This is a genomic window from Asticcacaulis solisilvae (assembly GCF_017875235.1).
In the GTDB taxonomy this organism is placed as follows: Bacteria; Pseudomonadota; Alphaproteobacteria; order Caulobacterales; family Caulobacteraceae; genus Asticcacaulis; species Asticcacaulis solisilvae_A.
The window spans coordinates 171,327-226,144 of the sequence record NZ_JAGGMI010000003.1; the positions used below are offsets into that span (position 1 = coordinate 171,327).

At 61.3% G+C, this 54,818-nt stretch carries 61 protein-coding genes and 1 tRNA gene (1 of these 62 only partly in view); 19 read left to right on the plus strand and 43 right to left on the minus strand.

What is annotated here, in order from left to right; genetic code table 11:
• The 6 genes from J2X24_RS07075 to J2X24_RS07100 form a co-directional block, all read right to left on the minus strand.
• A protein-coding gene (locus tag J2X24_RS07075; RefSeq protein ID WP_245344515.1) for a PQQ-like beta-propeller repeat protein crosses the window boundary here: on the minus strand, positions 1–147 show its 5' portion. Its footprint begins 1,245 nt before the window's first position; 147 of the gene's 1,392 nt are visible here — the first part of the coding sequence; it begins with the start codon at positions 145–147; the stop codon falls past the left edge of the window.
• An 82-nt stretch (positions 148–229) separates the two neighbouring features.
• A complete protein-coding gene (locus tag J2X24_RS07080; RefSeq protein ID WP_209718727.1) occupies positions 230–964 on the minus strand; it encodes a tetratricopeptide repeat protein in 735 nt (244 codons plus the stop codon).
• 162 nt (positions 965–1,126) lie between these two features.
• The gene (gene panB, locus J2X24_RS07085; RefSeq protein ID WP_209718730.1) at positions 1,127–1,948 is read right to left on the minus strand and encodes a 3-methyl-2-oxobutanoate hydroxymethyltransferase; all 822 of its coding nucleotides are present in this window, start codon (positions 1,946–1,948) and stop codon (positions 1,127–1,129) included.
• Positions 1,949–2,009: 61 nt separating this feature from the next.
• Positions 2,010–2,450, minus strand: coding sequence for a hypothetical protein (locus J2X24_RS07090; RefSeq protein WP_209718732.1), 441 nt, complete (start codon positions 2,448–2,450; stop codon positions 2,010–2,012).
• Entirely contained in the window at positions 2,447–3,049 is a 603-nt protein-coding gene (locus J2X24_RS07095; protein ID WP_209718735.1) for an RNA polymerase sigma factor, read from the minus strand. Before J2X24_RS07095 ends, J2X24_RS07090 begins: the two co-directional genes overlap by 4 nt.
• Positions 3,050–3,083: 34 nt before the next feature.
• Positions 3,084–3,470 (minus strand): DUF6249 domain-containing protein, encoded by a 387-nt coding sequence (locus J2X24_RS07100; protein ID WP_209718738.1) that lies wholly within the window; start codon positions 3,468–3,470, stop codon positions 3,084–3,086.
• A gap of 230 nt (positions 3,471–3,700) precedes the next feature.
• Between J2X24_RS07100 and J2X24_RS07105 the strand changes: the two genes are divergently transcribed.
• Together J2X24_RS07105 and J2X24_RS07110 are read left to right on the plus strand one after the other, a co-directional pair.
• Positions 3,701–4,315 (plus strand): PadR family transcriptional regulator, encoded by a 615-nt coding sequence (locus J2X24_RS07105; protein WP_245344516.1) that lies wholly within the window; start codon positions 3,701–3,703, stop codon positions 4,313–4,315.
• 14 nt (positions 4,316–4,329) lie between these two features.
• Entirely contained in the window at positions 4,330–4,701 is a 372-nt protein-coding gene (locus tag J2X24_RS07110) for a siderophore-interacting protein (RefSeq protein WP_209718740.1), read from the plus strand.
• On the opposite strand, the gene J2X24_RS07115 is transcribed toward J2X24_RS07110, so the two are convergent.
• Together J2X24_RS07115 and J2X24_RS07120 are read right to left on the minus strand one after the other, a co-directional pair.
• Positions 4,698–5,183 carry a DUF4440 domain-containing protein gene (locus tag J2X24_RS07115; RefSeq protein WP_209718743.1) on the minus strand — a complete coding sequence of 162 codons (486 nt, stop codon included), beginning with the start codon at positions 5,181–5,183 and terminating at the stop codon, positions 4,698–4,700. The two genes, J2X24_RS07110 and J2X24_RS07115, sit on opposite strands and share 4 nt — an antisense overlap.
• A 66-nt stretch (positions 5,184–5,249) precedes the next feature.
• The gene (locus J2X24_RS07120; protein WP_209718746.1) at positions 5,250–5,618 is read right to left on the minus strand and encodes an arsenate reductase; all 369 of its coding nucleotides are present in this window, start codon (positions 5,616–5,618) and stop codon (positions 5,250–5,252) included.
• 107 nt (positions 5,619–5,725) lie between these two features.
• Between J2X24_RS07120 and J2X24_RS07125 the strand changes: the two genes are divergently transcribed.
• Complete coding sequence (locus tag J2X24_RS07125) at positions 5,726–5,902, plus strand: DUF6496 domain-containing protein (protein WP_209718750.1); 177 nt, start codon at positions 5,726–5,728, stop codon at positions 5,900–5,902.
• A gap of 103 nt (positions 5,903–6,005) precedes the next feature.
• Here J2X24_RS07125 and J2X24_RS07130 read toward each other — a convergent pair whose 3' ends face one another.
• The 3 genes from J2X24_RS07130 to J2X24_RS07140 form a co-directional block, all read right to left on the minus strand.
• On the minus strand, positions 6,006–6,797 hold the full coding sequence (locus J2X24_RS07130; protein WP_209718754.1) for an alpha/beta fold hydrolase: 792 nt from the start codon (positions 6,795–6,797) through the stop codon (positions 6,006–6,008).
• 193 nt (positions 6,798–6,990) lie between these two features.
• Positions 6,991–8,322: a M20 metallopeptidase family protein gene (locus J2X24_RS07135; RefSeq protein ID WP_209718756.1), complete on the minus strand. Its 1,332-nt coding sequence runs from the start codon at positions 8,320–8,322 to the stop codon at positions 6,991–6,993.
• A 127-nt stretch (positions 8,323–8,449) separates the two neighbouring features.
• The gene (locus J2X24_RS07140) at positions 8,450–8,869 is read right to left on the minus strand and encodes a VOC family protein (protein WP_209718760.1); all 420 of its coding nucleotides are present in this window, start codon (positions 8,867–8,869) and stop codon (positions 8,450–8,452) included.
• Positions 8,870–9,040: 171 nt separating this feature from the next.
• On the opposite strand from J2X24_RS07140, the gene J2X24_RS07145 reads away from it, so the two are divergent.
• The gene (locus J2X24_RS07145) at positions 9,041–9,631 is read left to right on the plus strand and encodes a DNA-3-methyladenine glycosylase I (RefSeq protein WP_209718763.1); all 591 of its coding nucleotides are present in this window, start codon (positions 9,041–9,043) and stop codon (positions 9,629–9,631) included.
• A gap of 2 nt (positions 9,632–9,633) precedes the next feature.
• Here J2X24_RS07145 and J2X24_RS07150 read toward each other — a convergent pair whose 3' ends face one another.
• From J2X24_RS07150 to J2X24_RS07165, 4 genes are all read right to left on the minus strand, one after another.
• Positions 9,634–10,533 carry a CE1 family esterase gene (locus tag J2X24_RS07150; protein ID WP_209718766.1) on the minus strand — a complete coding sequence of 300 codons (900 nt, stop codon included), beginning with the start codon at positions 10,531–10,533 and terminating at the stop codon, positions 9,634–9,636.
• Complete coding sequence (locus tag J2X24_RS07155) at positions 10,530–10,817, minus strand: hypothetical protein (protein WP_209718770.1); 288 nt, start codon at positions 10,815–10,817, stop codon at positions 10,530–10,532. Before J2X24_RS07155 ends, J2X24_RS07150 begins: the two co-directional genes overlap by 4 nt.
• Positions 10,818–10,823: 6 nt before the next feature.
• Positions 10,824–11,273: a GFA family protein gene (locus tag J2X24_RS07160; RefSeq protein ID WP_209718772.1), complete on the minus strand. Its 450-nt coding sequence runs from the start codon at positions 11,271–11,273 to the stop codon at positions 10,824–10,826.
• A 65-nt stretch (positions 11,274–11,338) separates the two neighbouring features.
• Complete coding sequence (locus J2X24_RS07165) at positions 11,339–12,001, minus strand: LytTR family DNA-binding domain-containing protein (RefSeq protein WP_209718775.1); 663 nt, start codon at positions 11,999–12,001, stop codon at positions 11,339–11,341.
• Between the two features lie 87 nt (positions 12,002–12,088).
• Between J2X24_RS07165 and J2X24_RS07170 the strand changes: the two genes are divergently transcribed.
• On the plus strand, positions 12,089–13,183 hold the full coding sequence (locus J2X24_RS07170) for a serine hydrolase domain-containing protein (RefSeq protein WP_209718778.1): 1,095 nt from the start codon (positions 12,089–12,091) through the stop codon (positions 13,181–13,183).
• Here the strand turns inward: J2X24_RS07170 and J2X24_RS07175 are convergent.
• Entirely contained in the window at positions 13,180–13,647 is a 468-nt protein-coding gene (locus tag J2X24_RS07175) for a group II truncated hemoglobin (protein WP_209718781.1), read from the minus strand. The two genes, J2X24_RS07170 and J2X24_RS07175, sit on opposite strands and share 4 nt — an antisense overlap.
• A gap of 66 nt (positions 13,648–13,713) precedes the next feature.
• On the opposite strand from J2X24_RS07175, the gene J2X24_RS07180 reads away from it, so the two are divergent.
• Positions 13,714–14,262, plus strand: coding sequence for a methylated-DNA--[protein]-cysteine S-methyltransferase (locus J2X24_RS07180; protein ID WP_209718784.1), 549 nt, complete (start codon positions 13,714–13,716; stop codon positions 14,260–14,262).
• 10 nt (positions 14,263–14,272) lie between these two features.
• Positions 14,273–14,863, plus strand: a complete 591-nt coding sequence (locus tag J2X24_RS07185) for a hypothetical protein (protein WP_209718787.1) — start codon at positions 14,273–14,275, stop codon at positions 14,861–14,863.
• A gap of 109 nt (positions 14,864–14,972) precedes the next feature.
• On the opposite strand, the gene J2X24_RS07190 is transcribed toward J2X24_RS07185, so the two are convergent.
• From J2X24_RS07190 to J2X24_RS07220, 7 genes are all read right to left on the minus strand, one after another.
• A complete protein-coding gene (locus J2X24_RS07190) occupies positions 14,973–16,601 on the minus strand; it encodes an ABC-F family ATP-binding cassette domain-containing protein (RefSeq protein WP_209718790.1) in 1,629 nt (542 codons plus the stop codon).
• Positions 16,602–16,776: 175 nt separating this feature from the next.
• Positions 16,777–18,324, minus strand: a complete 1,548-nt coding sequence (gene guaA, locus J2X24_RS07195) for a glutamine-hydrolyzing GMP synthase (RefSeq protein ID WP_209718795.1) — start codon at positions 18,322–18,324, stop codon at positions 16,777–16,779.
• A complete protein-coding gene (locus tag J2X24_RS07200; RefSeq protein WP_209718798.1) occupies positions 18,321–19,664 on the minus strand; it encodes an RsmB/NOP family class I SAM-dependent RNA methyltransferase in 1,344 nt (447 codons plus the stop codon). The genes guaA and J2X24_RS07200 overlap by 4 nt, the downstream gene beginning before the upstream one ends.
• A gap of 1 nt (position 19,665) precedes the next feature.
• Positions 19,666–20,064: an MAPEG family protein gene (locus J2X24_RS07205; RefSeq protein ID WP_209718801.1), complete on the minus strand. Its 399-nt coding sequence runs from the start codon at positions 20,062–20,064 to the stop codon at positions 19,666–19,668.
• 2 nt (positions 20,065–20,066) lie between these two features.
• Positions 20,067–21,524 carry an IMP dehydrogenase gene (guaB, locus tag J2X24_RS07210; RefSeq protein ID WP_209718803.1) on the minus strand — a complete coding sequence of 486 codons (1,458 nt, stop codon included), beginning with the start codon at positions 21,522–21,524 and terminating at the stop codon, positions 20,067–20,069.
• A gap of 607 nt (positions 21,525–22,131) precedes the next feature.
• On the minus strand, positions 22,132–23,286 hold the full coding sequence (locus tag J2X24_RS07215; protein ID WP_209718807.1) for a 2OG-Fe(II) oxygenase family protein: 1,155 nt from the start codon (positions 23,284–23,286) through the stop codon (positions 22,132–22,134).
• A gap of 34 nt (positions 23,287–23,320) precedes the next feature.
• Positions 23,321–24,037 (minus strand): RlmE family RNA methyltransferase, encoded by a 717-nt coding sequence (locus J2X24_RS07220; protein ID WP_209718810.1) that lies wholly within the window; start codon positions 24,035–24,037, stop codon positions 23,321–23,323.
• Positions 24,038–24,146: 109 nt separating this feature from the next.
• Between J2X24_RS07220 and J2X24_RS07225 the strand changes: the two genes are divergently transcribed.
• From J2X24_RS07225 to queA, 6 genes are all read left to right on the plus strand, one after another.
• The gene (locus tag J2X24_RS07225) at positions 24,147–24,509 is read left to right on the plus strand and encodes a hypothetical protein (RefSeq protein ID WP_209718813.1); all 363 of its coding nucleotides are present in this window, start codon (positions 24,147–24,149) and stop codon (positions 24,507–24,509) included.
• Positions 24,510–24,513: 4 nt separating this feature from the next.
• Positions 24,514–24,891 (plus strand): hypothetical protein, encoded by a 378-nt coding sequence (locus J2X24_RS07230; protein ID WP_209718815.1) that lies wholly within the window; start codon positions 24,514–24,516, stop codon positions 24,889–24,891.
• Positions 24,892–24,961: 70 nt separating this feature from the next.
• Positions 24,962–25,432, plus strand: a complete 471-nt coding sequence (locus tag J2X24_RS07235; protein WP_209718818.1) for a peptidylprolyl isomerase — start codon at positions 24,962–24,964, stop codon at positions 25,430–25,432.
• Between the two features lie 184 nt (positions 25,433–25,616).
• Positions 25,617–26,039 carry a hypothetical protein gene (locus J2X24_RS07240; RefSeq protein WP_245344517.1) on the plus strand — a complete coding sequence of 141 codons (423 nt, stop codon included), beginning with the start codon at positions 25,617–25,619 and terminating at the stop codon, positions 26,037–26,039.
• Between the two features lie 7 nt (positions 26,040–26,046).
• Positions 26,047–26,433: a hypothetical protein gene (locus tag J2X24_RS07245; protein WP_209718821.1), complete on the plus strand. Its 387-nt coding sequence runs from the start codon at positions 26,047–26,049 to the stop codon at positions 26,431–26,433.
• A 53-nt stretch (positions 26,434–26,486) separates the two neighbouring features.
• Positions 26,487–27,557 carry a tRNA preQ1(34) S-adenosylmethionine ribosyltransferase-isomerase QueA gene (gene queA, locus J2X24_RS07250; protein ID WP_209718824.1) on the plus strand — a complete coding sequence of 357 codons (1,071 nt, stop codon included), beginning with the start codon at positions 26,487–26,489 and terminating at the stop codon, positions 27,555–27,557.
• On the opposite strand, the gene J2X24_RS07255 is transcribed toward queA, so the two are convergent.
• Positions 27,535–28,671, minus strand: a complete 1,137-nt coding sequence (locus J2X24_RS07255; protein ID WP_209718828.1) for a pyridoxal phosphate-dependent aminotransferase — start codon at positions 28,669–28,671, stop codon at positions 27,535–27,537. The genes queA and J2X24_RS07255 overlap by 23 nt on opposite strands.
• 175 nt (positions 28,672–28,846) lie before the next feature.
• Here J2X24_RS07255 and J2X24_RS07260 point away from each other — a divergent pair, with 175 nt between their 5' ends.
• On the plus strand, positions 28,847–29,725 hold the full coding sequence (locus tag J2X24_RS07260) for a hypothetical protein (protein WP_209718831.1): 879 nt from the start codon (positions 28,847–28,849) through the stop codon (positions 29,723–29,725).
• A 24-nt stretch (positions 29,726–29,749) separates the two neighbouring features.
• On the opposite strand, the gene J2X24_RS07265 is transcribed toward J2X24_RS07260, so the two are convergent.
• Positions 29,750–30,244, minus strand: coding sequence for an SRPBCC family protein (locus tag J2X24_RS07265; RefSeq protein ID WP_209718834.1), 495 nt, complete (start codon positions 30,242–30,244; stop codon positions 29,750–29,752).
• Positions 30,245–30,249: 5 nt separating this feature from the next.
• Positions 30,250–30,570, minus strand: coding sequence for an ArsR/SmtB family transcription factor (locus J2X24_RS07270; RefSeq protein WP_209718838.1), 321 nt, complete (start codon positions 30,568–30,570; stop codon positions 30,250–30,252).
• Positions 30,571–30,663: 93 nt separating this feature from the next.
• On the opposite strand from J2X24_RS07270, the gene tgt reads away from it, so the two are divergent.
• Positions 30,664–31,779: a tRNA guanosine(34) transglycosylase Tgt gene (tgt, locus tag J2X24_RS07275; protein WP_209718842.1), complete on the plus strand. Its 1,116-nt coding sequence runs from the start codon at positions 30,664–30,666 to the stop codon at positions 31,777–31,779.
• A 36-nt stretch (positions 31,780–31,815) separates the two neighbouring features.
• On the opposite strand, the gene J2X24_RS07280 is transcribed toward tgt, so the two are convergent.
• Entirely contained in the window at positions 31,816–32,523 is a 708-nt protein-coding gene (locus J2X24_RS07280) for a hypothetical protein (RefSeq protein WP_245344518.1), read from the minus strand.
• Between the two features lie 202 nt (positions 32,524–32,725).
• Between J2X24_RS07280 and J2X24_RS07285 the strand changes: the two genes are divergently transcribed.
• Positions 32,726–32,802: transfer RNA gene (locus J2X24_RS07285), tRNA-Lys, on the plus strand.
• Positions 32,803–32,909: 107 nt separating this feature from the next.
• Here J2X24_RS07285 and hspQ read toward each other — a convergent pair.
• The gene (hspQ, locus tag J2X24_RS07290; protein WP_209718845.1) at positions 32,910–33,242 is read right to left on the minus strand and encodes a heat shock protein HspQ; all 333 of its coding nucleotides are present in this window, start codon (positions 33,240–33,242) and stop codon (positions 32,910–32,912) included.
• Between the two features lie 280 nt (positions 33,243–33,522).
• Here hspQ and J2X24_RS07295 point away from each other — a divergent pair, with 280 nt between their 5' ends.
• Positions 33,523–34,773: a Ppx/GppA phosphatase family protein gene (locus J2X24_RS07295; RefSeq protein WP_209718848.1), complete on the plus strand. Its 1,251-nt coding sequence runs from the start codon at positions 33,523–33,525 to the stop codon at positions 34,771–34,773.
• 20 nt (positions 34,774–34,793) lie between these two features.
• On the opposite strand, the gene J2X24_RS07300 is transcribed toward J2X24_RS07295, so the two are convergent.
• From J2X24_RS07300 to flbT, 14 genes are all read right to left on the minus strand, one after another.
• Positions 34,794–35,633, minus strand: a complete 840-nt coding sequence (locus J2X24_RS07300) for a peptidylprolyl isomerase (RefSeq protein WP_281064932.1) — start codon at positions 35,631–35,633, stop codon at positions 34,794–34,796.
• A gap of 52 nt (positions 35,634–35,685) precedes the next feature.
• On the minus strand, positions 35,686–36,168 hold the full coding sequence (gene coaD / locus J2X24_RS07305; protein ID WP_209718854.1) for a pantetheine-phosphate adenylyltransferase: 483 nt from the start codon (positions 36,166–36,168) through the stop codon (positions 35,686–35,688).
• A 29-nt stretch (positions 36,169–36,197) separates the two neighbouring features.
• Positions 36,198–38,993, minus strand: a complete 2,796-nt coding sequence (gene gyrA, locus J2X24_RS07310; protein WP_209718856.1) for a DNA gyrase subunit A — start codon at positions 38,991–38,993, stop codon at positions 36,198–36,200.
• A gap of 55 nt (positions 38,994–39,048) precedes the next feature.
• Entirely contained in the window at positions 39,049–39,552 is a 504-nt protein-coding gene (gene ssb / locus J2X24_RS07315) for a single-stranded DNA-binding protein (protein WP_209718859.1), read from the minus strand.
• 342 nt (positions 39,553–39,894) lie between these two features.
• Positions 39,895–40,374 carry a hypothetical protein gene (locus J2X24_RS07320; protein ID WP_209718862.1) on the minus strand — a complete coding sequence of 160 codons (480 nt, stop codon included), beginning with the start codon at positions 40,372–40,374 and terminating at the stop codon, positions 39,895–39,897.
• Positions 40,375–40,440: 66 nt separating this feature from the next.
• Positions 40,441–41,103, minus strand: a complete 663-nt coding sequence (locus J2X24_RS07325) for a hypothetical protein (protein WP_209718865.1) — start codon at positions 41,101–41,103, stop codon at positions 40,441–40,443.
• Between the two features lie 239 nt (positions 41,104–41,342).
• The gene (locus J2X24_RS07330) at positions 41,343–44,387 is read right to left on the minus strand and encodes an autotransporter outer membrane beta-barrel domain-containing protein (protein WP_209718868.1); all 3,045 of its coding nucleotides are present in this window, start codon (positions 44,385–44,387) and stop codon (positions 41,343–41,345) included.
• A gap of 165 nt (positions 44,388–44,552) precedes the next feature.
• Positions 44,553–45,383 carry a flagellin gene (locus tag J2X24_RS07335; RefSeq protein ID WP_209718869.1) on the minus strand — a complete coding sequence of 277 codons (831 nt, stop codon included), beginning with the start codon at positions 45,381–45,383 and terminating at the stop codon, positions 44,553–44,555.
• Positions 45,384–45,707: 324 nt separating this feature from the next.
• Positions 45,708–46,538: a flagellin gene (locus tag J2X24_RS07340; RefSeq protein ID WP_209718872.1), complete on the minus strand. Its 831-nt coding sequence runs from the start codon at positions 46,536–46,538 to the stop codon at positions 45,708–45,710.
• A 276-nt stretch (positions 46,539–46,814) separates the two neighbouring features.
• Positions 46,815–47,150 (minus strand): flagellar protein FlaG, encoded by a 336-nt coding sequence (locus J2X24_RS07345; RefSeq protein ID WP_245344519.1) that lies wholly within the window; start codon positions 47,148–47,150, stop codon positions 46,815–46,817.
• A gap of 97 nt (positions 47,151–47,247) precedes the next feature.
• Positions 47,248–48,078 (minus strand): flagellin, encoded by an 831-nt coding sequence (locus J2X24_RS07350; protein ID WP_209718877.1) that lies wholly within the window; start codon positions 48,076–48,078, stop codon positions 47,248–47,250.
• Positions 48,079–48,406: 328 nt separating this feature from the next.
• Complete coding sequence (locus tag J2X24_RS07355; RefSeq protein ID WP_245344520.1) at positions 48,407–49,240, minus strand: flagellin; 834 nt, start codon at positions 49,238–49,240, stop codon at positions 48,407–48,409.
• A 294-nt stretch (positions 49,241–49,534) separates the two neighbouring features.
• Entirely contained in the window at positions 49,535–49,903 is a 369-nt protein-coding gene (gene flaF / locus J2X24_RS07360; protein ID WP_209718883.1) for a flagellar biosynthesis regulator FlaF, read from the minus strand.
• A gap of 1 nt (position 49,904) precedes the next feature.
• Entirely contained in the window at positions 49,905–50,303 is a 399-nt protein-coding gene (flbT, locus tag J2X24_RS07365; protein WP_209718886.1) for a flagellar biosynthesis repressor FlbT, read from the minus strand.
• Between the two features lie 213 nt (positions 50,304–50,516).
• Here flbT and J2X24_RS07370 point away from each other — a divergent pair, with 213 nt between their 5' ends.
• Both J2X24_RS07370 and J2X24_RS07375 read left to right on the plus strand, forming a co-directional pair.
• A complete protein-coding gene (locus J2X24_RS07370) occupies positions 50,517–52,433 on the plus strand; it encodes a tetratricopeptide repeat protein (protein WP_245344521.1) in 1,917 nt (638 codons plus the stop codon).
• Entirely contained in the window at positions 52,426–53,961 is a 1,536-nt protein-coding gene (locus tag J2X24_RS07375; protein WP_209718887.1) for a tetratricopeptide repeat protein, read from the plus strand. The genes J2X24_RS07370 and J2X24_RS07375 overlap by 8 nt, the downstream gene beginning before the upstream one ends.
• Positions 53,962–53,967: 6 nt before the next feature.
• On the opposite strand, the gene J2X24_RS07380 is transcribed toward J2X24_RS07375, so the two are convergent.
• A complete protein-coding gene (locus J2X24_RS07380) occupies positions 53,968–54,789 on the minus strand; it encodes a universal stress protein (RefSeq protein ID WP_209718890.1) in 822 nt (273 codons plus the stop codon).
• Positions 54,790–54,818: the final 29 nt, after the last annotated feature.

Below are 54,818 nucleotides of genomic sequence, written 5' to 3' on the forward strand. Positions count from 1 at the left end.
GGCGACGATCGAAAGGCGCTGCCCCTGCGACGCACGCGCACCGTCGTCTTCATCTCCGCCACCCAGGCGGTTCAGGAGCGGTAACGACGAACAGGCAGTCATCATCACGCACGCCACGCCCATGGCCAGCAGGCTCGCGCCCTTCATCCCCCTCCTGAAAGCGGTCATCCTGTAAGCGGTCATTCTGGCTTTTCCTGTGAACGTGCGTATGCGTGTGATCGTACGAAAATTATTGCGGCATTTCCGGCAGGCCCGGCATCTCGGGCTGCGGTGGCGCCTTGGCCTCGGGCAACTTGAGCGCGGACTGGGCCGTCGGGATGGCGCCGCTGTCGATGGCCAGGGTGAATTCCTGGGCACGCTGCTTGACGCCTTCCGGCGTGCCCAGCGTCAGGGCCAGTACCTGCAGGTCGGCGCGCGCGCCCTTCAGGTCGCCGTTTTGCAGCTTGGCCATGGCCAGGGCCTCCTTGGCCAGCGGCGCATAGGGACGCTTGTCTTTGGCCAGTGGCTCGAGGCGCTTCTTGACGTCTTCGAACGACGCCTTGTCCATGGCCAGATAGGCGGCCTTGAGCGCCGCGGCATCGGCGATGATCGGGCTGGGGGCGGCCTTGGCGGCATTGTCGAAGCCCTTGATGGCTTCGTCGATCTTGCCGTCCTTGACGTCCATGCCGGCCAGTTGCATCAGGGCCAGGGCCTTGTAGGCCGGGGCGCCGGACTTGGCGGCTTCCTCGAACTTGGTGCGCGCCACGCTGAGATCGTTCTTGGTCGAAGCCTCGATGGCCGCCTGGTAGGTTTCCGAAGCCTTCGCCGCGCTTTGATCCTGCCACGACTGCCAGCCCCAGACACCCAGGGCTATGGCCAGGGCGCCAGCCAGAACCGCACCGGCCCACGGCGCGCCCTTCTTGACGATCGACTCCCACTTCTCGGCGCGCTGAGTCTCTTCGGTTTCGTCAAAAATATCGCTCACTGCGCATCCTCTTGGGCGTTTGGTCTTCAGGGTTCCGGCGCATGTCCGCGCCGGGTAATTCGGCGGGAACCTAGCCTTTGGCAAGGCTTTACGCAACCGGATTACTGAACGCGCGCCAGAGTCCTGATGAGCGCTCCCCCCGAATTCCAGATTCCCCCTGAATTATTTTGAAAAATATGTCTCTTCTGGGGCGGGAAAGCTGCGCTCCCTGACATCTTTGGCGTAGGCCTGCACCGCGGCGCTGATCTGGTTGCGAAGGTCGGCATAATGCCGCACGAATTTGGGCGTCCAGTCGAACAGGCCCAGCATGTCGTCGGTGACCAGAACCTGGCCATCGCAGGCCTTGGACGCGCCGATTCCGATGGTCGGCGCGGCGACCTTGGTGGTGATCTCGGCCGCCAGGTCCTCGGCGACGCCTTCGACGACGATGGCAAAGGCGCCCGCCTCGTCACTGGCCAGGGCCTCCGCAATCACCCGCTCGCGCTCGCCCTGCGTGCGCCCCTTGGCCTTGAAGCCGCCCTCGGCATTGACCGCCTGGGGGCGCAGGCCGACATGGCCCATGACCGGAATGCCGCGCTGGACCAGGTAGCGGATGGTGTCGGCGACCGTCGGGCCGCTCTCGACCTTGACGGCCTGGGCGCCGGTTTCCTTCAAAAGGCGCACGGCATTGGCGAAGGCCTGTTCGGGTCCGGCTTCGTAAGACCCGAACGGCATGTCGATGACGACGAAGGCCTTGCGGGCGCGGCGCATGACCGCCTGGCCATGCAGGCTCATCATCTCAAGCGTCACGCCAATGGTGTTGGGCAGACCGTGGACCACCATGCCGACGCTGTCGCCAACCAGCAGGATATCGCAATGCTCGTCCATGATCTCCGCCATGGGGGCCGTATAGGCGGTCAGCACGACCAGCGGGGTCTGGCCCTTGCGGGCGCGGATTTCAGGGGCGGTCAGGCGTTTGACGACGGCTTGGGTCTGGCTGCTCACGGTCTACTTTCCATAAAAGGCATACCGTTAGGTGGTGCGCCTTGGGTCGGCGCACCAGTCCTCAGAGCGCCTCTTCCTGTGAGTAGGCGTAATACAGGCCCAGAATCATCACGCAAAGCACAAAACTCAGGGCGAAGAAGGCAGGCGTCTGCATGAAGCTTAAATAACCGCCGGAATCGGCCATGCGCATCACGTCGCGGCCGGCGCCACCAAAGAATTCCGCGCCGGCGCGCAGGGTCTGGTCGGTGTCGGCCGTGGCGCGCGACAGCATCTCGCCATCGAGCTTCCAGTCCGGCACGCGCACGAACTGCGCCAGGGCATAGACGCCTCCGATAAAGCCGGCGAGCACGACCAGCCACTGCCGCAACCAGTTGCGCATCTGCAGTTTGCGCGTCACGCGCACCGCAAAGACATCGGCGTCATCGTAATGGACAGGGATGGCGAACATGTCGCCGATATCCCTGTCCGTGAACTCCTGATCATTGGTCTTTTCGGGTTTCATGATCCGGTTTCCAGCAAGGCAGGCTTTACGTCAGTTCGCGCTGGTCCCAAAAGGACTTTCAGGTGGTCCAGCGCGCGGCGGATATGACTCTTCACCGTCCCCAACGGTATCTTGAGCTCGTCGGCGATGTCCTGGTGGGACAGGTCGCCAGAGAAGTTGAGCGTCACACACATGCGCTCGACGGGCTTCAACCGCCCCAGCGCCGCATCGAGATTGTGCGCCCGAAAATCGCCGTCGAGGCCGGCATCGTTAGGCGCCGATCCGGCCTCATAGGCGCTCATGTCCTCACTGAGGACATAGCGGGTATCCTTGCGGACCTTCTTCAGATAACGCCGTGAGGCGATCTTCTTCAGCCAGGCCGTGAACGGTCCATCGAAGCGGTATTCCGCCAAATGCTCATAGGCCACCATCAGGGCTTCCTGCGCCATATCGTCCGCATCCGACGCTTGCGCGCCCATGCGCCGCAAGTGCGTACGCAACACCGAACCGTGCCGCCGGACAAGTTCGGCGAAGGCCTCGCGCGTGCCGGCCCTAGCCAGGCGCACGAGATCGACGTCGGACTGCCGCGTCATATCGGATTTGTCGATTGAGAAAGCCATGGGTGGAGAGCCAGGACGTTGTTTCGAGGGTTCTTTAGTCGGCCTTGCGGTTCAGGCCGATGATGCCGAGAATCAGCAGGGCAACACCGATCAGCCCGGGAATGGCGGCGAAGCCCGAGATGTTGTGGATGCCGAAACCGTTGTCGATATAGCTGGCGACCAGAAGACCCAGAGCCACCGCGATCAGGATGAGCCCGCCGCGGATGTCGTTCATCGGGTTCTTGGCTTTCGGAACGGTGCGCGCCATGCTCTCGACGAATTCCGGCGGCAGCGGCTGCCCCTTTTCGATCGACATCCGCAGAGTCTTTTGCAGTTCGGCATTGTTGCGCGCCTTGTTGATCGAAATGATGGCGACGATGGCGATCGGCGTGCCGAAGGTCATGATGATGGCGATGATCGGAATGAGCAAACCGGGTTCCATTGTGGATCTCCTTGAATCTGACGAGCCTTAGGCGGGCTCTATTGATGACAAGAGCCTCCGGACAGGGGATTCGGATGCAAGGATTCGCATTAAAGTTTCGTAATAGACAATCCCCTTGAATTCGACACGATTTAGATATATCTAGATCACATCGAAATGGGAGCAGCCACGCTTGGCCGCAATCCTAATTTAGATATATCTAGTCACACTCTCATTAGAAAGGTATCATTATGAGAGGACATTTCTTCAGACAGGGCGGCTGCCATGGCGGCCACGCGATGGGCCATCGCGACGGCTCCGGTCGTGGTTTTGGCGGCCGGGGTTTCGGCGGACGCGGCTTCTTCGGCGGCGGACGTGGCGAGGGCTTCGGCGGCCGTGAAGGCTTTGGCCGCGAAGGCAGGGGGTTCGGCCACGGTGGGCTGCGCCTGGTCCTGCTCAAGCTGATCAGCGAGAAGCCAAGCCATGGCTATGAATTGATCAAGGACATCGAGGAGCGCTTCAAGGGCGGCTACAGCCCCTCCCCCGGCGTCGTCTATCCGACCTTAAGCTGGCTGGAAGACGAAGGCTATATCAGCATCGCCGCGGGCGAGGACGGCCGCAAGCAGGCCAGCATCACCGACGCCGGCAAGGCCTTCCTCAATGAAAAGGCCGAGGACGTTGAACGCCTTTTCGACCGGATGAACGACGACCGCTCGGGCCACGGCGACTACAGCGCCCTGTTCCGCGCCATGGGCAATCTCGGCGCGGCGGTCAAGGTGCGCGGCATGCGTCCGCTGGACCAGTCCGAAATCAACACGATCGTCGACATGATCGACGAACTCGCCAAGAAGATCGAGCGTTCGTGATGACCGGCGGGTGTATGAGAGGCCCCGTCGATCCAACGCCTTTTGGGCCACATCTGCTGATCGGCGACGAAGCGGCCCTGCCGTCGCTGGCGTGGCGGCTGGAAACCCTGCCGCGCCATACGACGGCGATCGTCGTCGCCGAAGTCGCCACACCCGACGACCGCCCGGCCCTCACCGGGCCGGACAACCTCAGCGTCCACTGGGTTTATCGCGACACGCGTTGGGCGACGCGCGCGCTCAATGATGTACTGAAAGGCCTGTTCCTGCCGCAAAACCGATTGCAGGCGTGGATTTCCTGCGGCCGTGAGCAATGCCGGCTGATTCGCGACCAGCTGATCGACGACCACGGCGTCCAGCCGCGGCACATCTTCGTCAGCGCGTTTTAGTTTACAGGCGTCTCACCAAGCAACTCGGCGGCGCTCTGTCCAACCGTCGGCACGACATTGCTGCTCTGGACCAGCTTCCAAGCGCCATCCTCACGCCGCCAGGTCTGCGCGAACCGCACGGGCACGCGGCGTTCGCCCAAGATAAAGGTGTCATCGAAGATCAGCGATGCCAGGTCGCCCTCGCACACGGCCGACATGTTGCGCACGCCGTCGAACCGCGCCACGCCCGACCACAGTTTTTGGTCGAGGTCAAACATGCGGCTCAAGGCGGCCTTGCCTGAAAAGACTTCGGATTCGTCGCTGCCATAGACGTGCAGGTCGCGATCGGACGTCATGGCCAATACCCTGGCCTTGTCGCCGGACACATAGGCGGTCAGGAAGCTCTTAGCCGCCTCGACCGGCGCCTGGCATGGCTCGGCCGCCACGGCTGCAACGGGCAAGATCAGGAACAGGATACTGGCGAAAATGGCGGCGCGCGGCACGGCAACCCCTCTTGCTTGCACGGAGAGCGTCTGCAAACTCTATGGGGCGCCAAAGCGCCTGACCACTTACAATTCGGTAATGGCCGCTTCCAGCGCTTTGCGCTCGGGGCTGTTGGGCTTGAAGCCGGCATAGAGACCGCCGCCGACTTCCCAGATCGGCCGCTTGATCATAGATGGCTGCGCCAGCATCAGCTTGATGGCCTTCGTCTCATCGAGGTCCGCCTTCGACGCGTCCGGCAAGTCCTTGAACGTGGTCGACCCTTTGTTCAGAAGCTTCTCCCAGCCGATTGTTTTCGCCCAGCTTTTCAGCTGCGCCTCACCGATGCCTTGCGTCTTATAGTCATGGAAATCGTAGGCGACGCCGTTGGCCTTCAAGAAGTCGAAGGCCTTCTTCATGGTGTCGCAGTTGGGGATGCCGTAGATTTTGACCGTCATGACTTTTAGCCGCTTTAGGCGAGAGAATACGGCGCACATGGCATCTTTACCGCGCCCGGTCCAGACTGCCAGCCGCTGAGGGGCACAGTTCTCCACAGGAGCCGGTTATGCCAGAGACAGCAACCCAGAAGCGCAAGGTCGAAAAGGTCATGCACGAGTACAAGGAAGGCGACCTTAAGTCGAGCAGCGGCGACAAGGTCAAGAGCCGTAAGCAGGCGGTCGCCATCGCCATGAGCGAGGCCGATATCCCGAAAAAGGGCTCGAAGAAGAAGACCAAGCACTAAAGACGCTTGGTTCGCCTTCTTATACCTCCCCATGAGCAACGCGGACATCGCCGCGCAAAAATGCACATGGGGATGTATAAAAGAAATCAGTCAGTTAAGCAGTTCAACTAAAGAATTTTACCAACTCCGCCGCCACCACATCCGGCGCCGCATTGTGCTGCTGTCCCGCCAGCGTCTTGTGCTGCGCATTCGGCAAGGCCTTAGCCAGCGCCACCGCCGAATTGCGGATCCACGGCGGACTGGCGCCGCCATCCATGACCAGGGCGGGGACGCTGAGCCCCTCCCATTCCGCCTTCGTCAATGATTTACCCGACATCCGGCCATCCAGCACCGCAATGTCGTATGGCAGGGTGTGCGCCAGCCCCTCCATCCCTTTCCACATCGGCGATTTTCGCATTTCAGCCACGGCCGGCGCGGGCGCTCCCACCACAGCCGTCATGAAATATTCCACGGCGTCGGCACGGCGATTGTTGGCAACCAACTCGCTGATCTTGCGGTCATAGCCCTCTGGCGGCAGCGAACGGCTGTCGTCGGTAATGAAGGGCGGCTCGTACACCGACAGCTTCCTGATCCTGGCGGGGAGTTTGGTCGCCGCGTCGAGGGCCAGCACCGCGCCGGACGAATGGCCATGGACAAAGGCCGCCCCCCCGGCTTCGGTAATGAGCGCATCGATGTCCTCGATCTCGCGCTCAACCGCGTAGGGCGCCTTGTCCCCGCTGCCGCCCCTGCCCCGCCGGTCGTAGCTGAAGACGGTAAAATGCGGCGCCAGCAGCTTGGCCAGAGGCGCGCTGCCTGAGTGGTCGCTCAAGGCCCCGCCGACGAGTATGAGCGCCGGTCCATTGCCGGCCCGGTCAAAAGCGATGTGCGTCCCGTCTTTCGAGGTGACCTTGGCCATGGCTGTCTCCTTTGGTGCCGCGCGTGCCGCTGCTGAAAGGGCCGTGCCCGCCAGCGTCCCGAGGATCAGACGCCTGCTCAACAATGCCGACATAGTTATCTCCTGCCCGCCCATGCCGGCGAGTAGGTAGCGATTCCAGACTAAGGTTTCGACACCCCAAGACCTGACCGCCGTAAAAATCAGATAAGCTTCCTCAAGGCTTTTTCATCAGTTCCAGCACTGCCGCGGTCATTGCGGTCGCTCCCGTCACGATGGCCGGTTCCGGCGCGATCTTGAACAATGGCGAATGGTGCGAGGGCACCGGCGGACCGCCGGCTTCGGCGGCATCGAGCGCCGCCCTGGGCGTTCCACCGACGGCGAAATAATAGCCGGGAACCTTATGATCCGCCTGAACAAAATAGGCGAAATCCTCGGCCCCCATGGTTTTTTGCTCGAACGGCACGACGGCCTCTTCACCCAGGGTCTGAACCATCACCGCATTCAGACGGCGGGTCAGGGCTGGATCGTTTTTGGTCACCGGCGTGCCCTCGATCACTTTTACCACCGGCAGCTTGTCTTCCGGCAGGCCGTTCAGCCGGCCGACATTTGCCGAAACGCGCCGGATCGCGGCAATCAACATGGCGCGCGTATCTTCGTCATTGGCGCGCACCGTCACCTGCAGGTCGGCGTGATCCGAGATGATGTTGTGCTTGGTACCGGCGTGAAACGCCCCGACCGTAATGACGCCTGGCTTCAGGGGCGGCTTCTCACGGCTGATAATGCCCTGAAGCGCGATGACCAACTGGCTGGCGATATAGACCGGGTCCTTGCCGGTGTGCGGCGCCGCGCCGTGGGCGCCGACGCCCGGTACGGTGATGTCGATCGAATCCGACGACGAATACTGGATGTCTTCCGACGCCGATACCGTGCCGGTCGGCAGCAGCGAATTGACGTGCCACGCCAAGGCGTAATCGGGCTTGGGGAAGCGTGTATAGAGCCCATCGGCCAGCATCGCCTTGGCGCCGGCGATACGCTCCTCGGCTGGTTGGCCGATCATGACCACCGTGCCCGACCAGCGGTCCTTCATGGCCACCAGGCGGCGCGCCGTGGCGACCAGCCCGACGATGTGCGTATCGTGGCCACAGGCATGCATGACGGGATTTTCAATGCCGTCGACGCCGACCTGACGTGCCACCGACATATTCGAAAGCCCTGACGCCTCCTTGACTGGCAGGCCGTCCATGTCGGCGCGCAGCAGCACGACCGGCCCAGGGCCATTGCGCAGCACCGCGACCACGCCGGTGCCGCCGACCTTTTCGGTCACCTCGGCGCCGGTGGCGCGCAGTTCCTTAGCCATGCGCGCGGCGGTCTTGACCTCCATGTGACTGAGTTCAGGATTGCGGTGAAAATGATCCCATAAGGCCCCAAGATCCTTGTCGTAATCGGCCTTGATAGCGGCAGCATAGTCCGGCTGCGCCATTGCGGGCGCAGCGGCGACAAGCGCCAGAACCGGCAGCAAAACCTTAAGTCCGTGTGGCAGTGCCATGGCAATCCCCGTGTGCGCGATGCCTGAGGGGACATCAGTTTTCTGGCCCGGTCAAGCGCGACAACGGGCCAACATCTCGGCGTCCCGTTCGGGGAAGAGCGCGGCCTGGACCGCGCCCTTATTGTTTTTACGCGTGCGGTCCGTCCGGGATGGCCGACATGTCCATAAAGACCGGCTCAAAAGTGTGGCCATCGGGATCTTCGAAGCTGCGGCCATACATGAAACCAAGGTCCTGCTTCTCGCGGATGTCGGCCTTGCCACCATTGGCAGCCGCCGCTTCCACGATCGCATCGACCTCGTCACGGCTATCGCGTGACAGCGCCAGCAGCACGGAACTCGTGGTCTTGGCATCGCCGATCGCCTTGGGCGTAAAGGTTGCGTAATAGCTGCGCGTCAGCAGCATGAAGGTGATGGTGTCCGACCAAACCATCGAGGCCGCATTGTCGTCGCTGAACTGGTGGTTCTGCTCGCAGCCGATGGCCTTATAGAAGGCGATCGACGCCTTGAGATCGGTGACGGGCAGGTTGACGAAAATCATCTTGGTCATGGCGGTATCTCCTGTGACAAGCCGAGGACAATTCCTCTTACACAGGCACTACGAACGGCCCCGGGGGGAATCGACAACGCCCTCGAAAAAGTTTTAGCCGTTCGACGCTACCGACATAATCTGGCATCCATACCGTCAGAATCGCCTGGATTTTCTTCGCAAGGACGCCTCATGAGCCAGACCCTTCCCGGCCCGGACGGCCGCCCCCGCTGTCGCTGGTGTGTCGGGACGCCGGAATATCTCGCCTATCACGACACCGAGTGGGGCTTCCCGGTGCGCGACGACCGTCGTCTTTTTGAGAAGCTGTGTCTGGAAGGCTTCCAATCGGGCCTGAGTTGGCGGACCATCCTGACCAAGCGCGAGAATTTCCGCGCCGCCTTCCACAATTTCGACTTCGACAAGGTGGCCGCGTTTGGCGAGGCCGATGTTGCGCGGCTGCTGAACGACGCCGGCATCGTCCGCCACCGCGGCAAGATCGAAGCCGTCATCAACAATGCCCGCCGCGCGAAAGAGCTGGTCCAAAAGGAAGGTTCCTTGTCGGACTATGTCTGGCGCTTTCAACCCAGGCCGGAAGAGCTCGGAGCACCGCAGACGCAATCCACCTCTCCGGCTTCCGTCGCCCTGTCGAAGGACCTGAAAAAGCGCGGCTGGAAGTTTGTCGGCCCGACAACGGTCTTTGCCTTCATGCAGGCCATGGGACTGATTAACGACCATGCCGAAGGCTGCATCATCCGCGCCGAAGCCGAAAAAGGCCGTAAATAATATCAGTTACGACGGAAAGCTGAGAAAAAGGTCCACATGGCGTCGTTGTCAGCGACCCACGAATGGCCACCACCGACGGTAATGCGGCCGGCGACATCGGCGCCGTCGCGGCAGCCCGAATAACGCTCTTCATAGATGCTCAAGCCCACCCACTGCGTCACTGGCGCATTCCGGCAATCATTGAGTTGCGCCCAGCGCTGCTCGGCGGCGTGCATGGTGTATTGCCAATAGCCGGCCCCGCCGCCCTGAATCGGATTGGTCGTGTCCCTGTCACCGGCAAACGCCATGACCGGCAGCGGACGCGACGGTTGGCAGGTCGCGGGGTCGGGCGTCGTCGGATCGTCCTTCGACGGATTGCCGGCGCGCAGGCCCACCACCGGCGCTATGGCTGCGAAGCGATCAGCGGCGACGCAACCCAGCCACGACGTCATCCGCCCACCACCCGACAGGCCGGTGGCGTAGACGCGCGTCTTGTCCACACAGCCCTGCGCTGACAGCCAGTCGATCGCGGCCTTGATATAGGCGACGTCGTCTCGGTCATTGGGCCCAGGAATCTTGCCCGCCACGGTCGGCACGCCCGGAATATTCCAGACAAAACCCTTGTCGTGGGGAATGCCGGCGTCGGGAGCAGCCACAATAAAACCATGGCGATCGGCGGCTTCGGCAAGTTTCGAGTCATTCAGCATCCCCGCCCCGGTTCCGCCAGAACCATGCAGCAGAAAGATCAAGGGCGCGGGTTTCGCCGGATCGAAGCCGCGCGGCAGATGGATCAGCATTGATCGCCCCGTCTGGGCGATGGTGACCTTATGCGCCGTACCGGCCGTGCCACAATCCGCGCCTTGCGCCACCCCGCCAAAACAAGCCAGCGCCAACACGCACAGCGTTACCCAAATCCGGTTCATGTGTCCTCTTGCCTGTGGTGTTCAATGGGCGCGCGCGTCGCATCGGGCGCCTGTTTATCCAGGGACTGGCGGTAAGCAATACAGCCGCGCATGAATTGCGGCCACTCCGGCACGAGAATGTCCGGTTTGGCCGGCTCAGGCAGCAATTTCCACAGCTTCGGGTGATGCCAGCACAGTTCGTGACCGCTCGAATCCCGGTGTTCGCGGATGCCCGCGCGCAGTCGCCGCACCTCGGCGATCAGCGCGTCACGATCCAGTCTATCGATATCCTGATCGAGGTCCATGGCCGCTCACATATATGAGGTAATTGGCGGCGGGTTGTCCCAGTCATCATTGGCGCCATCCTCATAGCGAATGGGCGCCGCCGCCAGCTCCTCCGGCGTCACGTCTTCCAAACAGGCGACATTGATGCAGACAAAGTCGCCGCCCATAACCTCAAGGCTGGAGGATACAAAAGAGTAGACGCCGCAGGTCTTGCAGAAGGTGTGATCGATGCCGCCTTCGCCGAAGCGATAATTGGTCAGATTGTCCGCGCCCTGCTTCAGGCGAAACGCTTCGGACGGCACGTGGCTCTTCCACATGCGTGTCTTGCCGCAGAACGAACAATTACAGCGCAGGGTCGAGGCGTACCACGGGCCGTGGCGAATCTGCGGCGACCTCTGGCCTTCGGGCGCCAGGTCGATCTCACATTCGAACTTGACGGCGCCGCAATGGCAACCGCCGTGACGGGTCTGAAGCATGGCGTCCTCCTGTTCGGTGCCACGATACCGGCCCAGTTTGGAAGGGTACAGACACGATTGCCTGATCAGACGGGCCAGCCTTCACCGCGCAGCTTCGTCAAGCGGCGGCGGGCAAAAGGAACCGCCAGGCCGCCGGTGATCTTCAGCACCGCAGCCGAGCCCTTGCGTTGCAGGCCTTCGACCGCGCCACGCGCCACCCACCATGAGCGATGAACCTGGGCGCCATCTCGCCCTTCAAGCGCCATGAGCACTTCAGAAAAAGAATGATCCAGGAACTGCTCGCCGCGCGGCGTGAACAGGCGCGTGTAGTGACCTTCGGCACAGACGGCGCGGACATCGGCGGCAATGAGCAGCGCTGTGACGGCGGCGGGCTTGGCTTCGACAGGGCGCAGGAAGCGCTCCAGCAGGACGGCGAACGGCACGCAAAGGACGGCAACCTCAGCCGCTGACCGCAGCCAGTCGAGCCCCCCATGCGGCAAGGGACGGCCTTCGATCAGACCGATGGTTTCGACGACCAGCAGGATCGGCAGGCTGGCCGCTGCGGCGCACATGCCAGCCAACGGGATACCCGTGAGCCACCGCCGCAGCCCGGTCAGGACCAACGCCAGCATCGGCAATCCGGCCGCCAGATACATCAGCCACAGGCCGATGCGCTGGCTGGGCAGAAAACGTTCAGCCTGACCGAATGGCCCGGCCAACGCCATGACCAGGGCGCACGCCGCCAACATGGCCGCGAATGACCACCGCGCATCTACCGTTCGTGAATCCCGCCAACCGTTCATGCAACCCATCGCGACAAATGCCCGGACCTGCTTTTGGGTGACGTCACGCGCCGCCCGTTTGAAAGCCTGTCCATGCCTAACCTGCAATCTATATGCCTGTTCCTGCTCTGCCTGTCATCAGCTCCGGCCATCGCCGCCACACCGGCCGAAGACGCCCAGGCAGCGCTTGAGCGGATCGCGTCCGACTACCCCGGCCTGAGCGCCACCGTCTTCGTGAAGGGCAAGGTGGCATGGGCCGGGACCACTGGTTTCGCCGACATCGCCAAGCAAGCGCCGGTCACGACCGATACGCGCTTCAACATCTATTCGACCAGCAAGGCGGTCACCGGCCTGGCCTTTGCCCGCCTTGTTGCCCAGGGCCGCGTGAGTCTGGACGCCCGCGCCGGCGATATCGCACCCGACCTGCCCGCGCCACTCCACGACATCCGGATCAAGCACATTCTGTCGCACACCAGCGGCATCCGCCACTACACATCGCAAAAGGATTGGCTCGCCTTCGCGCAGAAGCGCTGCGCGACGCCGGCCGATGCCCTGCCCTATTTTCAGAACAGCGCCCTCGTCAATGCGCCCGGCGCGGCCGAGCACTATTCAAGCTTTGCCTTTGTACTGGCGAGCCATCTGCTGACGCGGGTAACCCGGCAGGACTTCACGACGGCGATCAACACGACGCTGGGCGCGCGGTTCGAGCTCGACAGCGCCAAGGCCGCAAAATCGGCCACCTACATCAAGGCTAGCCAGTTGCCCGGCAATGCCAGCGCTGAAGGCATCGTGCCCCTGCCCATAGCCAGCGCCGAGTGCAAGTTCGGCGGCGGCGGCTTGATCGCCACGTCGCGGCAACTGGCCGAGGTGGGCGCGAGGCTGACCGAAGGAAAGATCATCCCAAAGTCCAGGCTGACCGAAGCGCTCACGCCGCGGTCCGAGGTATCGGGCGTTGTCTATGGCGGCGGGGTGCGCAAGATCGACCACAAGGGAAAATCCGTCACCTCATATGCTTTGAGCGGCGGCGCTCCAGGCGGCCGCAGCTATCTGCTGGTGTTAATCGAGCCGCGGATTTCGGTCGCCGTCACCGGCAATATCGACGGCCCCAATCTCGAAGCGGCCGCCCGCGAAATCGCTTCCGCCTTCTAACCCAGCCAAGGCCCGCCCGGCGGTCCCCAGTTCCATTGCGGCATGGGAGCCTCCGGATCGGAGGTCGCGCCCGGCTGGGAGTTCAGCTTCGCCAGCCGGGTCCCCCATTCGATATAGCCGACAAACGCCGCGCGGAATTCCGGATCGTCCGGCAGCCCGGCTTCGTCAGCCGTATCGAGCATCAGCGCAACCCAGGCGCGGCGCTGCTCTTCGGTGAGACTGCGGTTGAAATGATGCGCGACCATGCCGGCGTGCGATCCGCCGATCCCGCTATAGGCCTTGGGCCCGCCGAAGACCTCGGTGAGGAAGGCCGCAACGTGTTTCGAATGCGTGGGCGACATACCGGCGAAGACCGGCGCCAGAATCGGATTTTGCGGGACCTTGGCGTAGAACAGCTCGGTCAGCTTTTCGAAAGCGGGCTGGCCACCGGCCCATTCCGAAAGGCTTGGAATATCGTTAGTCATGCTGGTTTCCTTGCTTTCCCGGCCTATACTGCCAATTTTATGGTCAGGCTTATATAGGGTCGATGCATGAATCCACACTATGCGCTCTTTGAAACGACGGCAGGTTTTTGCGGGCTGGCCTGGACGAATGATGGCGTCGTGCGTTTTCAACTGCCCGGTCAAAGCCGCGACGAGACCGAACGCCTTCTGAAACGCCGCGAGCCGGACATGCAACCCGGCACGCAGACGCCTGAGATTGCCTCAACCATCGAGGCCGTGAAGCGCTACTTCGAGGGCGAAACGGTCGATTTCGGGCACGTACCGGTCGACCTCAGCGGCCAGGATGATTTCTTCAAGGCGATCTATGGCGCATTACGTCAGGTCGGCTGGGGCCAGACAACGACCTATGGCGCATTGGCCAAGCAGCTTGGCGCCGGGTCCGAAGCCGCCCGCGATGTCGGCGTCGCCATGGGGCGCAATCCGGTGGCACTGATCATCCCGTGCCATCGCTGCCTCGCCGCCGGCGGCAAGCTCGGCGGATTTTCCGCGCCTGGCGGTTCAGACACCAAGCTGAAGATGCTGGAACTGGAAGGCGTCAATCTGCGTTTTGAACCCAAGCAATTCAATTTGTTTTAGGTGGGGTAGCATGACCGATGACGAAGAAATGGTACTCTATGTGGAATTTCTCCAAGATGTAGATAAACGCCTAGTAATCCCCCCTAAAGATAACGCGCCATGCGTCAAATTTGACCAAAAAGATAAGTGGCGGGAACGTCGAATATGGCAAGGCTATTTTTGGGCCAGCGAGATATTATTAAAGGCAGCCATAAAAGGGCGCGAACGGGACAGTTTAATTTTTCCAGCCTTATTCAACTTCCGTCACGCGGTTGAAGTTGCTTTAAAGTGGCATATTGAAGATACTGGCGGCGTCGTTCCCAAAGGTGCTGGGCACAAGCTTAGCGTCCTTGTAGATGCGTTCAGAAAAACTGCCGAAGGCATACCAGATGACGTGACTTACATTTCAGAGTATGTAATAGATTGTATCTCGGAATTAGACAAAATAGATCCTCATTCCCTCACCTTTAGATATGCAGCAAAATTAGACAGATCGGGTATAGATATTTATCCTGCTCGCTGGGACCTTACGCGTCTACTATTCACTGTCGACGTATTATCCGAATGGTTTTACTACCTTTCCGATCAAGTTAATAATAGTCGTGATTTGGCACATGCTTAATTAGAAACGTCCGTAAATTAAGAGCCTATTCCGGACGTGAAATTATCGAGTAGCGGGAAGCGAGCGCCGCAAGCTAAAGGCACCAATCAGCCGAAGACCGCGATTTCACTTAGCCGCCGGGGTGCAGACCCGGCGCTTCCTGCCCTGTCCTTGCCACGTACTCGGTGTAACCGCCGCCATACTGATGCACACCCTCCGGCGTCAGTTCCAGCACGCGGTTGGACAGCGCCGCCAGGAAGTGGCGGTCGTGCGATACGAACAGCATCGTGCCTTCGAAGTCTGCCAAAGCCGCGACCAGCATCTCCTTGGTCACCATGTCCAGGTGGTTGGTCGGTTCGTCGAGCACCAAGAGGTTGGGCGGATCGAACAGCATCTTGGCCATGACCAGACGCGCCTTTTCGCCACCCGACAGCACGCGGCATGGCTTTTCGACATCGTCGCCAGAGAAGCCGAAGCAGCCGGCCAGCGTTCGCAATGCGCCCTGCCCCGCCTGCGGGAACGAACCATCGAGTGACTCGAAAATCGTTTCTTCGCCGTCGAGCAGGTCCATCGAGTGCTGGGCAAAATAGCCCATCTTGACGCTGGCGCCGACCGTCACTGTCCCCTTGTCCGGTTGTGTTGCTCCGGCGACCAGCTTCAGCAGGGTCGACTTGCCGGCCCCGTTGGCGCCGAGGACGCACCAGCGCTCCTTGCGCCGGACCAGAAAATCGAGGTCGGCATAGATCGAGTGGCTGCCATAGGCCTTGTGGACGCCCTTCAGGTTCAGCACGTCTTCGCCCGAGCGTGGCGGTGAGCGGAATTCGAACTCGACCGATTGACGGCGGCGCGGCGCCTCGACCTTTTCGATCTTGTCGAGCTTCTTCACGCGGCTCTGGACCTGAGCGGCGTGGCTGGCGCGCGCCTTGAAGCGTTCAATGAACTTGATTTCCTTGGCCAGCATGGCCTGCTGGCGTTCGTACTGGGCCTGGCGTTGCTTTTCGGTCAGGGCGCGTTGCTGGTCGTAAAAGTCGAGATCGCCCGAATAGGTGATCAGCGTGCCGGCGTCGATTTCCACCACCTTGCCGATGATGCGGTTGAGGAAGGCGCGGTCGTGCGAGGTCATCAGCAGCGCGCCGTCATAGTCCTTCAGGAAGCCTTCCAGCCAGATCAGGCTCTCTAAGTCCAGGTGGTTCGAGGGTTCATCGAGCAGCATGCCGTCCGGGCGCATCAGCAGGATACGCGCCAGGGCCACGCGCATCTTCCAGCCGCCGGACAGAAGGCCGACATCGCCTTCCATGCGCTCCTGGCTGAAGCTTAAGCCCGCCAGAACCTCACGCGCCCGGGCATCGAGCGCATAGCCGTCGAGTTCCTCAAACCGCGCCTGGACATCGCCGTAACGCTCGATGATCGCATCCAGTTCGTCGGCCTGGTCCGGATCGACCATGGCGGCTTCAAGCTGCGCCATCTCGGTCGCCAGCGCACTGACCGGGCCGACGCCATCCATGACGGCGGCGACGGCGCTCTGGCCGGACATTTCGCCGACTTCCTGGCTAAAATAACCGATCGTCATGCCGGCATCGATACCGACCTGACCGTCGTCGGGCTGTTCCTGGCCGGTGATCATGCGGAACAGGGTCGTCTTGCCAGCGCCATTGGGCCCGACCAGACCGACCTTCTCGCCCTTCTGGATGGTCATCGACGCGTCGATGAACAGGATCTGGTGGCCGTTCTGCTTGCTGATATTGTCAAGGCGGATCATGGGTCTTACTCAAAAAGGTGACGCCATCCTTGGGGACGGCGTCGAACTGAATTTAAAAAATGGCAGGCGGGGCTGAAATCGTGAGATTTGAGTCGAGTGGCAGGAAGCGAGCGCCGCAGGTACTAGAGGTACCTGCAAGCGAAGCTGACGCACCAATCGGCCAAAGACCGCGATTTCACTCCCATTCGATGGTGCCGGGGGGCTTAGACGTCACATCGTAAACGACGCGGTTAACGCCGCGGACCTCATTCACGATGCGCGTAGCGCAGCGGCCCAGCACCGGCCACGGGAACTCGTAGAAGTCCGCTGTCATGCCGTCGCTCGACGTCACCGCGCGCAGCGCCAGGACATCCTCATAGGTGCGGGCATCGCCCATGACGCCGACCGTCTTGACCGGCAGCAGGACGGCAAAGGCCTGCCAGATCTGGTCGTAAAGGCCCGCCTTGCGGATCTCTTCAAGGTAGATGGCGTCGGCGTCCTGGAGCGTCTTGACCTTTTCCGGCGTGACTTCGCCGGGGATGCGGATGGCCAGGCCCGGTCCGGGGAACGGGTGACGGCCGACAAAGGCGGCATCAAGACCCAGTTCGCGGCCGAGTGCGCGGACCTCGTCCTTGAACAGTTCGCGCAGGGGCTCGACCAGCTTCAGCTTCATGTAGTCCGGCAGGCCGCCGACATTATGGTGCGACTTGATGACCGCCGACGGGCCGCCCGACGGCGACACGCTTTCGACGACGTCGGGGTAAAGCGTGCCTTGGGCCAGGAATTCGGCGCCGTCAATCTTGGCGGCTTCGGCGTCGAAGACATCGATGAACAGCTTTCCGATGGTCTTGCGCTTGGTTTCCGGGTCGGAAATGCCCCTCAGCTCACCGAGGAAAATCTCTTGTGCCTGAACATGTACCAGCGGAATATTATAGTGATCTCTGAACAATGAGACGACTTGTTCACCCTCGTTCTTGCGCAGCAGGCCGGTGTCGACAAAGACGCAGGTCAGCTGTTCGCCGATGGCTTCGTGGATCAGCACGGCGGCGACCGAGGAATCGACGCCGCCTGACAGGCCGCAGATCACCTTGCCCGTTCCGACCTGCGCCTTGATCTTGGCAACCATTTCCTGGCGGAAAGAGGCCATCGACCAGTCGCCGGTAAAGCCGGCGATTTCGAACAGGAAGTTGCGGATCATATCGGTGCCGCGCACTGTGTGCACGACTTCCGGATGGAACTGGACGGCATAGAACTTGCGCGCTTCGTCGGCGATGGCGGCATAGGGCGCGCCTTCGGAGACGGCGATGACCTCGAAGCCTTCGGGGATGGCGGTGACGCGGTCGCCGTGGCTCATCCAGACGGTCTCGTTGCGGTCCAGGCCCTTGAAGATCGGGCTGTCCTTGACGACCTCAATTTCGGCGCGACCGAACTCGCGGTGATGCCCGCCCTCGACCTTGCCGCCGAGAAGATCGCACATTAACTGTTCGCCGTAACATATACCAAATACTGGCAAGTTCATCTCGAACAGCCGGGCGTCAATACGCGGCCCCGCTTCGATCACGCTATGCGGCGAACCCGACAGAATGACTGCCTTGGGACGCAGGCTGTCGATCGCGTCACCCGCCTTGGTGAAGGGATGGATCTCGCAATAGACACCGCATTCGCGCACCCGGCGCGCGATCAGCTGCGTCACCTGGGAGCCGAAGTCGACGATCAGAAGGGTTTCGTGGGGCTTTACACTCACGTAATTTGCGTCCTCGTATAGGCGGCGATGAAGAAGCCGTCAGTTTGCGTCGTATGTGGGGTCAGGCGCAGCCTGTGCCCCGTTTTGGCGTGTTTCACAAGGCCCGCCGCGCCTTTTGTATCAATGAACATCCCTTTGGCCGCGTCGATCAGATCGTGCAGCGGCAGGGCGTCAAAACTGGGATTGGCCGCCTCAAAGGCATCGGCCGTCGCTGCGTTCTCGTCGTCCAGCACCGAGCAGGTAACATAGACCAATCGCCCGCCGGGCTTTACGCACAATGCGGCGCGGTTGAGGATATGGGTTTGCAGGCTGTGCAGGCGCTCGACCTCACCCTCATTAAGGCGATGGGCCTCTTCGGGATGACGGCGCCAGGTGCCGGAGCCTGAACACGGCGCATCGACCAGCACAAGGTCGGCGCCTTTCAGGATTTCAAGCTGCGCCTCGTCTTCCGGATCGAAGAAGTGGATGAGGTGTGCGGTAGCGCCGGCGCGCTGCAGGCGTGGCTCGATGGCCTTCAGGCGCTTTTCGACGACATCGCAGGCGTAGATTTCCCCGATGCCCGCCATCATTTGCGCCAGCGCCAGCGTCTTGCCGCCACCGCCGGCGCAGAAATCGACGACCTTGGGCGCGCCGGGCAATAACCCCGCTCCGGCGATAAAGGCCGCCAGCTGCGAGCCCTCGTCCTGGATTTCAATGCGGCCGGACTGATAGATGTCAAGCTTGGCCAGGTTGGGCGGCGGCTCTGCGGGAAGCCTGATTCCAAATAAAGAAAACGGAGACTCTTCAGGCCTTAAGCCTTCAGTCTTCAGCGCCTGGATCATGTCGTCGCGCGTCGCCTTGGCGCCATTGACGCGCAGGTCGATCGGCGCGCGTGGCGTCATAAGCTCGGTCGCTTCGGCTGCCCAGTCGTCGCCGAACTGCTGCTGGAAGCGCGTAACGACGAATTCCGGCAGGCCAGTCGTCACCCACTGCGGCGCCACGCCCTCGCCGGCCGAAAGACGTTCGCGCTCGGCGTCGCTCAGCGGCTGCGGGCCGTAGCCTGCGCCGGAAAACAGCGCTTCGATCTCGGGCAAGGCCAGGCCGTCGACCAAGGCCAGCGAGGCCAGAACCATGGCGCGTCCTGCCCCCGGCTTTTTTTCGTCAGCCTGCATGGCCCACAACAGCCGCGCCTTGGCGCGCAGGCAGCCGTAGACGCGGTCGGCGATGGCGCGGCGGTCCTTGGATCCGGCAAAGCGGTGGCCCTGCCCCCAGGTCTTGAGCACGGTTTCCGCCGCCGCGCGCGTCCCGGCCATCTGGTCGAGAATATCGGCGGCGGCTTGCAGTCGGGCGGCTGGGGTCATATCAGGTCAGAAGCGTATAAAGGCACATGAGGATACCGGCGAGCGACACGGCCCAGACGGCGGAACGGACGTATTTGATGCCGAAGGCGTAGCACGGCACATACAGGATACGAGCGCCGAGATAGAGCCAGGCGCCGTTGACGGAATGCGCGGACGACTTGTCCGCGAACGCCAGAGCAATGACGATCACAGCAAAGAAAACAAATGTTTCCATGAAATTGCTGAAGGCGCGCCTTAAACGCTCCGCCGTCGGGTTGACCTCGAACGGCGTGTCACGCGTGCCGGCGTTCCAGTTGAAGTAACGCCGTCCGCCCGTAGCGCCATCGACGACCGGCGGCAGCAGGACCATGACCAGGCCCAGCACCGCCGCGTATACCAGAACCGTCAGCTCCTGCGTCATCGCTACTGCCTGTAGTTCGGCGCCTCGCGCGTGATCATCACGTCGTGGACGTGGCTTTCGCGCAGGCCCGCATTGGTGATGCGCACAAAGCGCGCGCGCTGCTGGAATTCGGCGATACCGGGGGCGCCGACATAGCCCATGGCGGCGCGCAAACCGCCGACCAGTTGATGGATCACCGGGCCGATCGGTCCCTTGAACGGCACCTGCCCTTCGATGCCCTCGGGCACCAGCTTCATCGAATCGCGAACTTCCTTCTGGAAATAGCGGTCCGCCGAACCTGAGGTCATGGCGCCGACGCTGCCCATGCCGCGATAGGACTTGTACGACCGGCCCTGGTACAGGATGACCTCTCCCGGCGCCTCTTCGGTGCCGGCGAACATCGACCCCAGCATGGCGCTCGACGCGCCCGCCGCGATCGCTTTCGCGAGGTCGCCCGACAGCTTGATGCCGCCGTCGGCGATGACCGGCACGCCGGTGTCACGCGCCGCGCGGGCGCTGTCGATGATGGCGGTGAGCTGCGGCACGCCGACACCGGCGACCATGCGCGTGGTGCAGATCGAGCCCGGCCCGATCCCGACCTTGACGGCGTCGGCACCGGCGTCGATCAGCGAACGCGTGGCGTCGTAGGTCGCGACATTGCCGGCGACGATCTGGACGTGGTTGTATTCGCGCTTGATGCGGCGGACGGCTTCGCCGACCAGGCTGGAATGGCCGTGGGCAGTGTCGATGACGACGACGTCGGCGCCCGCCTCGATGAGGGCCTGAGACCGCTCATAGCCGGCGTCGCCGACAGTCGATGCGCCGCCAACCAGCAGGCGTCCGGCCGCGTCCTTGGCGGCGTTCGGATAGGCCTGCGACTTTTCCATGTCCTTGACGGTGATCAGGCCGACGGCATGATAACCTTCGTCGACGACGATGATGCGCTCGATGCGGTGCAGCGCCATCAGCTCACGCGCCTTGCTGTGATCGACGCCTTCGGTGACGGTGATCAGGCCTTCGCGGGTCATCAGTTCGGCGGCGGTCTTGGAGCCGTCGCTTTCAAAGCGGATGTCGCGGTTGGTCAGGATGCCGACCAGCTTCTTCGTTTCCGGCTCGACGACCGGGAAGCCCGAGATCGAGCGGCGCGCGATGATGTCGCGGATTTCGTTGAGCTTGGTGTCCGGATGGATGGTGATCGGGTTGATGACCATGCCCGATTCAAACCGCTTCACGGCGCGGATTTCGTCGGCCTGCTGATCAACGGTCAGGTTGCGATGGACGATGCCCATGCCGCCGGCCTGGGCCATGGCGACGGCCAGACGCGCTTCGGTCACCGTGTCCATGGCGGACGAGACCAACGGAATATTGAGATTGATGTCGCGGGTAAACTTCGTTTTCGTATCGACCTGGGTCGGAATGACATCCGACGGACCGGGCTCTAGCAAAACGTCGTCGAAGGTTAGGCCTTCGCGTATGTCCATAAGGAACTCTCCATTTTGCGGGCCGTGCATATGCCAATCCGCCCGGGAGGTAAAGACCTTCCGGGCAAATTATTGTTACAGATATGCCTGAGTTTGCGACGCGCTGTGAACATTCCCCTCGGACGTCGATTAGGCAGTATTGGAGGGTTCGAGCCCGTATTAGATAGCACCAATGTACGTTTATCGACAAACTACCGGCGAATTTGTCGAGGAACGCAAGGTGGGTCGATGTTGCTTACCCGGAGCTAGATTCGACCAACCCGATAACAGGACGTCAACGTAGTGCCCAAGGAGGCAAACCTGTTAGCGACGCTTCGGACCGGACTTCCCCACTAAATGCATCGACGGTAGCCCTTGCTTTTACCGTCGGAATATCTGAACCGTGTTCGTGGATTGCATACTCAAATACACACTGCCCTTCCGCAGAAATCGCTGAGGGATGCGCCATCAAGAACAATCCCACCGGGGATAGACCTACTCGCTGGAGTTCTTGGACCAACGCAGGCTCAGCAATCCTCTGCATAGCCATAATATGAAGGGGTTTGGGTTGCATTCGCCGATCGTATTAAAAAAATGCACCTATTGCATAGTTAGCAAATCGCAATTCTTACTCGACCACCTTGGCGCGCAGGTCCAGCGGTTCGTCGCGCGACAGCTTGTGCAGATTGGCCTGGCGCAGGTTCGCCGCCGCGTCATCATAGAGGAACGGCAAGAAGGCGTAACGCTTGCCGCGCGTCACGGGCGCCACGGCATGCAGCAGCGAGCAGGAGAACACCACCGCCGCGCCCGCCGGCGGCTTGTACTGGCGCTGACCATATTCGGGGAAGCTTAAAGTGCCGCCGTCGAAATCATCGTTGAGGTTGATCGACACGGCGAAGCGGCGGTGCGCCGTGCCCGCGGTCGTATTGTCGCGGTGGGCGCGGAAATGGCCGCCGTCCTCGGCCGTATAACAGCCGACGATGTAGCGCTCCATGCGCGTGACGACGAACTGATGCACCTTCTTGATTTCCGGCACGACCCGGCGGACGACGGCGGCTTGTGTGCGCGCGATCATGTCCTTTTCAACCAGGGTATAGTCGCTGCGGCTTTTGAAGCTGGGATCGCGCACACCGATGGTGATGCCGTCCTGCTCGCGCATGAAGCCGCTGAAATCGCCGCCATGGGTGTCGTAGAGGCCGATCAGGTCCTGGCACAGCTGCGGCTCGAAGACGTTCGGCAGGTACAGGACCGGCGCCTGAAGCTCGACACCGGCGAACAGACCCGGCGGTGGCAGCGCACGGACAAAATCGAAAACGTCGGTGAGTATCCGCCCGTCGCCGACCATCGGATAAAGCGCCATGACGCGCAAAGTCGGGTCGAGCACCAGCCAGAAACGGCGCAACTGCTGTTGCTGGGTCGCGCCCGGATCGCGCGGCAGGGCGCCGTAAAGCCGCGACACGCGCGCATCGTAATCACGGAAAAAGCGGATGCCGACAGTCTGGTCGACCATCCGGGCCTCGTCGGCCGGATCGACGCTGATGCCGAAGAAGCAGGCCGTCTTGTCGTCGAGCAGGTCCTGGTTGGCCAGTACGGCCTCATAGGCCGCCTTGCCCGCCGCGTCCGACGCCGTCTGGATGAACCCCATGACGATGTAGCGTCCGCCGACCGAATGGAAGGCATAGCTAGGGTTGACCGCCGTCGTCTGGTGAAACCACGGCGCCGCGTCACCAGGGCTAAGATTGACGTATTGCGCCGCGCTGAGCGGCTGGACCTGCGCTGTCATCTTTTCTGTTAAACCCCGGCTATGCGTGCACAGACTACCCCTTAAAGCCCGTCGCAACAATGTAGATTTCAGACGAATCCGCACGGCTCGACTTCGGCTTGAAGTGCTTCACGCTATCGAAGCGGACCTTCAGCGTGCGCAGCAGGACTTCGGTTTCGCCGCCTTGGAAAGCTTTAGCGACATAGGCGCCGCCGGTTTTGAGGTTGGACATGGCGAATTCCGACGCCAGCTCCAGCAATCCCATGATCTTCAGGTGGTCGGTTTGTTTGTGGCCGACCGTATTGTGCGCCAGGTCCGACAGGACGATATCGGGCTTGCCGTGCATCATCTCCATCAGGCGGACGCTGACCTCGGGGTCGGTGAAGTCGGCCTCGAGCAGTTCGGCGCCAGGAATGGGATCGACCGGCAGCAGGTCGACACCGGCGACAAACGCCGCGCCGCGTTTCAGCGCCACCTGCACCCAGCCGCCGGGTGCGCAGCCGAGGTCGACGACGCGCACGCCGCGCTTGATCAGATGAAAACGGTCGTCGATCTCCATCAGCTTGAAGGCGGCGCGCGACCGCCACCCTTCCGCCTTCGCCTGGGCGACATAGGGGTCGTTCAGTTGCCGCTCCAGCCACTTCTGCTGCGAGGTCGTGCGCTTGTAGGCCGTCTTCAGCGCCGTGTGGCCGATGCCGCGGCCGGAGCCTTTGCCGGCGGCCGGCGGCTTGACCATGCGGCGGCGTTCGGGTTCATCAGGGGTATCGTTCATGCGCCGTCTATAACGGGTTTTATCTGAAACCACATCGAATTTTACTTATGTCTCGGCATAAATCCCGGCAGGCGCACAATAACGGGGCAAGAGATTCAAGGAGCAGTCCATGCGTATATTCGCAACCGCCACCATCCTGTCCGCCCTTGTCCTGACGGCAGGGTGCTCACGCGATACCATGAGCGGCGGTGAAGACCGTGGGCCCGGCACGGCGTCGCAAGTCGCGCACATGTCAAAACTGGCCGAAACGCCCGCCACACCCGGCACCTGCGCGGCGGAAATCGGCGACGCCGAGGCGCTCAAGCTGATCCAGAAGTGCAAGGCGGTGTCCGGCAAGAGCCAGCCCGACTGCAACGACACCTCGACGTGCCAGGCCATCCGCCAGGAAATCGCGCTGGGCTGCAGCAGCAACAGCGCCCAAAGCGCCAGCGGCGGCCAGCATCCGGAATGCTCCGGCGTCACGGAACACTAAGGGGATGCGCGCGCTTATCCTGGCGACACTGGCGCTTTCGCTCACGGCCTGCTCTCCGGGACCGTCGTCCCCAGCCGCATCGTCCGCTGAAGCGCCATCGGTCATCCCGCCCTCTCATGATCCCGGCCTGAAGCCGGCGGTATCGGCCACTTCCGCCGCCATGGCCGAAGCCGCCTCGCCCAGCCCACCCCAATGCCGCGCCGAGATCGGCGAAACAGCGGCGCAAAGGCTGGCCGAACGCTGCCGCATGGTCAGCCCGGCGACCCACCCGCCTTGCAACGTCGCCAACAGCTGCCAGATGATCCAGGGCGAAATCGACCGGTCGTGCGCCCTGTGGGACAAGGACACATCGCAGCCCAAGCCGAAGGAATGCACGGCCTGAGTCTTTTATTGAAATGCCGTGCGCCCTGGCCTATGTGGGGCGCATATTTGCTAAGACCGAAGGAGCCATCATGGCCGAAGATCTCGAAAACACGCTCATCCTGACGCTCGACACCGGCCCTGTGACGATCAAGCTGCGTCCGGACCTGGCGCCCAACCACGTCGCTCGCATCAAGGAACTGGCGCGCGAAGGCTTCTATGACGGCATCGTCTTCCACCGCGTCATCCCGGGCTTCATGGCCCAGGGCGGTGATCCCCTCGGCCAGGGCTATGGCGGTTCGGGCAAGAAGCTGAAGGCGGAATTCTCCAACGCGCCGCACGTGCGCGGCGTCTGTTCGATGGCGCGTTCGCAGAACCCGGACTCGGCCGACAGCCAGTTCTTCATCTGCTTCGCCGATGCCCGCTTCCTCGACAACCAGTATACCGTCTGGGGCGAAGTCACAGAAGGCATGGACAATGTCGACGCCCTGCCCAAGGGTGAGCCGCCGCGCGAGCCGGGCAAGATCGTGTCGATGCGCGTCGCCGCCGACGCCGAGGCTTAATATCTCCCGAGCCTGATTTTCAGGTATGGACTTACAGATAAATGCGCCGGATTTCGCCAATCCGGCGCATTTTTGCGTTCCGTAACGCTCAGTGCTACAATACCCTCTTCGTGCAATAAAACCTTAAGCCGTTCCTGTTACACCTTAAGTTTAATAAACGTTCCGAATTAAAACGGACCCGCCAATGACCCGCTCGCGCATGACCTTATCGGTCGACGAAGCCAACAAGATTTTTACGCTGCGTTATATCGGCAGCATCGATGGCGACGAGGTCAACGAAAGCGTCCTGCACCAGCTGGCACAGATGACCGCGCCATGGGATTACGACACCATCGTCGACCAGCGTCGTCACGAAGGCACCATCCTGACAGCCGAGATCGAAGAGCTGGGCCAGCGTTGGGGCCAATTCGCGCAAGGCCGCGACGCCGGGCGTCTCATCGCCATCGTGACCGAGGACCCGCTTGTCCATGCCCGTTTAAGTCTCAGCCAGGCCGCCTTCCCGCAACGCATCCTCAAAGGGTTCGCGCGCATGGAAGAAGGCGTGGACTGGATCATGTCGCAACGCGCCGCCGCCAAATCCGACGACTCCGGCGTGCCGGTCGCGTAACAGCCCCATGGCGCGCTCACACCTCAACATCTCGATCTTCCCGGACGAGCGCCATATCCTGGTCCGCCCCAAGGGCGAATTGTCAGGTAGCGAGATCGGCGAAGGCAGTCTGGCGCGCATCATGGAAATGCCCGACGCCTTTACCTACGACCATCTGCTCGACCTGCGCCGTTTCGACGGCGCGGTCATGTCGAGCGAACTGGCGGAATTCGGCCAGACCTGGCGCGAGGCCGCCGCCGGCCGCGACGCTGGCGCGCGCACGGCGATCGTCAGCACCGACGCCCTGCTGCGTGCGCGCCTGTCGTTTTACCGTCAACAGTTTCCCGAACGTGAAATCGAGGTCTTCGACACGTTCGATGAGGCGCTGGACTGGTTGAAGACACGTCGCGCCTAAGCCGCACGTCCTCACCCGCTTGACGCGCCTTACGTTTCAGCGTTTGAGACGGCATGCTTATTTCCGATTTCGATTTCGACCTGCCCGAGGACCGCATCGCGCTCCGCCCCGCCGAACCGCGCGAAAGCGCCCGCCTGCTGCGCGTCGAGGGCGGACACTGGACGGACGCCCATGTCGCCGACATTCCCGATTTCCTGAAGGCCGGCGACCTGCTGGTCGTCAACGACACGCGCGTCCTGCCGGTGCAGCTTCATGGTACGCGCCGGCGGATCGATGGCGAAGCGCAAGTCGAAGCCACGTTGATCAAACCCCTTGGTGGGACTGGCTGGCAGGCCTTCCTGAAACCTGGACGGCGAGTCAGGCCGGGAGATCAATTGCAATTCAAAAGCAATGATAATGCCAGTTTCGAACTGCAAGCCGAAGTGCTTGCCAAGAGCGAAGACGGCATCTACACGCTTCAGTTCGCTTGCGAACCGCAAGACATGGTCGGTCACTTGCATTCCGTCGGCGCCATGCCCCTGCCGCCCTATATCCGCTCCAAGCGCAAAGAAGACGAGCAGGACAAGCGCGACTACCAGACGGTGTTTGCCCGTGAGGAAGGCTCGGTCGCAGCCCCCACGGCAGGGCTCCATTTCACGCCAAATCTATTAAAAATCCTTGAAGATAAAGGCGTTGGCATTGAGCGCATCACGCTGCATGTCGGCGCCGGCACCTTCCTGCCGGTCAAGGTCGAGGACACAAAGGATCACGTCATGCATGCCGAATTCGGCGTGGTGACACCTGAATCCGCCGCGCGCATCAACGCCGTCCGCGCCGCCGGCGGGCGGATCATATGCGTCGGCACGACCTCGCTACGCCTGCTGGAAAGTGCTTGCGATTTGCAAGGCGAAATTCACCCGTTTTCGGCCGAAACGTCGATCTTTATTACGCCGGGCGTGACCGTGCGCTCGGCCGACATACTGTTGACCAACTTCCACCTGCCGAAATCGACCCTGTTCATGCTGGTCTGCGCCTTTGCCGGTACCGAAACCATGAAGTCGGCCTATGACCACGCGGTCCGCGACGGCTATCGCTTCTTTTCGTACGGCGACGCCTGCCTGCTTACGAACGCGTCGCGCGGGTGAACACCGGCGTGATGCGCCGGATCGCCTCTTCGACCTCCGGTGTAGAAACGGCGAAGCTGAAACGGATAAAACGGTGGCCTTCGACCGGATCGAAGTCGATGCCGGGCGCCGTCGCCACGCCCGTTTCCTCCAGCAACGCCTTGCAGAAGTTGAGGCTGTCGTCAGTCAGGTGGCCGATGTCGGCATAGATGTAGAAGGCTCCATCTGGCGGAGCGATGTGGTTCAAACCCAATCCAGGTAAGGCATCGAGCAGCAAATGCCGGTTCCGGCGGTAGGTTGCGACGTGGCTTTCCAGTTCATCGCGGCTGTCGAGCGCGATCAGGCCGGCGTGCTGGCTCAAGGACGGCGCGGTCAGGAACAGGTTGCCGACATAGGCGCGTGCGGTGTCAAGCTGCGCTTCCGGCACCAGAAGCCAGCCTAGACGCCAGCCAACCATACTGAAATATTTGGAGAAACTGCTGACGACGATCGCGTCCGGAGCATATTCCAGCATTGAGCGCGCTGGGCGATCATAGGTCAGGCCGTGATAGATCTCATCGGAAATGACGCGGATATTGCGCGCACGGCAGACCTCGGCGATCGCTTTCAACTCCTCCGGCGCGATCAGTGTGCCGGTCGGATTGGCGGGGCTGGCGATAATCACGCCGTCGGGCGCCGGATCGAGCGCTTCCAGCGCCTTGGCCGTCAGTTGAAAGCCGACCTCGGCGCCGCACGGGATCTCGACGGCCTCCATGTGCAAGGCTTTGAGATTGTTGCGATAAGCGACATAGCCCGGCCGCGCCAGGGCCACCCGTGCCCCCGGTGCAAAGCTGGTCGTCAACGCTAGCACGAGGGCCGGCGACGCGCCGCAGGTCAGGATAAACCGTTCCGGCGCGACCGTGACGCCATAATTGTCGCGGTAAAGCTTCGCCAGCCGCGCTTTCAGCGCCGTGCTTTCCCAGTAGCCCATGCCGTCGCTGTCGAGAATTTTGTGAGCTTCGGCGATAGCGGCTTTCGGCGCGCCGGTCGAAGGTTGGCCGAACTCCATATGGATGATGGAGCGACCCTGCGCTTTCAGGGCATGGGCCAGGCGGCTGATTTCGATGGCGTAGAAGGGAGCAATCTGTGTGGTCATTCCGGCTTTATAGTCGATTGCAGAAGGCGTGTGTTTCTTTTTACGGCCGTCGCCAAACATGGAAAAAATTACGTTAAATCGCCATTTGTACTGGTAATGTTCCGCCTCACCCTTTAGAGGTATTCCAGGTCGGAGCGCCTTAAAGATGCGCCGACTGGGGTTCAAAGGGGCGAACATGTTTGCATTGAATGGCGCGAAATTGGGATTCTGCCTGGCTGGCATTGCGGCTGTGCTCTCCGGCTGCTCCAAGCCTCAGACTGCGGATGACGCGGATACGTCCGTCACGGCATCAGCCCTTGCCGCGCTCACAACGCCAAATCCGAATGATCCCGTCTCTATCGTGGGGTTGACGACGATTGCCGAGGCCAAGCTGGCTTTCAAACCGGCCGATGAGTTTTCAAAGGGTTATGACGACAGCTTCCTGGAAGGAAAGACCTTTACCTTCAGGCTGCCGGTAACCTCTGCCAATGATGCTGACAAAAGTTCAGCCAGCTACCTCTATGACGCTGACAAGGAGGATTTTCGCCTGTCGTTCTCGCCGGAAAATCCTATCCTCAATTATCCTTCCGGGAGCAGTCCCGAAGAGTTCGACTACATCCTTACCGCCTATGAGGCTACTTCCGGCGCCCCAATCGAGATGTCGAATGCCTTTGGCGCGACTGTGAAGGTGCATCCTCTAAAACGCTTGCATGTCGGAGTTGGCTCGATCGGTAAGGACTATATGGGGGCAATTCCTTACAGCAAGGATATCCACATGTACGATCTCGCTCTCAAAAACATCAAGCTTTCTCCAGATGAGGCGCGTGCCGCCACCCGTGAAATCTGGATGGAGGTCAGCGGCACGTTGAAGCGGTCATCGGAAGGCGAATTGCTGAAGTGTGTAGAGACCGAGAAGCCGGCGACGGTCAGCAATCCCTTTCAGGTAAGCTGGCAGATGTGCGTCTTCTCGGCAAAGATCGACAGCGTCTCGATCGTTTCGAAATCTGCTGGATTGCTAGCGCAGTGGCCGATCCGCAAAGATGACAAGACGCCGGGAAAATACAGCACTCTATGATTGCGCAGCCGGCTTCTGCGCTCCCTACTCTCCTGCCGCCTGAAGTTCGCTGACCAGTTCATCCAGTTGATCCATCGTAATGCGCATGCCCTTTTCCATGCCGGTCGAAAGCACCATTTCGCGCACCTCGGCCGTCGGATAGCGCTCGTGTGATACCATGCGCGTCTGATTGGCGCCGACCGCTTCGAACGTCACGGTCACCGTCGCATAGCCGGCATCGGCCATCGGCTCGAAGGCCTGGGTGTAGACCAGCCGCGACGGCGCCGACACCTCGATATAGTTGCCGGAAAAGGCAAAGGGCGGCTGATCTCCCGATTGGATGACATAGCGGTACCCGCCGCCTTCGCGCACATCGGCCTCACACGACACCATCTGCGCGCCCAGAGCCTTCGGCGCCCACCACTTCTTCACGAAGTCGGCATTGGTCCAGGCTTCAAAGACGATGCGCGGCGGTGCATTGAAGGTGCGCGAAATAACGATCGCGTCGTCACCTTCGGTAGTCATATCGGTCGTATTCATTTCGGTCACTCCTCTTGTTTGCGCGTCATATCGGCGATGACGTCGTCCAGTTGATCCAGGCGATCGGTCCAGATGCGGCGATAACGGTCCAGCCACTGGTCGATCAATTGCAGGCCCTGCATGTCCAGCCGGTAAAGTCGCTGCTGTGCTTTCGCCTCGACCTCGACCAGATGCGCCTTCTTCAAGGTATTCAGGTGCTTGGACACCTGAGGCTGATTAAGCCCAAGCGTGTCGGCGATCACGCCCACGGCTTGCGGGCCATCGCGCAGTAGCTCGACGATGCGCAGGCGGTTGGGTTCAGAAAGGGCGGTAAAGGTCTCGATCATGCCTTTATATTCCAATAAAAGAATATTCCTGTCAAGGAATATAAATTCACGCGCGCCTTTACCTCCCCTCCGGTTCTCGCTATTGAGCCGCCCATGAGTGCTTTTCCCTTTGAAATCCATGCCCATGACGGCCAGGCGCGCAGCGGCGTCCTGAAGACGCCGCGCGGCGACATCCCTACCCCCATCTTCATGCCGGTCGGCACGGCGGCGACGGTCAAGGCGCTGACGCTCGACATGGTGCGCCAGTCCCACGCCAAGATTATCCTGGGCAACACCTACCACCTGATGCTGCGGCCGGGGCCCGAGCGCGTCAAACGTCTTGGGGGCCTGCATAAATTCATGGGATGGGACGGGCCGATCCTGACCGACTCGGGCGGCTTCCAGGTCATGAGCCTGTCGAACATTTCCAAGGTCAAGGAAGAGGCCGTTACCTTCGCCAGCCACATCGACGGATCGAAGCACGTCCTGTCGCCGGAGCGCTCGATCGAAATCCAGGCCGATCTGCTTGGGTCCGACATCGTTATGCAACTCGACGAATGCGTCTCCTACCCCGCCGAGGAATCGCGTGCCCAAAAGGCGCTGCAACTGTCGGCGCGCTGGGGACAGCGCTCGAAGGACGCCTTCGGCACGCGCGACGCCCAGGCGCTGTTCGGCATCCAGCAAGGCTCGACGTTTGAACACCTGCGCCGCGAATCGAGCGATCGCCTGCTCGATATCGGTTTCGACGGCTACGCCATCGGCGGCCTGGCGGTGGGCGAAGGCCACCAGGCCATGTGCGACACGCTTGATTTCTGCGCCCCGCTTCTGCCTTGGGACCGGCCGCGCTACCTCATGGGTGTCGGCAAACCCATTGATTTGCTGGAAGGTGTGGCGCGCGGCGTCGACATGTTCGACTGCGTCCTGCCGACGCGTTCCGGCCGCCATGGTCAGGTGTGGACCTGGGACGGGCCGATCAATATGAAAAACGCGCGTTTCGCCGAAGACGATACGCCGCTAGATGCAACGAGCGACTGCCCGGCCAGCCGCGACTATTCCAAGGCCTATCTGCATCATCTCGTGCGCGCTGAGGAGATTCTGGGCCAGGTCCTGCTGTCCTGGCACAATATCGCGTTCTTCCAGGCGCTAATGATCCGGATGCGCGCGGCGATCGCCGACGGCACCTTCCAGACATTGCGGCGCGGGCTGCTTACGCGGTGGGCCAAGGACTAAAAAAGCGCCGTAGCTGAAACTGCGGCGCTTTTCTGTTTATCTCCTGCCACCGCGACGGCTGGTCGGCCGCTTCTTCTTGGTGGTTGTCGTCTGGACCGGGGCCTTTTCGTAAGTGTCGATATAGACGCGCGGCTTGAACCACGACGGCGCCGCCGGTGGGGCACAGTTCTTGTTCATGCCGACGCCCTTGAGATAGGCGCGGCGCGACTTGCCGGCCTGGATGGCTTCGTCCACAAGTTTCTGATGCTTCTCGGCGCCGGTCATCTGCCGGATCAGGCCGCGGAACGGGATGATGCTGCGGGTGGCGCCACGCACCGCGCCGACGGCGGCCTTGTTGGCCATCCGTCCGCCCTTTTCGCGCATCGACGACTCGTCGGCCGGCGGCGGCGGCTCGTCAAGGTCCGGCCCCAGCAAGGCGTCGAGCTTGCGTACCTCGTCGGAAATAGCCTCGCACCGGTCGAGCCCGGCCAGGTCGTACGGCCGCGACATGGCGTCCAAAAGGATCTGCGGGATATTGGTGCGCCTGAGATTCAGGTCTTCGAGCGGCGCGGTGACGGCGTCGCCCCAGTCATTGTTATCTTCCGTCGACTGGCGCATCTTTTCAGGCCGGCCGTCAGGGCCGCGCGCGCCATCAGCGACATCATAGTCGGGGCGGTTGGAGGAACAGGCGCCAAGCACAAGACTCGCGCACAGTACGGCAGCTAAAACTCTGATGGTATTTCCCCCTGTACGCTCCGGCTTCATGGTCCTCCCCGATGGGTTACAAGGCCACAAGCTTATCCTCATGCTACGCCCCGCGTTCGTCATTTTGATGGCCGCTGCGACCGTAAAAAAACAATACATAAAAACAAGCAGACACGCTTGCGAAAAAACGAACTCCCCTCTATGAAGTCCCCACGTTTGATCCACCCTTTTGCGGCCGGGGTCAAGCCCAACGTCTTGACGTGAGCCCGTAGCTCAGCCGGCTAGAGCATCTGACTTTTAATCAGAGGGTCCTGGGTTCGAGTCCCAGCGGGCTCACCAAGATATGTTGCAAACGCAGTGACATATCTTGGTGACACTTCCTTTTCACTCACATCAGATTTTGCCCTGCCGATGGGTCATCGCGTCGCCGGACCGCTTTGGCGGCCTCAGTTCGCCATACGGCTCTTGGGCAGGTAGCGGCCATTCTCAAACCGCTCAAACAATAGCTTGGCCTGGGGATGCTGCAGGGGCTGGCCCGTCGTGTCGACGCACAGGTTTTCTTCGGAGGCATAGGCGACATAGTGGGCGTCGCCGCTCACCGCCAGCAGGTGATAGAAGGGCTGATTCTTGACCGGCCGCACCTTTTCCGGGATGGCCTGCCACCACTCTTCGGTATTGGAAAACTCAGGATCGACGTCGAAGACGACGCCGCGGAATTCAAACAGGCTGTGCGTCACGACCTGTCCAATGTCGAACTTCGCAGATCTTTGCTCCGGCATCGCGTGATTCCCGTATCGTGTTGGACCACACGTTTGTAACCCCATAGCCCCGAGGCCTTCAGCGCCTTCTCCCTTGGGTTGTCGATGAACAGTGTTTTTCATTCAAGGCGCTTTATGGTTAATCCCGGTGGGCGAAAACCGGTTTCGGACGCCGCGCCTTATGCACCCGCTAAGGGTTTGACCGTCCACGGAGAATTACCAGTTGGCACGGGCCCTTCCACGTCCTAAAGTAATCGGGAAGACGCGCACTGGCGCGTGAAAAATATAAGGGGTATGAGCCATGCAGGCTCCCTCAAAAGCGCGCCGGTCCAGGCCGGCGGGCTCTTCTTCCGGCGCCGGGCCGGCCAATGGTGCGTCCGGTGAGCGTTCACGGGGACGGCGCTTTCCGCAGCCCCGCGACCCCGCCGGCGAAGGCCAGGTCCTTTACGCGGCGCTCGATCTCGGCACTAATAATTGCCGGCTGATGATCGCCACCCTGCACAATTCGCAGTTCAAGATCGTCGAAGCCTTTTCGCGCATCGTCCGTCTGGGCGAAGGCCTGTCGGCATCGGGCCGTCTGGATGAACGCGCCATGGAGCGCGCCCTGCGCGCGCTGAAAATCTGCGCCGAAAAGATCGAAAAGCGCGGCGTCACGCGCATCCGCGCCGTCGCTACCCAGGCCTGCCGGATGGCGCGCAACGGCCGCGACTTCATCGCCCGCGTCGAGCGCGAAACCGGCCTGCGCCTGACCATCATCTCGCCCGAGGAAGAAGCCCGGCTGTCGGTCATGGGCTGCGCCTCGCTGCTCGACGGCGAAGGCCTGACGCCTAAGCCGCGCGCGGCCCTGGTCATGGATGTCGGCGGCGGTTCGACCGAGTTGAGCTGGGTCGAACTGGCCGCCGCGCCCGGCAAGCGTACCGATCTCAAGGCCTCGCGCATCATGCCGCGCCCACGCTTCTGGATCTCGCTGCCGGTCGGTGTCGTGACCCTCGCCGAGCGCTTTCCCGAGCCCGAAAGGGGCGACACCCGCGCCTGGTTCGAAAGCATGATCACCGACGTCGTGGAACGGCTCAAGGATTTCAGCGACGCAGATTCCTTCCGCGACGCGTTCGATTGCGGCGAGGCCTATATCGTCGGGACCTCGGGCGCCATTACCTCTCTGGCCGGCATGCACCTGCGGCTCGACCGTTACGACCGCTCACGCGTCGACGGCCTGTGGATGCAGCAGAGCCAGTGCCAGGACGTCATCGCCCGCCTGCTCGACCTCGGGCGATCCGGCCGCGAACTGGAACCGTGCATCGGCCGCGACCGCGCCGACCTGGTGCTGGCCGGCGCCGCCATCCTCGAGGCCGTCCAGCGCCTGTGGCCGTGCCAGAGCCTGCGGGTCGCCGACCGGGGCCTGCGCGAAGGCCTGTTGCTGTCGATGGCCCGGAAGCGTCCGCGCCGCCGCCGGGGTCGTGGCGGCGGAAAATCCAGGGCCGCCGAACAGACACAAAACGGGCAGGCGCAAAACAGTCAGGCACAAAAAAGGGCGCCCGAAGACGCCCTATGATGTCGTGAAAACAACCACTCTTACGAAGCCGGCGTTGCCGGCTTGGCGGCAGCGGCCGTCGTGGCCGCCGGCGGCGTATCGGTGCGCTTAACCGGCACGGTGACGTCGCACGGCGAGAAGTTGCTGCCCAGTTCCTTGATCTTGGCGTCGACCACCGTCTGGAACTGCGGCGAGTTGGTATCCATGATCTCGATCTTGGGGCGCTCGGCTTCGGGGATGTCGGCCAGCAGGCGCACCTTGGTCATCTTGTCCGGATTGATCGCCGGTTCGCCGATCTTGATCTTGCGCACGACGTCGAGACCGCTAACGACGGTGCCAAAGGCCGTATAGCGCTTTTCCAGCACGTTATTGGCGCCGCGCATCAGGAAGAACTGGCTGTTGCCGGAGTCCGGAGAGTTGTCGCGGGCCATGCCCAGCACGCCCTGGCAGTAAAGCCCCCAGGCCTGGGTCTTGCCGTCCATGGTGATGGCGGCAAGTTCCGGCACCTGGCTTTGGACCGGCATGGCGCCGAGATAACCGATTTCGCTACCGCCCTGGCGCTGCACGACCTTCATCGGGAAGGCGGTGTCCTTGCGGACGGTGAACTCGGCCTTCAAGTCGGGAAGGGTCGAGCCGCCCTGCCCTGTACCCTGCGGGTCGCCGGTCTGGGCCATGAAGTCTTCGATGACGCGGTGGAAAATGATGCCGTCATAGAAGCCCTGGCGCGCCAGGGTCCGCATTCGCTCGGCGTGTGCCGGCGCCAGTTGGGGGTACATTTCAACGACGACCTGTCCCTTGGTGGTGTCGATGACCAGGGTGTTCTGCGCGTCGAGTTCGCGGTATCCGGGGTCCAGCGCCATCGCCGATGTCGACGCCAGCAAGGCCGCAATTGCCCCCACAACAGCCTTTGTTTTCACCCCTGACATAAACAATCTATCCCTTTACCTTAGCCAACAGGCGTTCCGCCACGCTGGGCGCCACAAACGGCGCGATACTGCCGCCCAATTGGGCTATTTCTTTGACCAAACGCGATGCAACGGCCTGATGGCGCGGATCGGCCATGAGGAACACGGTCTCAATCTCACGATTAAGCTGTTGGTTCATCGCTGTCATCTGAAATTCGTACTCGAAGTCGGCGACGGCGCGCAATCCGCGGATTATGACAGTCGCACCGACCTCCTGGGCGAAGTGGATCAGCAGGCTTTCGAACGGGATGACCTCGACACGGTCGCCGTGGCGCGCGACCTCTTCCTTCAGCATCTCGACCCGTTCGTCGAGCGTGAAGGTCGGCCCCTTGCCGATGTTTTTGGCGACGCCGATGACCAGCTTGTCGACCAGTTTCACGGCGCGTTCGATGATGTCGCTGTGGCCGTTGGTGACGGGATCGAACGTCCCTGGATAGAGCCCAACCCGCATTTCCGTCTGGTTTCCTTTTTCGCTGGCTATCAGCCCTGGTCGCTGAGCGAAGACGCCTCAGCGTCGTCTTCGGCGCTTTCGACGATGCGCTCAACCGACACCACCTTGCCGCCGCCCGAGGTGCGGAAGATGGTCACCCCTTGCGTGTTGCGGCTGGCGATGCGCACGGTCGAGACATTGGTGCGGATCAACTGGCCGGTATCGGTGACCAGCAACAGGCCGTTGCCCACCTCGATCGGGAAGGAGGCGACCAGCTTGCCGCCGCGCTTGGACAGGTCGATGGCGACGATGCCCTGGCCGCCACGGCCGGTGCGGCGATAGTCGTACGAAGACGTCCGCTTGCCGAAGCCGGTGTCGGCGACCGTCAGGATGAACTCCTCGGCTGCAGCCAGTTCGTTGAAGCGCTCTTCGCTCAAAGCCACGGCTTCGGAAGCGTCTTCGCCCTCCTCTTCCACGGCTTCGGGTGCGGCGGCCGTGTCTTCGCTCTCGCCGCTCATGGCGGCGCGGCGGCGCGACGCTTCCTTGAGGTAGGCAGCGCGTTCAGCCGGCGTCGCATCGACGCGGCGCAGGATGGCCATGGAAATGACGGTGTCGTCGCCATTCAGGCGGACGCCGCGGACGCCGGTCGAGTCACGGCCCTTGAAGACGCGGACCTCGTCGGCGGCGAAGCGGATCGAGCGGCCGGCGCCGGTCGACAACAGGACGTCGTTGTCTTCGGTACAAATGGCCACGCCGACAATGGCGTCGCCGTCTTCCAGCTTCATGGCGATCTTGCCGGCGCGGTTGACGTTGACGAAGTCGCTCAGCTTGTTGCGGCGGATGTCACCCGAACGCGTAGCGAAGATGATGTCCTGGCGTTCCCACGACGCTTCATCCTCAGGCAGGGCCAGGATGTTGGTGATGGTCTCTCCACTGTCGAGCGGCAGCAGGTTGACGAAGGCCTTGCCCTTGGACTGCGGATTGCCAAGCGGCAAGCGCCAGACTTTAAGCTTATAGGCCTTGCCGGTCGACGAGAAGAACAGCATCGGTTGGTGCGTCGTCGCCGAATAGACGCCGGTGATGGCGTCCTCATCCTTCATGGCCATGCCCGAGCGACCCTTGCCGCCGCGATGCTGCTCGCGGTACGCCGCCAGCGCCGTGCGCTTGACGTAGCCCGAGTGCGTCACGGTGACGACCATGTCCTCGCGCGGGATCAGGTCTTCGTCCTCGATATCGCCTTCGCTGTCCAGGATGGCGGTGCGGCGCGGCACGGCGAACAGCGCCTTCACGTCGACCAGTTCCTGGCGGACGATGCCGAGGATACGTTCGCGCGAGCCGAGGATTTCGAGATATTCGGCGATCGCCGCGGCCAGGGCCTTGATCTCGTCGCCGATTTCGTCACGGCCGAGGCCGGTCAGGCGCGACAGGGTCAGCGCCAGGATGGCGCGCGCCTGTTCGTCGGTCAGGCGGACATCGCCGCCGTCGAGCACGATCGAGCGCGGGTCGGCGATCAGCGCGATCATCGGCGCCATGTCGCCCGACGGCCAGGTACGCGCCGTCAAACGCTCGCGCGCCTCGGTCGGATCGGCCGACGAGCGAATGATGTGGATGACTTCGTCGATATTGGCGACCGCGATCGACAGGCCGACCAGGGTATGGCCGCGATCGCGCGCCTTGTTCAGTTCGAAGCGGATGCGGCGGACGACAACTTCCTCGCGGAACTCCAGGAAGATGTCGAGCAGCTTGCGCAAGCCCATCTGCTGCGGGCGGCCGTGGTTCAGCGCCAGCATGTTGACGCCGAAGCTCGATTGCAGCGCCGTGAAACGATAAAGCTGGTTCAGCAGGACGTCGCCCGAGGCGTCGCGGCGCAGTTCCACGACGATGCGCATGCCATGACGGTCGCTTTCGTCGCGGACGTCGCTGATGCCTTCGATCCGCTTGTCGCGCACCAGTTCGGCAATGTGCTCGATCAAGGCGGCCTTGTTCACCTGATACGGGATCTCGGTGATGACGATGGCTTCGCGGTCCTTGCGGATCGTCTCGACGCTGGCCTTGCCGCGCGTCACGACCGAACCGCGTCCGGTCAGAAGCGCCTGGCGCGCGCCCGAACGGCCAAGGATTTCCCCGCCGGTCGGATAGTCGGGGCCCGGGACGATATCGAGCAGTTCTTCCAGCGTGATCGCCGGATTGTCGAGCATGGCGACGCAGGCGTCGATGACTTCGCCGAGATTGTGCGGCGGGATGTTGGTCGCCATGCCGACGGCGATGCCGCCGGCACCGTTGACCAGCAGGTTCGGGATGCGCGTCGGCAGGACGGTCGGCTCTTCTTCCTTGCCGTCATAGTTCGGCTGGAAGTCGACCGTATCCTTGTCGATATCGGCCAGCAGCGACATGGCCGGTTTGGCCAGGCGGCATTCGGTGTAACGCATGGCCGCCGGCTGGTCGCCGTCGACCGAGCCGAAATTGCCCTGGCCGTCGATCAGGACCAGGCCCATCGAAAAGGGCTGGGCCATACGCACCAGGGCCATGTAGATGGCCGAGTCGCCGTGCGGGTGCAGCCGGCCCATCACGTCGCCGACCGGACGGGCGCACTTCACATAGGACTTTTCCGGCGTGTAGCCCGACGCCTGCATCATATAGAGGATGCGGCGGTGAACGGGCTTTAAGCCATCGCGCGCATCCGGCAGGGCACGCGAGACAATGACGCTCATGGCGTAGTCGAGATAGGAGCGTTTGAGCTCATCCTCGATGGTGACGGAGCCGATGCCCGGCGGCAGGGCCCCACCCGCACCTTCGTACGGATTGACGTCGCCACCCAGATTATCGCCGTTGTCGTTATCGCTCATGAATCAATGTCTTGCTGTTGGTACTTAAGTTACTAGTTCAGCCTCGATCGAAGGCCTAGAACGGGATCTCGTCGTCGAGATCGAAGCTCTGGGCCGGCTGCTTGGACTGTTGCTTCGGGCCTGCCGACGCCGGAGCCCCGCCGCCACCGTAGCTATCTTCGTAGTCATTGTAACCGCCGCCGCCGGACGAGGCGCCACCGCCCTCACCTCGGCCGCCGAGAAGGGTCAGGTTGCCGTTGAAGCGCTGTAGGACGATTTCGGTCGTGTACTTTTCCTGGCCTTGCTGGTCTGTCCACTTGCGGGTCTGCAAGCTGCCTTCGAGATAGACGGTCGAGCCTTTACGCAGATACTGCTCGGCGATCTTGGCAAGGTTATCGTTGAAAATGACCACGCGGTGCCACTCGGTCTTTTCCTTGCGCTCGCCCGTCATCTTGTCGCGCCACTGTTCGGAGGTGGCGACGGTGAGGTTGGCGACGCGCTCGCCGGAATTCAGTGTACGGATTTCCGGGTCCTTGCCCAGATTGCCGATGATGATGACCTTGTTGACGCTTCCCGCCATTGGATACTGCCTTTCTGACTGCCGGCCGCGCAGGCGCAAAATGGCGCGCAGCCCCGACTCGTTGATGTGACTCTAGAGACTTCCGTGCCTGAATCCAAGCCTTACGCACTCCGACGGGGGCGGGGCGTTAACGATTCCTGTTAATCAACGGCACGAAGGCTCAACACGATGGATCAAGCCGAATGTTCCCGACTTGTTCTCATCATATAGTCCACATGCAGCGGTTTGGCAAACCCCTTACGCCGAACTGTGCTCCGTTTCAATGAAACGCAGCACACTTCGGAGTCCTTAGTGGTCGCATGCTTAGCCCGAAAAACCGGTTTCCACTTTTCGGAGCATGCTCTATTGGCCGGGGGTTACAACCTCGCCTTCGGCATTCTTCTGTGGCAGGTCCTTCGGCACTTCGACCGTATGGGGCTCGTTGCCGCGCGGCTCTTCGACGACGATGGCGCCGGGCTGGACCAGCTTGTTGCCAGCCTTGACCAGCAAGGTCATACGGATGCCTTCATACTTGGGCGCCATTTCCACGGTCGTATTGTTCACGAACAGGAAACTGCCGTTGTAGGCGCCTTCGGTTATCGGGCCGGCGGTGCCGGTCACGCGCATATTGGTGCGGACGGTGAACAGCTCGACCGCGCATTTTTCGATCGACGGCACGTTGCGCGCGACGGGGTTGAACTTCGGCTCCTTGGCGCCCGGCGGGTGGCCGATGAAATAGCAGACATCGTCGGCGACCGGCGCCTTCACTTCCTTTTCGCAGCCCGTCAGGGCCAGGGCGGTTACGCCGAGGCTCCCCAGAACCAGTGCCTTCACCACACGCATGCCAGCCTCCCTATATGGGGCCAATGACGCGGGAACGTCCTTCGACCCGGTTTATCGCACAGCTTGTTACCGGACCGAACAGCCCTGCCCCTGTTCGACCAGGGTGCGGAAGGTTGTATTGTCATCGGAGATTTCGACGCGCTTGGGCACCAGGCGCAAGGTCTTTTCGCCCCAGCGGCCGTACTGCGCTGAACCCGGCGTCACGCAGCGGCCATCATAGAGCAGGCGTGCGCATTGGTTCAGGCTGAGATTATCCGAGAGGGTATTCCACTGGTTGCCGCTGTAACGCAGGCAGGCTGCCGTCGGCCCCTGCCCCGCGGCGGTATCCGGGACGACCTCGCCGCCGCCGACCGGCAGGGACGGATCGGCCGAGGTCACCGCCGGCGCGCCCGGCACCGGCGTCAGCGACCCCGTGGGCGCGGCAACGACATTGCCCGAGTCGTCCAGGCCGACATCCAGCGCCTGGGCGGCGACGCCGTTCTTCTTGGCGCACTCAGCCAGGGTCAGTTCGCCGACATAGGCCCCCGAGACGTAGCAGCGCAGCGTTTTCTTGGGATCGAGCTTGGCGGGTTCGTCATTGACGTTGAAGACCAGTCCCGGTGGCTGGTCGTTCATCTTCTCCTCGTCCTTGTGGCTTTTCGACATGCCCACGGCCAGCGCCACGGCGACGCCGATCGCGACCGCCGCACCGGCGCCGATGGCAATCATGCGCTTCTTTTCTGGTGTCATGAAGGTCCCCCTCATTTACGCAAATCATGCGAGCGTCGATGCCGCCAGTCTACGCGAGCAGGCAGGGACGCTCAAGCCTTCCGCATGAGCTATTTGGTATTTGAGGCGTTTTTATGCCGGGGATCTAGAGCGATATGGCGAAAAGTGCCAAGATGCGTTTTTTGGGGTTTTCACCTTAAATATCGCGACAAAACAAAAACGTAGATCGGTATGATGTTTCCACTTAAAATCATACCGATCTATGTGGATATGCCCAGGCGCATCAGGCCGGCCTGATAGTTCTTGATCTGGTCGGTCAAGTAGGCCGGCGCCACACCGGACGAATTGTTCTTCTTCTTGATGTCGCTTTCCTGCGGATCGCCGTACTTCAGGTAATTATAGACCTTCTGCACGTTCTTGATCGTTTCCTTCAGCGACTCGATCGCCTTGGCGATGCTGGCGTCGGAGCTGAGATTGAGCGACGTGTCGTAGTTCAGCCCCATCGCCTTTTGCGACTCGAGATAATCATTGGCGCTGGCGTCCATCGGCTTCTTGGCGTCGGCGCTGACAATGCCGGCTTCCAGGCCCAGCCCTTCCAGGGCGTCGCGCCCGGCCGGACCCGCGACGAACTCCACCTTGGACGACTTGTTGGCCGGCTGGATGTTGAGTTGCGAAAAGTCCTTGCCGGTCACCTTCTGGACATCGACCTTCAGCTTGTAGCCCGAGGCGCGCACGATCTTCTTGGCCAGGGATTCGAGCGTTTCCGAGGCATCGATCGTGATGTTGCGCTTCAGGCCCGAATTGGGATCGACCACGGCGAACTGGTCGCCGGTCCGGACGCTGGTGCCCGAAACGATCGCGGTCGAATCCTTGTACATGACCGTGCCCATCGGCAGGCCCAGGCGGTCGAGCACGCTCGAAGACCCCGCCGACACGGCGATGGCGTTCGGCTGGACGACGCCGTCCTTGCCGGTATATCGCTGCTGGTACTCGACGACATCGGCGGGCGCCGCGTCGAGATTGAGCCGCGTCAGATAGGCGTCGGTCTTGGTGGTGCCGGCCGTGGTCTTTCCCGAGGCGATCTGGTCGACGTCAGTGTTCCCGTCTTCGGCAATGGCGCCGGTCGTGCTGCCGGCGATCCAGGCCTTGCCGTTGACAAACTGAACCTTGGCGTCCTTTTCGACGCCCGCGCCACCGTAATAGGCGATTGTGTCCGAAGCCGTGGAGCCAAGGTTGGCGTCGATCGCCAGGGCATAGGCATCGTAGCCGCCGGAATAGCTGGATTTGACGTTGCCGGTCGTTTCCAGCAGCTTGTCCGAGCCCGAGGAACCGCCGAGATAGAGCTTGCCGTTATAGAGCGACATGCCCGAGATCGAGCCCCCGCCGATGCCGCCGAGATTGCGCGACGCCGACTGGGTGGCGCTATATTTCGTGTAGTTCTGGATCGTTTCGACGCCATTGGCGTCCTTGACCGTGCGGGTCGCGGGGGTGGCATCAAGCGTGAAGGTCTTCACGACCGCGCTGCCGTCCTCGATGCCCGAGGTGTAGAGCGTATTGCCGTCGACCACCAGGCCTGAGATCGAGTCGGTCTTGTCGGTGCCGGTCTGGACGGTAAACTTGGACTTGCCGGCAGCGTCGAAGCCCATGACATAACCGTCCCAGCCGCCCTTGATCGCCGTGGTCGCGCCCGGCATCGAGGTCCGCGTCCGGCCGCCGACATAGATCGAACCGTCGGCGCCGAAGGCGACGGCCGTCGCTTCGTCCTCGCCATTGCCGCCCTTGCGCTGCGTCCACATCTCGACGCCATCCGGATCGTAGACCGACACGAAGCTGTCGGAAACGGATTCGTCGTAACCGCTGGTGCCCTCATGGATCGTGGTCGTCGAGGTCGTCTGCTTGGGGGCGGTGCCATAGGTGGTCACCGTCGTCTTGGAGATGTTGAGCGCGCCCGTGACCGAACCGGCAATCGCGATCTTGCCGTCGGCCGACACGGCCATCGAATAGCCGGACGCCGCGTCGGACGCCCCCAGGGTGCGCGTAAAGACGATATTGCCAGCGGAATCGTACTTCATAAGGGCGACGTCGGTCGTGCCCTTGATGTCCTGGTTGGAAATCTGTCCGTTGACGTCGGCCAGCACATAGACCGAACCATCGGGTCCCGCGATCGACTGGCGGACATTGGCCACCGTGTCCGGCATGGCGGTCTGCTGCGACTGCCCCTCGACCCAGTACTTGTCGCCGACCTTCGACACCGGCTCGGCCAGGGTCGTGCCGGACGCGTTCTGGTCGGTCTGGAACTTCAGAAGCTGCGCCGTCACCTTGGGCGTCGTCGCGGTCTTGGTCTCCGTATCAGTGTCGCCCGTCTTCTTGGTCGATGTGCTCTTGGTCGCGCTGTCGCCGGACGACTGCATGACGAAGACCGAATCCGACTTTGAAGCCGCGCTGAAGGTCACGGCCTCATACGACACGCCCTTGAGCTTGAGGCCATAGCTTTCCTGCCCCTTGGACAGGGTGACAGTCTTGCCGTTGATGACGGTGGTCGTCGGCACGGCGGCGGTGCGATTGACCTCGAACTTGGTGAAGAGCCCCTGCTCTTTCAGCTTGGTATTGATGAAGGAGACAACGTTCGACATAGATCGCGTCGTACCCGGGTCCATCTCGTTGAGGTCGATATTGACGGTGAATGGCGTCGCCGTACCGATCTTCTTGATCGACATGGAAAACTGGACATCGCCCTCGAACGCCTTGACCGCCGTCGTCGCCGATCCCGTATGGATCGCATCGGCCGTATAGACGGTATCTGTTCGCGGCACACCCACGGTGCTTTTCAGCTTTTCCGTCAGCGTCCCCTGGGACAGCGCGACGTGATCGAAGCTGGTGTCGCCCAGATATTCCGTTACCTCTTCCATGCCGGCGTTAAAGCGGCGCTTCACGTCCGCCAGCATGTTGGTCGAGATCTTGTCGTCCTGCGCCTTTTCAGCCAGTCCCTGTAGCGCCGTCAGGCCCTGATAGAGGGTGAACAGCTTGGAATAATCCGGCGAAGCCCCGGCGGCATCGATCGTGATCGCGCGCGGATTGATGAAGCGATGGCCCTTGAGGACCTGACTGACCAGGTCGTCCTCCTGCGGCATCGTCGACCCGACGGCCCACGGCGAACGCGGCGCCACGCCGGAACCGGTCGGCGAATAGGTCTTGGTCGCGCCCGTACCACCCGTGAAGCCAGAGGAACCCGAAGACGAAGCCGACCCCAGGCCGATCTTCGAATTGTAATAGCTCGATATCAGTGAAGCATCGAACGTAATCACAGCGGGTCCCTGTCCTTCATGGACGCAGAATCAGAACCCTCAGTCTCTCTTAATAGTCTTTAAGAGTCGTAAAACCGCAAGGTTAACCCTTTGACGGAAAAGCCCGCGAACGATGCCGCGGGCTTTTCAAAAAACGGTATCCCTTGCGCGGCCAGGCGCCCCGCCCTACTTGAAGAGAGCAAGAATTTGCTGTGGCGACTGGTTGGCAATCGACAGAGCCTGCGCACCTAGTTGCTGCTGCACCTGAAGAGCCTGCAGCCGGGAGCTTTCTTTGGCCATGTCGGCGTCCACCAGGTTGCCTATACCGCCCTTGATGGCATCACCGAGCTTGTCAACGAAACTCAGGTGCCCCTCGATCTGCTTGGCCTGCGAGCCCAGCGCGCCCAGGCTGGCGTTCAGATTCAGGATCGACGTGTCGAGCGAGGTCAGAATGTTCGACGCCGAGGTCGCCGTCGACAATTGCGCGCTTGCGGATAAGGTTAGGATCGGCCCGCCCAACGCCATGGTACGCACGGACAGCGTAATGACCGAATTGGCATCAGCATTGGCGATGAACTGGATGTTCGTTGCAAGCGAGCCGTCGAGAATGTTAGAGCCGTTGAAGGTGGCATTTTCAACGATGTGCTGGATTTGACCCAGAATGGACACGAAGTCGCCATTCAACGCATTGCGTGATGTCGTATCGATGGAGGTGTCCATCGCACCAACGACCTTTTCGCGAAGTTGGTTCAGCAAGTCCGACACAGACTCGCCGGCGGCCATCGACACGTCCGCAATGGACGCCGCGCGGTTCAGACTGTCTTTGACGGCGCTCAGGCCACCCAAGTCCGCTCTTTGCCCTTGCGCGATGGCGTAGACCGAAGCATTGTCCTTGGCTGTCGACACCGCAAGACCCGTCGAGATCTTCTGCTGGACGTCATCCATCTGCACGTTCGCGTTGTTCAGATTCTGAAGCGCGATCATCGCTGATGTATTGGTGTGCAAGCTCACGGACATAGCCCGTATACCTCCATAATAGGCCGACTCAGTAGAGTCTTAACGATTATGGTAAGCAAAAGGTTAACGCGGACAACCGCTTTTCACCCCGCGCAGGCGAAAACGCGGTCCGCGAACATGCTCCGCGACCTTGAAAAAACTGGCGATGTCATTGAAACTACTGCGATAATATACGCTACCGCCTGCGGATTTTCCGCTGTGGATAGGCGTAAATGTGCCGCGAAAATAATTAACAAAAAGTTGACGGCGGGCGCAAAAAAGCCCGGCGGAGCCTTATCCGCCGGGCTTTCATTAAGTACGAAATGGCCTTTAAAGGCGCCGCGATTAGCGGAACAGGCTCATGACGGTAGAGGTCGACTGGTTGGCGATCGACAGAGCCTGCACGCCGAGTTGTTGCTTGGTTTGCAGCGCTTGCAGTTTCGCACTTTCCTTGGCCATGTCGGCATCGACCAGGTTCCCGATCCCTTGCGTGATCGAGTCCTGCAGCTTGCCGACGAAGCCCATGTGGTTTTCCAGCGCCTTGGCCGACGTACCCAGCTTGGCCAGGGAAGCCGAAACGGCGCTGATCGAGCTATCGATCTTCGTCAGAAGGGCGCCCGCCGTCGAGGCAGACGTGAAGGAGTCCGTGCTGGTCAGCGACATCACGCTGTTGGTACCCGTCAGCGAGATATCCTGAGCAGCGACAGTGATCGTGCTCTGTCCATCCGCATTGGCCAGGGCTGTAATGCTGCCTGCGCCGGCCTTAAGCAGGTTGATCCCGTTAAAGTTAGCGTTTTCGACGGTCTTGGTGATCTGGTCGCGGATCGAGTCGAAGTCATTCTTCAGAGCGGTGCGCGACGTGGTGTCGAGCGACGTATCCGAAGCCGCCAGGGCCTTTTCCTTCAGTTGCGTCAGCATGTCCGAGACGGCCGAACCGGCCGACATGGCAACGTCGACAACCGAAACACCACGCGACAGCGAGTCCTTGACAGCGTCAAGCGACGAAACCGTAGAGCGTTGGGTTTGGGCGATGGCGAAAGCAGAACCGTTGTCCTTGGCCGAGGCGACCTTAAGACCCGTAGAAATACGGTTCTGGGTCTCCATGAGACTGGACGAGGTTCTGTTCAGGTTTTGCAGGGCAACCATGGCCCCGACATTTGTATTGACGCTTTGCATCACATACACCTTTGTTTCCGGTGATGGACGGTATTTTACCGACCATAGGTATTCTACCCGAACCCAGTATACCGACTGATGAATAAGGAGACTTTAAAATAATTACGCTATTAAAATTAAAATCGCTATTTGCATTAAGAAGAAATGCTAGCTTTCATTAATAAAATTATAAAATTCTACCCATGCGCACAGAATTATACATGAGCGCGCCAAACAAGTACGGCCACACATCGAAAAATGCGCGGCGAACAAGAACTACAATTCAGATTACAGACTTTAAACGTCTGTCTTGATAATCGTGCCGGCCTTATAGTTCCGCGACGCCTTGAGATCGAGAACTTCCTGGCGAGGAAATTGACGGACAACTTCGCCGGTGTAGCGGTCAAGGGCTTTATAAACCCAGTCTCCCGAATCCGGATCCTTGTCGACGGTCAGGCGCAGATTGTACTCTGGCGTGGACTTGCCGTCCTGCGAAAGATTACTTTGATTCCCGGCATCCCGGCTCTTGCCTGACGGCTGCAACGGCGCAACTTCTTTGGGAAGAGCGACCGGAACGCGCACCTGCGAAGGGTCAGGTTGCGGGAAACTTACGACATTATTGATCATCTCCATACAACGCCCGGACCTCGTTTTAAAATCCGAAACGCCCTCTATGTGAAGCGAAGAAGAGAGGGAGCACGCCCTTCACGAGACGTGCTCCCCTCGCCTGTTAGCGGAACAGGCTCAAGACAGTACCCGTCGACTGGTTGGCAATCGACAGAGCCTGCACGCCGAGCTGTTGCTTGGTTTGCAGCGCTTGCAGTTTCGCACTTTCCTTGGCCATGTCGGCATCGACCAGGTTCCCGATCCCTTGCGTGATCGAGTCCTGCAGCTTGCCAACGAAGGTCATGTGGTTTTCCAGAGCCTTCGACGACGTACCCAGCTTGGCCAGGGAAGCCGAAACGGCGCTGATCGAGTTGTCGATCTTCGTCAGAAGGGCACCCGCCGTCGAGGCAGAGGTAAAGGAGTCCGTGCTGGTCAGCGACAGCACGCTGTTCGTGCCCGTCAGCGAAATGTCCTGGGCAGCGACAGTGATCGTGCTCGAACCATCCGCGTTGGCCAGGGCCGTAATGTCGTCCGCGCCGGCCTTAAGCAGGTTGATCCCGTTGAAGTTGGCGTTGTCGACGGTCTTGGTGATCTGGTCACGGATCGAGTCGAAGTCGTTCTTCAGAGCGTTGCGCGACGTGGTGTCGAGCGAGGTGTCCGAAGCCGCCAGGGCCTTTTCCTTCAGTTGCGTCAGCATGTCCGAGACGGCCGAACCGGCCGACATGGCAACATCGACAACCGAAACACCACGCGACAGCGAGTCCTTGACAGCGTCAAGCGACGAAACGGTAGCGCGTTGGGTTTGGGCGATGGCGAAGGCAGAACCGTTGTCCTTGGCGGTGGCAACCTTCAGACCCGTAGAAATACGGTTCTGGGTCGACATCAGGTCCGAAGAGGTGCGGTTCAGGTTTTGCAGGGCAACCATGGCCCCGACATTGGTGTTGACGCTTTGCATCTAAGTCATTCCTTTTCTGGATGAGCCGGTGACATTTTGTCGACCGGGGGCATTCTTGCCTGCCCACGCCGATGCAAGCGCAGGGCCAGAAAAGGCACTAAAAGAGATTATTATAAGATATTGAAAAATTTCATTTTAATGTCACTTTAACTACGTTTTTACCCGGCAATTTTTGCCGCATGCCGGCAATTTTTGCCGACTCGGCATTATTTTCCTACGCTTTTTGCCCTTTTGGCCAACACAAAAACCCGCCACGGAATCCACCTCCGGACGGACAAAATGAGGCCGGGAAGAGGTCCACAAGGGCCCCCTTCCCGGCAATTTACCTCTAACCCTGGAACAGGCTGAGTGCGGTCTGCGGCGCCTGGTTGGCGATCGACAGAGCCTGCACACCCAGTTGCTGCTTGGTCTGCAGCGCCTGGAGCAGAGCACTTTCCTTGGCCATGTCGGCATCGACGATGTTGCCGATACCTGCCTGGATCGAGTCCTGCAGCTTGGTGATGAAGGTTGCGTGCGCCTCGACGGCCTTGGCCGCAGTCCCAAGCTTTGCCAGGGCCGCCGACACATTGTTGATCGACGCGTCGATCGTGGTCAGCAGGGCACCGGCCGAAGACGGGGTCGTGAACGCAGCAGAAGCACTGAGCGTGACAATACCGTCATCAAGACTCAGGGTCTGCGCCAGGACCGTCAGCACGGACGTGCCGTCGGCATTGGCGAGAATCTGCAGACCACCAGCGATGCTGCCATCCAGCAGGTTGATGCCGTTGAACTTCGCATTGGCGACCGTCTTGGTGATCTGGTCGCGCAAAGCCCCAAAGTCGGTGTTCAGAGCAGACCGGCTGGTCGTGTCCAGCGACGTATCCGAAGCCGCGAGCGCCTTCTCCTTCATCTGAGTGAGCATGTCCGAAACGCTTTCGCCCGCCGACATCGCCACGTCCACTGCGGACGTGCCTCTGTTCAACGAGTCCATAACCGCATTCAACGATTGCACCGTGGACCTTTGCGTCTGCGCGATGGCGTAAGACGCTCCGTTATCCTTGGCACTCGCGACCTTCAGGCCGGTCGATATGCGGTTTTGGGTTTCCTGCAGCTTCGAACTGGTCGAGTTGAGGTTTTGCAGCGCCACCATGGCGCCAATGTTCGTATTGACCGAAGTAAGCATCGGCATTCCTTTCCATTCTGGACGGGGATTTAAGGACTTTTGTCCCAAAAGCCATTTTGGCTTACCCAAACCAAAGCAAGCCGGATGCCAGAAGCGCCGCACGCAACAAATTATTTACCATGTTGAAAAGGAAGGTTTTTTTTCACCTTTCCCACACGGTGAGATCGCAACCCCCTTTGATAAGGCAGCAGGTTTTGACGGCAAATCCTGCACGCCCGGCAATTTTAACCCCCCCAGACGCAGAAAGCCCGGGCATGCCTGCCCGGGCTTTCTGTCAGATCGGAATGAAGGCGGTTAGCTTGCCTGCTCTTCGCTCTGCGGCGCCAACCCCTGCATGATGATGCGGTTGATCTCGATCAGCGGCGCGATCTCTTCCTGGTTACGCATGACAAGCGAAGTGTGCTTGTTCACCCAGATCGACAAGGAAATGATGTTGGCGCGCACCTGATCGGGCAAGCCATTGCCGTCGATCGAGCAGTCCGCCGCCAAGACCGACCACATGCGGCGATTCCAATCGAGCGCATCCATGCGCTCACGGATCATCGAGCGGTCCATCTTCTCGGCCTCCATCAGGGCACGCGTGACCTGGCCAAAAAGACGGTATTCCGTCTGCCGCGGATTTTCCGCGCGGGCAGCGGTTGTCTGATACGCCTTAAGAGACATGTTACTCAGGCTTCCTTCCAAGACGCTCGTCTTCGTATTCTATGAGTTTACGTGCGCCCATCAGCGCCTTGTAATATTCCTGAACCATTATGCTCTTCGAGATGGATACGCACTCAGCCAGCACCAGCGGGTTGGAAATGACGCCCATGAATTCCGTCATGCGGCGCAGAAATTCGTCGTAGTATTTGTCGGCTCCGGCCTCGTCGAGATACATCATCATGACCGGGAAGTAGACGTGACGGGCCGGCGAGTTAACCTCCTCGACCTGCATGATGTCCTTTTCGCGCAGCACCGACGCCTTGTTTTGCAGGACAAGCGAACAACGCCTGTCGCCGTTCTGCACAACGGCGCCATTGAGGACGAAGCGCTCCCCAGGCTTCAGCGACAATTTCAAAGGCATTGCTTTTCCTTCGTATTTCAAGCGCTCGCATTGGGCAGCAAGCAAGCGGCTTTATGCACCTATAACCCACCCCGAGTTAACGCGAGGTTTCGTCATCAAGCAATATGCCGTCATGACGCGGGAATTAAGGTTAATGACCTGCGCATTCTTTAAGGAGTATTAAGCGAATCTCGGTTTAAAAATTGGTCAGATACTCCGAGGAAGATCAACCGCATGCCCAAACCCTTCTCCAAGCCCAGCCGGCCAGGCGTAAAATCCGGCGCCAAGCCGGCCCACGCCCTTATGGTCAACAAGCCGGCCTTCAAGCTGGACCTGCCTGATGCAGACGGCACGCTCGCTGTGTCCGAAACCATCGCCCTGCACGGTGTGGCATTCGACGAACGCAAGCCCTTCAACGTGGCCGCGCAGATCATGGGCGATTCCGCCTCCACCGAAGCACTGCGCATTCTTAATGAGCAGACGGCGCATATCAAGAAGTTCGAAACCCTTACCCTTCTGCGCGAGGCCCTGGTACGATTCAAGGCGGCGGACTGGTCTGGCGGCGGGCAGTTGGCGCTCAAGGCGCTGCATGTCGACGAAAAGTGTGGCGAAGCGTGGCACATCCTGGCCATCGCACGCGAAAAGTGCGCCGACCTGCCGACGGCTCTGACCTGCTATGAAACCGCCCTGCGCCTTACGCCCGACAATCCTTACATCGCCAACGACCTTGGCCGCCTCTCCTATCGCCTCGGCATACTGGATATGGCCCAGAAGTTCTTCCTGTTTTTCCTCGAAAGGATGCCCAGCCACGGCGAGGCCATCAACAATCTGGCCAGTGTCCTGCGTGAAGAAAGCAAGTTTGAAGAAGCGATCGAAATCCTTCGCCTGGCGATCAACAACACGCCCAATGATCCCCAGTTGTGGAACGCTCTGGGCACTGTGGTGAACGGCCAGGGTGACGTCGATAACGCCACCATCTTCTATCGGGAAGCCTTGCGTCACGATCCCAACAACTGCCACGCCCTTTATAACCTGGCCGGCCTGGTGTCATTCACGGAACATCCAAGCGTGGCCCTCGAGCTGCACATGAAGGCGCTGCCGAAGTTCGCCGATCCGGAAAATGCCCACACCTGCCGGCTGGCCATCGCCTTCTGCTACATGCATATGCGCGACTACGAAAACGCGTGGAAATGGTACGCGGCGCGGAACGAAGACCAGACGATCGATAAAATATACTACCTGATCGACCGGCCGCGCTGGACGCTGGGCGATCACCTTCGCGGCAAGCGTATTTTCGTTTCGGCGGAACAGGGGCTGGGCGACGAAGTCATGTTCGCCACCATCCTGCCCGAGCTGATCGAAGAGGTCGGCCCCGAAGGTCATGTCAGCATCGGTGTTGAATCGCGTCTTGTCCCGCTCTTCCAGCGCTCCTTCCCGAACTGCACGGTTTTCCGGCACCACACCACCAAGCATCACACCAAGACTGTGCGCATTTTCCCGGATGTCACCAACTGGAGCGACTACGACTATTACGGCATCATGGGCGACTTCCTGGCGCGCTACCGCCGCCGGCCGGAAGACTTCGACGGCACCCGCGCCTTCCTCACCCCCGATCCTGAGCGGATCGCCCATTGGAAAGGCGTGCTGAACGCCCTCAACGACAAGCCCAAGATCGGCGTCCTGTGGAAGTCGGCCGTCAAGCATGCCCGTCGCGACCGCTATTACTCGCCGTTCGAGCAATGGAAGGACGTCCTGAGCGTCGAAGGCGTCCAGATCGTCAACTTGCAATACGGCGATACCAGCCAGGAGTTGGCCGAGGCCGAGGCCATGGGCCTGGACATCTGGACCCCGCCGGGCATCGATCTGAAAAAGGACCTCGATGACCTGTCCGCCCTGTGCGCAGCGCTGGATTGCGTGATGGGTCCTGCCAACGCCACCAGCAACATCGCCGGCGCCGCAGGAACGCTGGTCTGGATGATGACACCACGTCACTCGTGGAACTGCATGGGACTGGACCGCTGGCCCTGGTATCCATCGAGCCGTATCTTCCTGACGTCAAACCTGAGCGACTGGTCGGCGCCCATGACCGAAATGCGCAACGCCCTGATCGAAACATTCGTCGGCAAGGCGCCGAAGGCCCAGGTTGCCTAAGGGCCAGGCCGAAGCAACCGAATGGCTCCGTCGCGCCGCCCGCCTGCAGGCGGCACAGGACCTGCCGGCGGCCTTCGACGCCTACCAGCAGGCGCTTAGCCTGGCGCCGGACTCCGCCGAGATCGTCCATCACCTGGCCGACCTCGCCTTCCGCCTGACGCAGTGGGACGTCGCCGAAAAGCTCTACGCCCATCTCTGCGCGCGCGATGGCGCGGATGTGACGGCGCTGACCGGCTATGCCGCCGCGCTGCGCGAACAGGGCCGCTATGACGACGCCATCGAACTCCTGAAATCCGCCCTGGACCTGCAGCCGCAGGCGGCCGGCCTGTGGGAGGGATTAGGCAGCGTCATGATGAGCCGGAAGGACCGCGACCTTGCGCTGGTCTTTTTCGACGAAGCCTTACGGCTTGATCCGGACAACCTGCCCGCCCTGTTCAACCGCGGCTACGTCCGGAGCGAAAAAGGCGACCTCAAGGGCGGACTGGCCGACATCAGCGCCTGCGCCCGGCGTTTCAAGGATACCGGCAACCAGCGAAGCGCCGAACTGACGTGCGCCCAGTTTTCGATGGCAATGGGCGACCTGACCGCCGGCTGGCAGTGGTATGAGGCGCGCCATATGCGCGGCACGAACCGCGAAGTCGATTACCGGTTGAAGCTGCCGCACTGGAAAGCCGGGCAAGCCCTTGCCGGCAAGCGCCTGTTCGTCAGCGCCGAACAGGGATTGGGAGACGAGGTTCTCTATGCCTCGCTGCTGCCGGACCTGGTCGCCGAGGTGGGTGAGGACCGGCTTGGCATCGGCGTTGAGCCGCGGCTGGTGCCGCTGTTCCAACGCAGCTTTCCCAATGCCACGGTCGTCGCCCACCGGACGCAGACGGTCGACGGCCGCATTCGCCGCGATTTCCCCGATCTCGATCAGAAGGCCTTCGATCTTTGGGCGCTGATGGGCGACTTCCTGGCGAGCCACAGGGGCGCCGTTCGCGACTTTCCGCGCAATCCCGCCTTCCTGACGCCCGACCCGGTGCGCGTCGCGCATTGGCGCGGCTACCTGTCCACCCTGAACGGCCTGCCCAAGGTCGGGGTGATGTGGAAGAGCCTTAAGTCCAGCTCCGTCCGCGACGGGGCGTTTTCGCCTTTTGAAGAATGGCGGGGCGTCCTGTCGACACCAGGTATCCAGTTTATAAACCTGCAGTACGGCGACACCCGGGCAGAGCTGGATGCCGCCCGCGCGGCGGGCCTGGACATCCATACGCCCGCGGGCATCGACCTCAAGCAGGATCTCGACGACGTGGCGGCATTATGTGTCGCGCTTGACCTGGTCGTCGGTCCGCCGACCGCCACCACCAATATCGCCGCCGCCTGCGGCACGCCGATCTGGCTGATACTGCCGCCCAATCCGTGGCTGGCGCTGGGTCAGTCCTACTATCCCTGGTATCCACGCTCTCAGCTGTTCACCGCACCGGCTACGGACGACTGGGCGCCGACCATGGCGTCGATCGCGGAGAGCCTGCAGGCGATGGCGCTGACCTGACTTTGCTCAGTGCGCCATATAGAGGTTGATCGAGGTGTTCTGCAGCAGGTGCCGCGTCGTCCCACCAAAGGCGAATTCCCGCAGGCGCGAGCGGCCATAGGCACCCGCGACCATGTAGTCGGCGCCGTGGCGTTCGCAGGCATCGGCCAGCTGGGTGTGGATTTCGCCCTTTGGGAAAGAGTCGATCTGCGCCGCTATGCCGTGGGCGGCATAGTAGCTGGCCAGCCGGTCGAGATGGGCCGGACTGTCGCCCACGGGGGCTCCGACCACCACCACCTTCGCCGCCTTCTTCAGCAACGGAACGGCACGGCGCGCGGCGCGCGATGACGGCTCCTTGCCATCCCAGGCGACGACGGCCGTGCCCGCGACATTCAACGGCTGGCGCGCCACGAAGACGCCGGCGCGTTCCTCCATCAACACCTGCTGGAAGGCTTCGGACAGCATACCCTGCCCCTTGGCACTGGTCTCGCCGAAGACGACGAGATCGGACAGCCGCGTTTCCTCCGCCAGGTCCTGCCAGACCGGCGATTCCAGGGCCGAGAAGACCTTCTTGGCATAGCCGGTCGTCGCGAACTGGGCGCGCGCCGCCAGTTCGGATTCCTCTGAAGCCGCCTTGAGCGTATCGAGCGTCGACATCTGGACCGTGCCCATGAAACCTTCGCCCAGCCACGGCGACAGTTCCGCCGGATCGGCCGGCGCGAACAGCACGTTCAGTTCGGCTTCGAAGGCTTCGGCGATGCGCGCGGCGATATCGAGCGCCATGCCCTCATTGGTGTGGCCGCTGACCGGAATTGTGACCCGTGACCAGGCCTGACCTGTTGCCGGCATGGCTTCCTCCGTCAATTTCTGTGTAAAGC

Bases quoted from the DNA above. Each gene is read 5' to 3' on its own strand.
- J2X24_RS07090 (WP_209718732.1), bottom strand. From the start codon at position 2,450: ATGAAACCCGAAAAGACCAATGATCAGGAGTTCACGGACAGGGATATC.
- J2X24_RS07095 (WP_209718735.1), bottom strand. From the start codon at position 3,049: ATGGCTTTCTCAATCGACAAATCCGATATGACGCGGCAGTCCGACGTC.
- J2X24_RS07100 (WP_209718738.1), bottom strand. From the start codon at position 3,470: ATGGAACCCGGTTTGCTCATTCCGATCATCGCCATCATCATGACCTTC.
- J2X24_RS07105 (WP_245344516.1), top strand. From the start codon at position 3,701: ATGAGAGGACATTTCTTCAGACAGGGCGGCTGCCATGGCGGCCACGCG.
- J2X24_RS07110 (WP_209718740.1), top strand. From the start codon at position 4,330: ATGAGAGGCCCCGTCGATCCAACGCCTTTTGGGCCACATCTGCTGATC.
- J2X24_RS07120 (WP_209718746.1), bottom strand. From the start codon at position 5,618: ATGACGGTCAAAATCTACGGCATCCCCAACTGCGACACCATGAAGAAG.
- J2X24_RS07125 (WP_209718750.1), top strand. From the start codon at position 5,726: ATGCCAGAGACAGCAACCCAGAAGCGCAAGGTCGAAAAGGTCATGCAC.
- J2X24_RS07130 (WP_209718754.1), bottom strand. From the start codon at position 6,797: ATGGCCAAGGTCACCTCGAAAGACGGGACGCACATCGCTTTTGACCGG.
- J2X24_RS07135 (WP_209718756.1), bottom strand. From the start codon at position 8,322: ATGGCACTGCCACACGGACTTAAGGTTTTGCTGCCGGTTCTGGCGCTT.
- J2X24_RS07140 (WP_209718760.1), bottom strand. From the start codon at position 8,869: ATGACCAAGATGATTTTCGTCAACCTGCCCGTCACCGATCTCAAGGCG.
- J2X24_RS07145 (WP_209718763.1), top strand. From the start codon at position 9,041: ATGAGCCAGACCCTTCCCGGCCCGGACGGCCGCCCCCGCTGTCGCTGG.
- J2X24_RS07150 (WP_209718766.1), bottom strand. From the start codon at position 10,533: ATGAACCGGATTTGGGTAACGCTGTGCGTGTTGGCGCTGGCTTGTTTT.
- J2X24_RS07155 (WP_209718770.1), bottom strand. From the start codon at position 10,817: ATGGACCTCGATCAGGATATCGATAGACTGGATCGTGACGCGCTGATC.
- J2X24_RS07160 (WP_209718772.1), bottom strand. From the start codon at position 11,273: ATGCTTCAGACCCGTCACGGCGGTTGCCATTGCGGCGCCGTCAAGTTC.
- J2X24_RS07165 (WP_209718775.1), bottom strand. From the start codon at position 12,001: ATGTTGGCGGCGTGCGCCCTGGTCATGGCGTTGGCCGGGCCATTCGGT.
- J2X24_RS07175 (WP_209718781.1), bottom strand. From the start codon at position 13,647: ATGACTAACGATATTCCAAGCCTTTCGGAATGGGCCGGTGGCCAGCCC.
- J2X24_RS07180 (WP_209718784.1), top strand. From the start codon at position 13,714: ATGAATCCACACTATGCGCTCTTTGAAACGACGGCAGGTTTTTGCGGG.
- J2X24_RS07185 (WP_209718787.1), top strand. From the start codon at position 14,273: ATGACCGATGACGAAGAAATGGTACTCTATGTGGAATTTCTCCAAGAT.
- J2X24_RS07190 (WP_209718790.1), bottom strand. From the start codon at position 16,601: ATGATCCGCCTTGACAATATCAGCAAGCAGAACGGCCACCAGATCCTG.
- J2X24_RS07200 (WP_209718798.1), bottom strand. From the start codon at position 19,664: ATGACCCCAGCCGCCCGACTGCAAGCCGCCGCCGATATTCTCGACCAG.
- J2X24_RS07205 (WP_209718801.1), bottom strand. From the start codon at position 20,064: ATGACGCAGGAGCTGACGGTTCTGGTATACGCGGCGGTGCTGGGCCTG.
- guaB (WP_209718803.1), bottom strand. From the start codon at position 21,524: ATGGACATACGCGAAGGCCTAACCTTCGACGACGTTTTGCTAGAGCCC.
- J2X24_RS07215 (WP_209718807.1), bottom strand. From the start codon at position 23,286: ATGACAGCGCAGGTCCAGCCGCTCAGCGCGGCGCAATACGTCAATCTT.
- J2X24_RS07220 (WP_209718810.1), bottom strand. From the start codon at position 24,037: ATGAACGATACCCCTGATGAACCCGAACGCCGCCGCATGGTCAAGCCG.
- J2X24_RS07225 (WP_209718813.1), top strand. From the start codon at position 24,147: ATGCGTATATTCGCAACCGCCACCATCCTGTCCGCCCTTGTCCTGACG.
- J2X24_RS07230 (WP_209718815.1), top strand. From the start codon at position 24,514: ATGCGCGCGCTTATCCTGGCGACACTGGCGCTTTCGCTCACGGCCTGC.
- J2X24_RS07235 (WP_209718818.1), top strand. From the start codon at position 24,962: ATGGCCGAAGATCTCGAAAACACGCTCATCCTGACGCTCGACACCGGC.
- J2X24_RS07240 (WP_245344517.1), top strand. From the start codon at position 25,617: ATGACCCGCTCGCGCATGACCTTATCGGTCGACGAAGCCAACAAGATT.
- J2X24_RS07245 (WP_209718821.1), top strand. From the start codon at position 26,047: ATGGCGCGCTCACACCTCAACATCTCGATCTTCCCGGACGAGCGCCAT.
- queA (WP_209718824.1), top strand. From the start codon at position 26,487: ATGCTTATTTCCGATTTCGATTTCGACCTGCCCGAGGACCGCATCGCG.
- J2X24_RS07255 (WP_209718828.1), bottom strand. From the start codon at position 28,671: ATGACCACACAGATTGCTCCCTTCTACGCCATCGAAATCAGCCGCCTG.
- J2X24_RS07260 (WP_209718831.1), top strand. From the start codon at position 28,847: ATGTTTGCATTGAATGGCGCGAAATTGGGATTCTGCCTGGCTGGCATT.
- J2X24_RS07265 (WP_209718834.1), bottom strand. From the start codon at position 30,244: ATGAATACGACCGATATGACTACCGAAGGTGACGACGCGATCGTTATT.
- J2X24_RS07270 (WP_209718838.1), bottom strand. From the start codon at position 30,570: ATGATCGAGACCTTTACCGCCCTTTCTGAACCCAACCGCCTGCGCATC.
- tgt (WP_209718842.1), top strand. From the start codon at position 30,664: ATGAGTGCTTTTCCCTTTGAAATCCATGCCCATGACGGCCAGGCGCGC.
- J2X24_RS07280 (WP_245344518.1), bottom strand. From the start codon at position 32,523: ATGAAGCCGGAGCGTACAGGGGGAAATACCATCAGAGTTTTAGCTGCC.
- hspQ (WP_209718845.1), bottom strand. From the start codon at position 33,242: ATGCCGGAGCAAAGATCTGCGAAGTTCGACATTGGACAGGTCGTGACG.
- J2X24_RS07295 (WP_209718848.1), top strand. From the start codon at position 33,523: ATGCAGGCTCCCTCAAAAGCGCGCCGGTCCAGGCCGGCGGGCTCTTCT.
- coaD (WP_209718854.1), bottom strand. From the start codon at position 36,168: ATGCGGGTTGGGCTCTATCCAGGGACGTTCGATCCCGTCACCAACGGC.
- gyrA (WP_209718856.1), bottom strand. From the start codon at position 38,993: ATGAGCGATAACGACAACGGCGATAATCTGGGTGGCGACGTCAATCCG.
- ssb (WP_209718859.1), bottom strand. From the start codon at position 39,552: ATGGCGGGAAGCGTCAACAAGGTCATCATCATCGGCAATCTGGGCAAG.
- J2X24_RS07320 (WP_209718862.1), bottom strand. From the start codon at position 40,374: ATGCGTGTGGTGAAGGCACTGGTTCTGGGGAGCCTCGGCGTAACCGCC.
- J2X24_RS07325 (WP_209718865.1), bottom strand. From the start codon at position 41,103: ATGACACCAGAAAAGAAGCGCATGATTGCCATCGGCGCCGGTGCGGCG.
- J2X24_RS07335 (WP_209718869.1), bottom strand. From the start codon at position 45,383: ATGTCCGTGAGCTTGCACACCAATACATCAGCGATGATCGCGCTTCAG.
- J2X24_RS07340 (WP_209718872.1), bottom strand. From the start codon at position 46,538: ATGCAAAGCGTCAATACAAATGTCGGGGCCATGGTTGCCCTGCAAAAC.
- J2X24_RS07345 (WP_245344519.1), bottom strand. From the start codon at position 47,150: ATGGAGATGATCAATAATGTCGTAAGTTTCCCGCAACCTGACCCTTCG.
- J2X24_RS07350 (WP_209718877.1), bottom strand. From the start codon at position 48,078: ATGCAAAGCGTCAACACCAATGTCGGGGCCATGGTTGCCCTGCAAAAC.
- J2X24_RS07355 (WP_245344520.1), bottom strand. From the start codon at position 49,240: ATGCTTACTTCGGTCAATACGAACATTGGCGCCATGGTGGCGCTGCAA.
- flaF (WP_209718883.1), bottom strand. From the start codon at position 49,903: ATGTCTCTTAAGGCGTATCAGACAACCGCTGCCCGCGCGGAAAATCCG.
- flbT (WP_209718886.1), bottom strand. From the start codon at position 50,303: ATGCCTTTGAAATTGTCGCTGAAGCCTGGGGAGCGCTTCGTCCTCAAT.
- J2X24_RS07370 (WP_245344521.1), top strand. From the start codon at position 50,517: ATGCCCAAACCCTTCTCCAAGCCCAGCCGGCCAGGCGTAAAATCCGGC.
- J2X24_RS07380 (WP_209718890.1), bottom strand. From the start codon at position 54,789: ATGCCGGCAACAGGTCAGGCCTGGTCACGGGTCACAATTCCGGTCAGC.